The organism is Micromonospora sp. 067-2, assembly GCF_046549295.1.
Classification (GTDB): Bacteria; Actinomycetota; Actinomycetes; order Mycobacteriales; family Micromonosporaceae; genus Micromonospora.
In genome coordinates this window covers 339000-394474 of record NZ_JAJPWB010000003.1, presented here as the reverse complement: position 1 = coordinate 394474, position 55475 = coordinate 339000, and the positions used below count along the sequence as shown (strand labels likewise).

54 protein-coding genes, 2 tRNA genes and 1 riboswitch (2 of these 57 cut by a window edge) are annotated in these 55475 nt (G+C 71.3%); of the genes, 33 read left to right on the top strand and 23 right to left on the bottom strand.

All coding sequences use genetic code 11. From position 1 onward, the window contains the following. Positions 1 to 70 carry the final stretch of a glutamate--cysteine ligase gene (locus ACLJN9_RS08555; protein ID WP_410810568.1) on the top strand. The gene continues 1409 nt to the left of window position 1, outside the view, so the window shows 70 of its 1479 coding nt (coding positions 1410-1479); its start codon lies beyond the left edge, outside the window; the stop codon is at positions 68 to 70. A 21-nt stretch (positions 71 to 91) separates the two neighbouring features. On the opposite strand, the gene ACLJN9_RS08550 is transcribed toward ACLJN9_RS08555, so the two are convergent. Beyond that, positions 92 to 1510 (bottom strand): hypothetical protein, encoded by a 1419-nt coding sequence (locus ACLJN9_RS08550; protein WP_410810566.1) that lies wholly within the window; start codon positions 1508 to 1510, stop codon positions 92 to 94. 121 nt (positions 1511 to 1631) lie between these two features. On the opposite strand from ACLJN9_RS08550, the gene ACLJN9_RS08545 reads away from it, so the two are divergent. Together ACLJN9_RS08545 and ACLJN9_RS08540 are read left to right on the top strand one after the other, a co-directional pair. After that, entirely contained in the window at positions 1632 to 2333 is a 702-nt protein-coding gene (locus ACLJN9_RS08545) for a PASTA domain-containing protein (protein WP_410810565.1), read from the top strand. Between the two features lie 186 nt (positions 2334 to 2519). Then, on the top strand, positions 2520 to 3533 hold the full coding sequence (locus ACLJN9_RS08540; RefSeq protein WP_410810564.1) for a PASTA domain-containing protein: 1014 nt from the start codon (positions 2520 to 2522) through the stop codon (positions 3531 to 3533). Between the two features lie 7 nt (positions 3534 to 3540). Here the strand turns inward: ACLJN9_RS08540 and ACLJN9_RS08535 are convergent, their stop codons facing one another. Both ACLJN9_RS08535 and ACLJN9_RS08530 read right to left on the bottom strand, forming a co-directional pair. Next, on the bottom strand, positions 3541 to 3972 hold the full coding sequence (locus ACLJN9_RS08535) for a hypothetical protein (protein WP_410810562.1): 432 nt from the start codon (positions 3970 to 3972) through the stop codon (positions 3541 to 3543). 97 nt (positions 3973 to 4069) lie between these two features. Next, entirely contained in the window at positions 4070 to 4357 is a 288-nt protein-coding gene (locus ACLJN9_RS08530; RefSeq protein WP_410810561.1) for a hypothetical protein, read from the bottom strand. Positions 4358 to 4984: 627 nt separating this feature from the next. On the opposite strand from ACLJN9_RS08530, the gene ACLJN9_RS08525 reads away from it, so the two are divergent. From ACLJN9_RS08525 to ACLJN9_RS08510, 4 genes are all read left to right on the top strand, one after another. Continuing rightward, complete coding sequence (locus ACLJN9_RS08525; protein ID WP_030487606.1) at positions 4985 to 5866, top strand: helix-turn-helix domain-containing protein; 882 nt, start codon at positions 4985 to 4987, stop codon at positions 5864 to 5866. After that, positions 5836 to 6057: a DUF397 domain-containing protein gene (locus tag ACLJN9_RS08520; protein ID WP_410810560.1), complete on the top strand. Its 222-nt coding sequence runs from the start codon at positions 5836 to 5838 to the stop codon at positions 6055 to 6057. The genes ACLJN9_RS08525 and ACLJN9_RS08520 overlap by 31 nt, the downstream gene beginning before the upstream one ends. Before the next feature lie 204 nt (positions 6058 to 6261). Next, the gene (locus tag ACLJN9_RS08515) at positions 6262 to 6663 is read left to right on the top strand and encodes a hypothetical protein (protein WP_410810559.1); all 402 of its coding nucleotides are present in this window, start codon (positions 6262 to 6264) and stop codon (positions 6661 to 6663) included. Positions 6664 to 7446: 783 nt separating this feature from the next. Continuing rightward, on the top strand, positions 7447 to 9009 hold the full coding sequence (locus tag ACLJN9_RS08510; RefSeq protein WP_410810557.1) for a S8 family peptidase: 1563 nt from the start codon (positions 7447 to 7449) through the stop codon (positions 9007 to 9009). Between the two features lie 65 nt (positions 9010 to 9074). Here ACLJN9_RS08510 and ACLJN9_RS08505 read toward each other — a convergent pair whose 3' ends face one another. The 3 genes from ACLJN9_RS08505 to ACLJN9_RS08495 all read right to left on the bottom strand — a co-directional run bounded on the left by ACLJN9_RS08505 (position 9075) and on the right by ACLJN9_RS08495 (position 11143). Continuing rightward, on the bottom strand, positions 9075 to 9881 hold the full coding sequence (locus ACLJN9_RS08505; protein WP_410810556.1) for a WecB/TagA/CpsF family glycosyltransferase: 807 nt from the start codon (positions 9879 to 9881) through the stop codon (positions 9075 to 9077). Continuing rightward, positions 9878 to 10993 carry an NAD-dependent epimerase/dehydratase family protein gene (locus tag ACLJN9_RS08500; protein WP_410810555.1) on the bottom strand — a complete coding sequence of 372 codons (1116 nt, stop codon included), beginning with the start codon at positions 10991 to 10993 and terminating at the stop codon, positions 9878 to 9880. Before ACLJN9_RS08500 ends, ACLJN9_RS08505 begins: the two co-directional genes overlap by 4 nt. 64 nt (positions 10994 to 11057) lie before the next feature. Further along, positions 11058 to 11143, bottom strand: a tRNA-Leu gene (locus ACLJN9_RS08495). A gap of 207 nt (positions 11144 to 11350) precedes the next feature. Here ACLJN9_RS08495 and ACLJN9_RS08490 point away from each other — a divergent pair. From ACLJN9_RS08490 to pknB, 7 genes are read left to right on the top strand one after another with little or no spacing between them, the layout of a single operon-like run. After that, a complete protein-coding gene (locus ACLJN9_RS08490) occupies positions 11351 to 12139 on the top strand; it encodes an FhaA domain-containing protein (RefSeq protein WP_410810554.1) in 789 nt (262 codons plus the stop codon). A 6-nt stretch (positions 12140 to 12145) separates the two neighbouring features. Then, positions 12146 to 12631 (top strand): FHA domain-containing protein, encoded by a 486-nt coding sequence (locus tag ACLJN9_RS08485; protein WP_319460637.1) that lies wholly within the window; start codon positions 12146 to 12148, stop codon positions 12629 to 12631. After that, positions 12628 to 14106, top strand: coding sequence for a protein phosphatase 2C domain-containing protein (locus ACLJN9_RS08480; protein WP_410810552.1), 1479 nt, complete (start codon positions 12628 to 12630; stop codon positions 14104 to 14106). Before ACLJN9_RS08485 ends, ACLJN9_RS08480 begins: the two co-directional genes overlap by 4 nt. A gap of 30 nt (positions 14107 to 14136) precedes the next feature. Then, the gene (locus tag ACLJN9_RS08475) at positions 14137 to 15627 is read left to right on the top strand and encodes an FtsW/RodA/SpoVE family cell cycle protein (RefSeq protein WP_410810550.1); all 1491 of its coding nucleotides are present in this window, start codon (positions 14137 to 14139) and stop codon (positions 15625 to 15627) included. After that, complete coding sequence (locus ACLJN9_RS08470; RefSeq protein ID WP_410810549.1) at positions 15624 to 17129, top strand: peptidoglycan D,D-transpeptidase FtsI family protein; 1506 nt, start codon at positions 15624 to 15626, stop codon at positions 17127 to 17129. Before ACLJN9_RS08475 ends, ACLJN9_RS08470 begins: the two co-directional genes overlap by 4 nt. 1 nt (position 17130) lies before the next feature. Next, positions 17131 to 18543 (top strand): protein kinase domain-containing protein, encoded by a 1413-nt coding sequence (locus ACLJN9_RS08465; RefSeq protein ID WP_410810548.1) that lies wholly within the window; start codon positions 17131 to 17133, stop codon positions 18541 to 18543. Beyond that, the gene (gene pknB, locus ACLJN9_RS08460) at positions 18540 to 20360 is read left to right on the top strand and encodes a Stk1 family PASTA domain-containing Ser/Thr kinase (RefSeq protein WP_410810546.1); all 1821 of its coding nucleotides are present in this window, start codon (positions 18540 to 18542) and stop codon (positions 20358 to 20360) included. The genes ACLJN9_RS08465 and pknB overlap by 4 nt, the downstream gene beginning before the upstream one ends. A 16-nt stretch (positions 20361 to 20376) precedes the next feature. On the opposite strand, the gene ACLJN9_RS08455 is transcribed toward pknB, so the two are convergent. Genes ACLJN9_RS08455 through ACLJN9_RS08445 form a run of 3 tightly spaced genes read right to left on the bottom strand, consistent with a single transcriptional unit; the run spans position 20377 to position 22167 of the window. Then, positions 20377 to 21027 (bottom strand): aminodeoxychorismate/anthranilate synthase component II, encoded by a 651-nt coding sequence (locus ACLJN9_RS08455; protein ID WP_410810545.1) that lies wholly within the window; start codon positions 21025 to 21027, stop codon positions 20377 to 20379. Positions 21028 to 21029: 2 nt separating this feature from the next. Beyond that, positions 21030 to 21305 carry a hypothetical protein gene (locus tag ACLJN9_RS08450; protein WP_410810544.1) on the bottom strand — a complete coding sequence of 92 codons (276 nt, stop codon included), beginning with the start codon at positions 21303 to 21305 and terminating at the stop codon, positions 21030 to 21032. 4 nt (positions 21306 to 21309) lie between these two features. After that, positions 21310 to 22167 carry a class E sortase gene (locus ACLJN9_RS08445; protein ID WP_410810543.1) on the bottom strand — a complete coding sequence of 286 codons (858 nt, stop codon included), beginning with the start codon at positions 22165 to 22167 and terminating at the stop codon, positions 21310 to 21312. On the opposite strand from ACLJN9_RS08445, the gene ACLJN9_RS08440 reads away from it, so the two are divergent. Next, positions 22166 to 22678 carry a hypothetical protein gene (locus ACLJN9_RS08440; RefSeq protein WP_410810542.1) on the top strand — a complete coding sequence of 171 codons (513 nt, stop codon included), beginning with the start codon at positions 22166 to 22168 and terminating at the stop codon, positions 22676 to 22678. The genes ACLJN9_RS08445 and ACLJN9_RS08440 overlap by 2 nt on opposite strands. 385 nt (positions 22679 to 23063) lie before the next feature. On the opposite strand, the gene ACLJN9_RS08435 is transcribed toward ACLJN9_RS08440, so the two are convergent. Next, positions 23064 to 23864: a DUF881 domain-containing protein gene (locus ACLJN9_RS08435; RefSeq protein ID WP_410810541.1), complete on the bottom strand. Its 801-nt coding sequence runs from the start codon at positions 23862 to 23864 to the stop codon at positions 23064 to 23066. A gap of 220 nt (positions 23865 to 24084) precedes the next feature. On the opposite strand from ACLJN9_RS08435, the gene ACLJN9_RS08430 reads away from it, so the two are divergent. From ACLJN9_RS08430 to ACLJN9_RS08410, 5 genes are all read left to right on the top strand, one after another. After that, positions 24085 to 24348 (top strand): cell division protein CrgA, encoded by a 264-nt coding sequence (locus ACLJN9_RS08430; RefSeq protein WP_410810539.1) that lies wholly within the window; start codon positions 24085 to 24087, stop codon positions 24346 to 24348. A 284-nt stretch (positions 24349 to 24632) separates the two neighbouring features. Beyond that, entirely contained in the window at positions 24633 to 26828 is a 2196-nt protein-coding gene (locus ACLJN9_RS08425; protein WP_410810538.1) for a (Fe-S)-binding protein, read from the top strand. Between the two features lie 121 nt (positions 26829 to 26949). Further along, positions 26950 to 28263, top strand: a complete 1314-nt coding sequence (locus tag ACLJN9_RS08420) for a hemolysin family protein (protein ID WP_410810801.1) — start codon at positions 26950 to 26952, stop codon at positions 28261 to 28263. Next, entirely contained in the window at positions 28256 to 29257 is a 1002-nt protein-coding gene (locus ACLJN9_RS08415) for a hemolysin family protein (protein ID WP_410810536.1), read from the top strand. The genes ACLJN9_RS08420 and ACLJN9_RS08415 overlap by 8 nt, the downstream gene beginning before the upstream one ends. A gap of 182 nt (positions 29258 to 29439) precedes the next feature. Next, positions 29440 to 30438: an NlpC/P60 family protein gene (locus ACLJN9_RS08410; protein WP_410810534.1), complete on the top strand. Its 999-nt coding sequence runs from the start codon at positions 29440 to 29442 to the stop codon at positions 30436 to 30438. A gap of 56 nt (positions 30439 to 30494) precedes the next feature. Here ACLJN9_RS08410 and ACLJN9_RS08405 read toward each other — a convergent pair whose 3' ends face one another. Next, a complete protein-coding gene (locus ACLJN9_RS08405; protein WP_410810533.1) occupies positions 30495 to 32477 on the bottom strand; it encodes an N-acetylmuramoyl-L-alanine amidase in 1983 nt (660 codons plus the stop codon). A 235-nt stretch (positions 32478 to 32712) separates the two neighbouring features. Continuing rightward, positions 32713 to 32848, top strand: a riboswitch (cyclic di-AMP (ydaO/yuaA leader). A 12-nt stretch (positions 32849 to 32860) separates the two neighbouring features. Here ACLJN9_RS08405 and ACLJN9_RS08400 point away from each other — a divergent pair. Then, positions 32861 to 33901 carry an NlpC/P60 family protein gene (locus ACLJN9_RS08400; RefSeq protein WP_410810531.1) on the top strand — a complete coding sequence of 347 codons (1041 nt, stop codon included), beginning with the start codon at positions 32861 to 32863 and terminating at the stop codon, positions 33899 to 33901. A gap of 72 nt (positions 33902 to 33973) precedes the next feature. Here ACLJN9_RS08400 and dcd read toward each other — a convergent pair whose 3' ends face one another. Next, a complete protein-coding gene (dcd, locus tag ACLJN9_RS08395; RefSeq protein WP_089018323.1) occupies positions 33974 to 34552 on the bottom strand; it encodes a dCTP deaminase in 579 nt (192 codons plus the stop codon). Positions 34553 to 34651: 99 nt separating this feature from the next. Between dcd and ACLJN9_RS08390 the strand changes: the two genes are divergently transcribed. Then, positions 34652 to 35209: a pyridoxamine 5'-phosphate oxidase family protein gene (locus ACLJN9_RS08390; RefSeq protein ID WP_410810529.1), complete on the top strand. Its 558-nt coding sequence runs from the start codon at positions 34652 to 34654 to the stop codon at positions 35207 to 35209. 72 nt (positions 35210 to 35281) lie between these two features. Here the strand turns inward: ACLJN9_RS08390 and ACLJN9_RS08385 are convergent, their stop codons facing one another. Then, positions 35282 to 36265, bottom strand: coding sequence for a zinc metalloprotease (locus ACLJN9_RS08385; RefSeq protein WP_410810528.1), 984 nt, complete (start codon positions 36263 to 36265; stop codon positions 35282 to 35284). A 222-nt stretch (positions 36266 to 36487) separates the two neighbouring features. Here ACLJN9_RS08385 and ACLJN9_RS08380 point away from each other — a divergent pair. After that, positions 36488 to 36561 (top strand) — tRNA-Gly (locus ACLJN9_RS08380). Positions 36562 to 36943: 382 nt separating this feature from the next. On the opposite strand, the gene ACLJN9_RS08375 is transcribed toward ACLJN9_RS08380, so the two are convergent. Together ACLJN9_RS08375 and ACLJN9_RS08370 are read right to left on the bottom strand one after the other, a co-directional pair. Next, positions 36944 to 37921 (bottom strand): hypothetical protein, encoded by a 978-nt coding sequence (locus ACLJN9_RS08375; protein ID WP_410810527.1) that lies wholly within the window; start codon positions 37919 to 37921, stop codon positions 36944 to 36946. A gap of 225 nt (positions 37922 to 38146) precedes the next feature. Next, positions 38147 to 38437 carry a helix-turn-helix domain-containing protein gene (locus tag ACLJN9_RS08370; RefSeq protein ID WP_410810525.1) on the bottom strand — a complete coding sequence of 97 codons (291 nt, stop codon included), beginning with the start codon at positions 38435 to 38437 and terminating at the stop codon, positions 38147 to 38149. Positions 38438 to 38658: 221 nt separating this feature from the next. Between ACLJN9_RS08370 and ACLJN9_RS08365 the strand changes: the two genes are divergently transcribed. Together ACLJN9_RS08365 and ACLJN9_RS08360 are read left to right on the top strand one after the other, a co-directional pair. After that, a complete protein-coding gene (locus ACLJN9_RS08365) occupies positions 38659 to 39699 on the top strand; it encodes a helix-turn-helix domain-containing protein (RefSeq protein WP_410810523.1) in 1041 nt (346 codons plus the stop codon). Positions 39700 to 39738: 39 nt separating this feature from the next. Next, positions 39739 to 40104 (top strand): VOC family protein, encoded by a 366-nt coding sequence (locus tag ACLJN9_RS08360; protein ID WP_410810522.1) that lies wholly within the window; start codon positions 39739 to 39741, stop codon positions 40102 to 40104. 18 nt (positions 40105 to 40122) lie between these two features. Here the strand turns inward: ACLJN9_RS08360 and ACLJN9_RS08355 are convergent, their stop codons facing one another. Then, on the bottom strand, positions 40123 to 40824 hold the full coding sequence (locus tag ACLJN9_RS08355) for a dihydrofolate reductase family protein (RefSeq protein WP_410810521.1): 702 nt from the start codon (positions 40822 to 40824) through the stop codon (positions 40123 to 40125). Between the two features lie 194 nt (positions 40825 to 41018). Between ACLJN9_RS08355 and ACLJN9_RS08350 the strand changes: the two genes are divergently transcribed. Next, positions 41019 to 41900 (top strand): LLM class flavin-dependent oxidoreductase, encoded by an 882-nt coding sequence (locus ACLJN9_RS08350; protein ID WP_410810520.1) that lies wholly within the window; start codon positions 41019 to 41021, stop codon positions 41898 to 41900. A 25-nt stretch (positions 41901 to 41925) separates the two neighbouring features. On the opposite strand, the gene ACLJN9_RS08345 is transcribed toward ACLJN9_RS08350, so the two are convergent. From ACLJN9_RS08345 to ACLJN9_RS08335, 3 genes are read right to left on the bottom strand one after another with little or no spacing between them, the layout of a single operon-like run. Further along, positions 41926 to 42354 (bottom strand): ASCH domain-containing protein, encoded by a 429-nt coding sequence (locus tag ACLJN9_RS08345; RefSeq protein ID WP_410810519.1) that lies wholly within the window; start codon positions 42352 to 42354, stop codon positions 41926 to 41928. A gap of 57 nt (positions 42355 to 42411) precedes the next feature. Further along, the gene (locus ACLJN9_RS08340) at positions 42412 to 43107 is read right to left on the bottom strand and encodes a hypothetical protein (RefSeq protein ID WP_410810518.1); all 696 of its coding nucleotides are present in this window, start codon (positions 43105 to 43107) and stop codon (positions 42412 to 42414) included. Further along, entirely contained in the window at positions 43104 to 43655 is a 552-nt protein-coding gene (locus ACLJN9_RS08335) for a phosphoribosyltransferase family protein (protein WP_410810517.1), read from the bottom strand. The genes ACLJN9_RS08340 and ACLJN9_RS08335 overlap by 4 nt, the downstream gene beginning before the upstream one ends. Positions 43656 to 43842: 187 nt before the next feature. Here ACLJN9_RS08335 and ACLJN9_RS08330 point away from each other — a divergent pair, with 187 nt between their 5' ends. The 4 genes from ACLJN9_RS08330 to ACLJN9_RS08315 all read left to right on the top strand — a co-directional run bounded on the left by ACLJN9_RS08330 (position 43843) and on the right by ACLJN9_RS08315 (position 48197). Further along, positions 43843 to 44475, top strand: a complete 633-nt coding sequence (locus ACLJN9_RS08330) for a septal ring lytic transglycosylase RlpA family protein (protein ID WP_410810516.1) — start codon at positions 43843 to 43845, stop codon at positions 44473 to 44475. 101 nt (positions 44476 to 44576) lie between these two features. After that, a complete protein-coding gene (locus ACLJN9_RS08325; protein WP_410810515.1) occupies positions 44577 to 45704 on the top strand; it encodes a PP2C family protein-serine/threonine phosphatase in 1128 nt (375 codons plus the stop codon). A gap of 139 nt (positions 45705 to 45843) precedes the next feature. Further along, positions 45844 to 47700, top strand: coding sequence for an acyl-CoA dehydrogenase (locus ACLJN9_RS08320; protein WP_410810800.1), 1857 nt, complete (start codon positions 45844 to 45846; stop codon positions 47698 to 47700). Positions 47701 to 47927: 227 nt separating this feature from the next. Further along, positions 47928 to 48197: a DUF6458 family protein gene (locus tag ACLJN9_RS08315; RefSeq protein WP_410810514.1), complete on the top strand. Its 270-nt coding sequence runs from the start codon at positions 47928 to 47930 to the stop codon at positions 48195 to 48197. Between the two features lie 42 nt (positions 48198 to 48239). Here the strand turns inward: ACLJN9_RS08315 and ACLJN9_RS08310 are convergent, their stop codons facing one another. Continuing rightward, positions 48240 to 48779: a SixA phosphatase family protein gene (locus ACLJN9_RS08310; RefSeq protein ID WP_410810513.1), complete on the bottom strand. Its 540-nt coding sequence runs from the start codon at positions 48777 to 48779 to the stop codon at positions 48240 to 48242. 122 nt (positions 48780 to 48901) lie between these two features. Then, positions 48902 to 49579, bottom strand: a complete 678-nt coding sequence (trhA, locus tag ACLJN9_RS08305; RefSeq protein ID WP_410810512.1) for a PAQR family membrane homeostasis protein TrhA — start codon at positions 49577 to 49579, stop codon at positions 48902 to 48904. Positions 49580 to 49686: 107 nt separating this feature from the next. Between trhA and ACLJN9_RS08300 the strand changes: the two genes are divergently transcribed. Genes ACLJN9_RS08300 through ACLJN9_RS08290 form a run of 3 tightly spaced genes read left to right on the top strand, consistent with a single transcriptional unit; the run spans position 49687 to position 51945 of the window. Then, on the top strand, positions 49687 to 50352 hold the full coding sequence (locus tag ACLJN9_RS08300) for a 5-oxoprolinase subunit B family protein (protein WP_410810511.1): 666 nt from the start codon (positions 49687 to 49689) through the stop codon (positions 50350 to 50352). Further along, complete coding sequence (locus ACLJN9_RS08295; protein WP_410810510.1) at positions 50349 to 51212, top strand: biotin-dependent carboxyltransferase family protein; 864 nt, start codon at positions 50349 to 50351, stop codon at positions 51210 to 51212. Before ACLJN9_RS08300 ends, ACLJN9_RS08295 begins: the two co-directional genes overlap by 4 nt. Continuing rightward, positions 51196 to 51945 (top strand): LamB/YcsF family protein, encoded by a 750-nt coding sequence (locus ACLJN9_RS08290; RefSeq protein ID WP_410810509.1) that lies wholly within the window; start codon positions 51196 to 51198, stop codon positions 51943 to 51945. Before ACLJN9_RS08295 ends, ACLJN9_RS08290 begins: the two co-directional genes overlap by 17 nt. A 3-nt stretch (positions 51946 to 51948) precedes the next feature. On the opposite strand, the gene ACLJN9_RS08285 is transcribed toward ACLJN9_RS08290, so the two are convergent. Next, on the bottom strand, positions 51949 to 53781 hold the full coding sequence (locus tag ACLJN9_RS08285) for an NHL domain-containing thioredoxin family protein (protein ID WP_410810508.1): 1833 nt from the start codon (positions 53779 to 53781) through the stop codon (positions 51949 to 51951). 105 nt (positions 53782 to 53886) lie between these two features. Continuing rightward, a protein-coding gene (locus ACLJN9_RS08280; RefSeq protein ID WP_410810507.1) for a hypothetical protein crosses the window boundary here: on the bottom strand, positions 53887 to 55475 show its 3' portion. Its footprint extends 1120 nt past the window's final position; only the last 1589 of its 2709 coding nucleotides appear in the window; its start codon lies beyond the right edge, outside the window — the gene reads right to left on this strand; the stop codon is at positions 53887 to 53889.

Genomic DNA, 55475 nt, shown 5'->3' with positions numbered 1-55475 from the left:
CCACATGATCCAGCGGTACGCGGAACTCCAGCGCGGCAACGAGCCGGTGCACACCTGGCCGGTCGACTGACGACGACGCCGACGAGCTGCGTTAGTCGGTGGTCGGGCGGGTGGTGCGTGGGGTCGACCGGCTGCGCCGGGTGCTCGGGGCCGGGGCCTTGGTTGTCTCGCCGCCGGCCGGGTCGGAGAGGTCCGGGGCCGTACGCGGTGCCGGCACCCGGGGTACGGCGGTCGCGTCGTGCGTCCGACGTCCCGCCCCGGTCGTCGGTGCGGTGCCTGTCTCTGTCCTGGCGCGACGGTCGCCGGTGCCGGGAGCCAACGACTCGGACCCGGCCTCAACGGTCGGGGTCGGGTCGGGGCTGGTGGCCGGAGCTGCACCGGTTCGAGGGGCGGGATCCGTTTCCGCGGCAGCCACGCCCCGGGCAGCGGCCCGGTTCCGGTCGGCCCGCTCGGCGAGCACGGCGATCAGCACCGAGCCGCCGACGCCGGCGATCACCGCGTACGGGGCGATCAGTTGGGTGGACAGCTGTGCCGGGCCGAGCGCCGACCAGCGCGGCAGGGTGGTCAGGTAGGCGAGCGCGACGAGCAGTGGACCGGCCGCACCGGATGCCGCCGCACCGACCCGGTGCCCGGTCGACCGGGCGGCCCGCCGCGCCGCCAGCGCACCGATCAGCAGCGCGGGGACGAGCGCCAACAGCGCGCCCGGCCAGTAGAGCTGGTCACCGATCCAGTACCGCGGGTGGTCCGGGTCGAGCTGCCAGGTGCCGAGCTGTGCGCCGGTCAGCCCGCGTCCGACGCGTACCCCGTCGACGACCGTGACCACCGCGAGTAGCCACAGCCAGGCGGCCGTCGCGGTCACGTTCAGCGCGGCGGTGCGGGAGCGCAGCGCCCAGAGCGCGACGAGCACGCCGATCAGGATGCCCAGGCCCGCGTGCACCGCGGCGACCCGTTGCGGTGCCCCGGTGTCGGCGCCCACCGCGACCCGCGCGGGCACGGCGACCAGCAGCACGGTGACCAGTCCGCCGGTCCCGGCGCCGAGTGCCACGGCGAGCCGTTCCAGCAGGCCACCGCGCTCGCCGGGAAGGGCCTCGGCCTCCGCCGCCGACCGGTCGCTGGTCGAGGTAGGACGGGCCGGCACCGCCGGACCGGTGTCGCCCACCGCCGCCGGATCATCCGTTCCGACGGTCGCCGGTTCCGGCCGATCCGAGCCGTCCGCTGGCGGTTCGGAAACGGCGAGGGACGCCGGCTGCCTGTCGGTCACGCCGAGGTGGGCCGGTACGGCCCGCCGGTGCAGCCGCTGCGCGCAGACCGCGCCCAGGACCGTCGAGCTGGCGGCGAGCCAGGTGGCCCAGGCGAGGGCGTCCGCCCATGCCGTCTGGGTGGCCCCGGCATCGGTGGGCGTCCAGGTGATGACGCCGAGCCCGTAGCCGAAGCCCAGTTGCGCGGCGCCAGCGCCGGCAGCGACCCCGATCGCCGTCACGATCGATACTCCCCAGCCCCGTCTGGCCATGCCGGGCAGCGTAGCCTCCCGTCGTCGGCGCGGCGAGTGGCAACGACCGGTCGTGGTCGACCGCCGGGCAGCGTGGTGGGCGGCAACGGGTACGGTCGCCGGAAATGGGGCGGTGGGCGGTATGACGGACGCGAACACGGGTCGGCAGGATTCCGCTGGTGGTGGCCGGGACGATGGTGGTCCTGGCCGGACCAGCGTGTTGCTGGGCGGCGGGCTGGCCGCCGTGCTCCTTGCCGCGATCGGAGCGACCGGTGGCTGGCTGCTGGCCGGAGACGACGGACCCGGGACGGATCCGCTGGCGGTGGCGACCGCGACCGGTGCATCGACCGGCCAGGTCACCGCGCCCCGGCCGAGCACCGCCGGGACCACCCCGTCGGCCCCCCGCACCGCCGCTACCGCTACGAAGGGCACCGGGCTGACCGTGCCGCCGGTGATCGGCACCGACTTCCTGCAGGCCCGCGACCTGCTACGCAAGCAGAAGCTGGGCTGGCGGCTGGTGTTCGGCACGGGCACCGGTCGTACGGTCGAGAGCACCTCGCCCACCGTGGGCACCGAGGTGGCGCGGGGCGCCTCGGTGCAACTCCACGTGGCCGGCCCGGCGCCGGCGGCCGAGGTGCCGGACGTGGTCGGCGACGACTGCTCCGATGCCGCCGCCGACCTGATCGACGAAGGGCTCTATCCCCGCTACCGGAGCGGACGCAGTGGTGAGGTCAGTCGGCAGGAGCCGGCCGAGAACGGCCCGGCCCGCTGGAATGACGAGGTCAGCATCTGGTGCGGGTCTGCTGCTCCACCCAGCCTGCCGAACCAGACTCCCACCCCCTGAGATTCTCGGCCGGCAGCCGCCCGGGACCGTGCGGCAGCACGCACCGGCGATCCGGTCGTGGCGACCGGCGACACCGGTCGGCGCCGGGCGGTTCGGGACGCTGATACCCGCCGGAAACGGTGCGGGCGGTTAGGTTAGCGGTCGAGGGCCGTGGCGCCCCCGGTTCGGTTCGGGAAAGGACGTGCGATGAGCGACGACCGCCAGGAGCCGCCCTCCGGGGAGCACGACGACGATTCGACCCGTCCCCTGCGGCCCGCCGGAGACCGGCCGGAGCCGCCACGACCGGCCGAGCCCGCCACGTCACCCCGCGCCGCGTCGCCAGATGAGACGGCGCCGATCGACCGCACCGTGCCGGTCGGCCCGACTGCGTCGTCCGACGAGACCATGCCGATCGACCGCTCCGCGTCGACCCGGCCGACTGCGTCGCCCGACGAGACCATGCCGATCGACCGCTCCGCGTCGACCCGGCCGACTGCGTCGCCCGACGAGACCATGCCGATCGACCGCTCCGCGTCGACCCGGCCGACTGCGCCGCCCGACGAGACCATGCCGATCGACCGCTCCGCGTCGGGTCAGCCGGGCACGTCGGCCGATCGGACCGCGCCGCTGCCCCCGGAGCGGGCAGCGCCGCCGTGGTCCGGGCGGGCGGAGGTGCGGACACCGCGACCGGCCGAGCCCGCCGGCGAGTGGTACGCCGAGGAGCAGGGTGGCCGGCGTTGGTGGCTGCCGATCCTCTGGGGCGTACTCGCGCTGCTGCTCGTGGGCCTGGTCGGGGCCGCGGTCTGGGTGGTGCTCGCCGCACAGGACGACGACCCGGACGAGCCAGCAGGCACGCCGTCGCGCCCACCGGCCAGTGCCACGACTGCCGCCGCGACCAGCGCGGCGCCCACCTCGGCGGCACCGACCAGTGAGTCGCCGAGCAGCTCGGTGCCCACCTCCGCGCCGGTCGAGACAACGGTGCCGCCACTGGCCGGCCTCCCGCAGGCAACCGCCGAAGGGCTGTTGGGCCGGCTCGGTCTGACCTACCGGGTGGTGTACCGCCCGTCCGAGCTGCCGCCGGGCACGGTGGTGGGCACCGAGCCGGACGCCGGCACGGCGGTCTCGCCCGACGAGGAGGTGCTGCTGGTCGTCTCCCAGGCCCGGCCCTCGACCGGCGTCAGTTCGACCGCGCCCGGCCCCACGGCGACGAACACACCCTGATGAGTACTCACCACATTCGACGGCGGGCGCCGACCAGGCCGAGGCCGACGAGCGAGATGGTGAGGCCGAAGATTCCGGACCAGAACAGGGAGCGGCGGACATCCGTCGCGGTGTGCTGGGCGGGAGCCGCCTCGGTGATCTCCTGCCGGCCGTCGGACTGACCGCCGGCGCCGGCCCCAGCCGCGGCGGTCGGATCGACGCCGTCCTGGGGGGTGCCCGCGCCGATCGAGCCGGGCTCTTCGTCCGTTGGCGGGTCGACGTCGACCACGGTGATCTCCGGTGCCGGCACCGGCGTCGTCAGCCGGGTTGACGACAGCGCCGGGTCGCGGACCAGGACCACGAGTGTGGTCACGGCCCCGAACAGGGTGAGCAGTGCGAGGGCGTAGGTGATACGGGAGCGGTGGTGCCGCCGCAGGGCGGGCTGATTGACCATGACCATCCCAGGCTCAGGGCCCTGGACGCGCGGGTGGAACGGTGCCGGGTGGGCGTACCGATTCTATGGCGACGGCACGCCCACCGGCGGCGGATCGCGGTGGTCAGCCCACCCGGACGGGAGTACGGACGACGGGACGCCGAGGCCGTACGGTGTGCGGGCGGGGCTCCGGCGCGGACTGCTGCACCTGTTGCAGCCCTTCCCGCTGGACGAAGATCGACCGGCGGGCGACCGCGTCGCCCGCGGAGTTCAACTCGTAGCCGTCGAGCCAGAGCCAACCGTCGTAGGTCGGCCAGTCGAGCACTCGGATCACCCGGTACCTGATGGGCCTGAGGAACTGGACACTCGCCGCGCGAGTCACGTTCAGTACGTCACCGGAGCGGGGAAGCACATGGGCTCCTGGGGGAGTCGGCCGGCGTTGGTGCCGGCGGTGACTGATCGGGGGAACGTCTCGGCCCGGTGACGGGGTCGCGCCTCGTGGACCTGTGGTGCGGATGGTGGTGGTCGGGCCGTACTCCGCTGGTGGCGTGCCGCCACCCGACCATCACCCGACTGCTTCCGGGAACCGCGCCCGCCGCCGCAGCTTGCCGGCTTGCAGCGGCGGGGTCTTTCCCCCGGAGCAGGTCTCGGTGTCGCTGGCCGGGCTCACGTCGCGTCGGCTTTTCCGGACCGGGTGGGATGACCACACCGGGGGACCGGACGGAGACGCTGAGTGATCCGAGCCATACGGACAGAGTGCATCAGGGACGTGCTTCATGCAAGTTGCACGTCGACTTTTGCCGATGCGTGAGTCGCGTGTCCAAAGCGCCGCTTGAAGCCATCGACGTCCGGGCGGCACACTGGGAGCCGGTTTCGCCCGTCGCGGCCGGCCGAGCACCGGTACCACCCCTCCGTCGCGAACGCTCGCCGGTCGACGGTCGCGCCCCCGGCGGGTGGCAGCCAGTGGCGCGTCGACCGGAGGTAGCCCGAGTGGGGTCGAGCAGCCAGCGGCGAGGATCAAGGACGCGGTGGTCGGGCCATGAGTGAGCGGCGAAGCCCGACCATCCGGCGGCGGCGGCTCGGTGCCGAACTGCGTCGTCAGCGGGAGTCCGCCGGGATCACCATCGAGGTGGTGGCCGAGCAGTTGGAGTGCTCGGCGTCGAAGGTCTCCCGCATCGAGACCGGGCACACCACGGCCACCCCGCGCGACGTCCGCGACATGCTGCGGATCTACGGCGTGGTGGGTGCCGAGAGCGACGAGCTCGTGCAGATCGCCCGGGAGGCCCGGCAGAAGGGCTGGTGGCACCCGTACAGCACGGTGCTGGTCGGGGCGTACGTCGGGCTGGAGGCCGCAGCGAGCTCGATCCGGGCGTACGAACAGCAGGTGGTGCCCGGTCTGCTGGAGACCGAGGAGTACGCCGGGGCGATGATCCGCGCCGCCCGTCCGGACTTCACCGCCGATCAGGTGCATCAACGGGTGCGTGTCCGTCTGGGTCGTCAGTCGTTGTTGACCCAGGACGATCCGGTCGATCTGTGGGTGGTGCTCGATGAGGCGGTGGTAAGCAGGCCGGTGGGCGGGGACGAGGTGATGCGCGGCCAGCTCAAGCGGCTGGTCGAGGTGGCCGAACTGCCGAACGTGACGTTGCAGATCCTGCCTTTCGAGGTGGGTGCGCACGCCGGCATGGACGGGACCTTCACGATCCTCAGCTTCCCTGAGCCCGGTGATCCGGATGTCGTGTACGCGGAGAACGCCACGGGTGGGCTCTTCCTCGAGAAGAGCGACGAACTGCAGAAGTACAGCTTCATCTTCGATCACATCCGCGCTGCGGCCATTCGTCCGGAGGAGTCCGTCGCACACATCGCAAAATTGGCAGAGGAGCCGTTGTGGAAATGGCGACCAAGGGGTTCCCCGTGGACCTGACGCAGGCAACGTGGTTCAAGAGCTCGAAGAGCGGGCCGAACTGCGACAACTGCGTGGAGGTGGCGTACGTGACCGGGGCGGTCGGGGTAAGGGACTCGAAGGACAAGGCCGGTCCGGCCCTGGTCTTCGCCCCGGGTGACTGGCACGCCTTCGTCGCCGTCACCCGAGGCGGTGCGTTCGGCTCGGCCTGACCAGGTGGTCACTGGGTCCCCGTCCGGTTCCGACCGGACGGGGACCTTCCCGTGCGCGGGGCGGCCGCCCCCGGGTGGTCGCCCCGGCCAGGTTGTGTCGGGACTCCCGTCGCCACAGCGGGTCCGTCTCGTTGAACCGGTCGGTACGGCGCAGGTCGACGACCTGCCGCACCGACCCGCAACCGAGCAAGGTAGGCGAGACGGATGACGACGATCGGGTCTGACAACCTCACCAACGGTCCGGGTAAGCCGGAGCGGTTCGGTGGCAAGTACCGCGGGGCGCGGCGCGACACCGTGCTGACCGAGGTGGTATCGACCGACGAGGAGTTGGGTGGGCGGGAGGGGCTGGCGTCCGAGAAGGCCGATCCGCCGCTCTCGCTGCCGTCACTGGACCCGAACCCGCTGGTCGAGCCGTCGTTCCCACCGGCCGGTTGGCCAATGGAGCCCACCGAGTCACTGGCGGACCATCCGTTGCTGCGTGGTCTGCTGATGGAGTTGCCGCCGAAGGGCAGCGTGCCGCCGGTCGGCTGGTTGGACCGCTGGTTCGAGGCCACCCGGGCGATCCTGGAGTTGCTGTACGTGCAGGGGCCGGGCCGCTCGCGCTGACTGCGGCGGGTCCGACCGGACGCGTTCGGCGAGCCGGCTGTGCCGTAGTGCGTGCCGGACGCCGATGGCGATGACCGTGAGCGCACCCACGGTGATCGCCGGCCCGGTGACACCGGGCTCGGCACCGAGGTCGGCACCGGCCGCCGTGATCAGCGCCGGCACCGTGGCCAGGGCGGTGACCTGCACCGGCAGCCCGACGAGCGGGTGAGCCGTGGCGGCGCGCAGCCCGTGCGGAGCGGGAGTGGCGGGCGCGCTGGCGAACGCGCCGACCCCGGCCCGCAGCCGGCGGATCCGCCGTACGGAGCAGACCGCCGCCACCACCGTCGGGCCGGCGGCCAGGGTGAGCCCGGCGGCGGCCCGGTCGACCGGCGCGGCGCCGGCGCTGAGCAGCCCGGCGACGAGTGTCGCGGCGGTGAGCGCCACGCCGGTCAGAACGAGCGCGAGCAACCATCCGGTACGTCGACGTAGCGCGCGGGTGGTGCGCAGCGACGGCAGCCCGTCGGCCACGGCGCCCGCGGCCAGCCAGATGACGGTGACCGGCAACAGGATGGTGAGCTGACTCTCCATGTCGGAAAGTCTTCGCCGGCCGGCGGCGAGGCGAATCCGGGCCGGTCCCCCGCTCGACCCGGACGTCGGGCCCGTAGGGGCATCCCACCGGTGTTATGGACGTTTCGACATGTTCATCTGCCCCGGGTGCGGATCTACCCTCGGCTCGATCGGCAATTGTCGATCGATGTGGGATCGGCGGCTGCGTTTCCCCGCCGGTCGGAGGGAGGTAGGGAGATGGGTCTTCCACGCAGGTCCGTACTGGTCGGGGTGGCCACGGCGACCGTGTTGGCCATCGGTACGCCAGCCCTGGCCGCCGAGCCCGTCGGCGTGGTCCGGGCGGCCGGCGGGGCCACCGCCGTACCGGGCAGCTACATCGTCGTCCTGAACGACAGCGCCGTGCAGCGCAGCCGCGTCGGGGACACCGCACAGCGGCTGGCCGGCCGGCACGGCGGCACGGTGGCCCGCACCTACGCCACGGCGCTGCGCGGCTTCGAGGTCACCGTCGACGCGAGCGCGGCGGCACGCATCGCGGCCGACCCGGCGGTGGCGTACGTGGAGCAGAACCACACCGTGGCGATCTCCGGAACGCAGGCCAACCCGCCCTCCTGGGGCCTGGACCGGATCGACCAGCGCAACCTGCCGCTGGACAGCTCCTACACGTACCCGAACACGGCGGGCAACGTGCACGCCTACATCATCGACACCGGCATCCGCTTCACCCACACCGACTTCGGTGGCCGGGCCACCTCCGGCTACGACGCCGTCGACGGCGGGTCGGCCGACGACTGCAACGGGCACGGCACGCACGTCGCCGGTACCGTCGGCGGATCCGCGTACGGGGTCGCAAAGGCCGTGCAGCTCGTCGGCGTACGCGTGTTGAACTGCTCCGGCAGTGGCACCAACGCCGGTGTGATCGCCGGCGTCGACTGGGTCACCCAGAACGCGATAAAGCCGGCGGTGGCGAACATGAGCCTCGGCGGTGGCGCGAACAGCTCGTTGGACACCGCCGTTCGCAACTCGATCGCGTCCGGCGTGACGTACGGCCTGGCGGCCGGCAACGACAACGGTGCGAACGCCTGCAACACCTCACCGGCCCGCACCACGGAGGCCATCACGGTGGGCTCGACGACCAGCTCGGACGCCCGCTCGTCGTTCTCCAACGTCGGCACCTGCCTGGACATCTTCGCCCCCGGCTCGTCGATCACCTCGGCCTGGTACAGCAGCGACACCGCGACCAACACGATCAGCGGCACCTCGATGGCCACACCGCACGTGGTCGGTGCGGCCGCTCTGGTCGCGAGCGCCAACCCGAGCTGGACCCCGCAGCAGGTCCGCGACCAGTTGGTCGCCAACGCCACCCCCAACGTGGTGACCAACCCGGGCTCGGGCTCGCCGAACCGGTTGCTCTACGTGGGCACCGGCACCACCCCGCCGCCGCCCCCGCCGCCGACCGGCTGCACCGGCACCAACGGCACCGACGTGGCGATCCCGGACGCCGGTGCGGCGGTGACCAGCGCGATCACCATCGCCGGCTGCGGCCGGAACGCCTCGTCGAGCTCCAGTGTCGCGGTGAACATCGTGCACACCTACCGCGGTGACCTGGTGATCGACCTGCTCGCACCGGACGGCAGCGCCTACCGGCTGAAGAACAGCAGCTCGGACAGCGCGGACAACGTGATCACCACGTACACGGCCAACGTCTCCGGTGAGGCCGCCGACGGCACCTGGCGGCTTCAGGTGCGCGACGTGTACTCGGCCGACACCGGCTACATCAACAGCTGGACCCTGACCGTTTGACCTGTCTCCCACGGCCGAGGCCCCACCCGACGTCCCGGGTGGGGCCTCGTGCCGTACGGATGCGGTCAGACCGCGAAGGTCGACAACCGCTCGGTGGCCGGCTCTGGCGGGCGGGGCTTCCACAGGCCGGTCTTCTGTCCGGCGAGCCGGGTCAGGTAGGCCGGGTTGAGGATGACGTAGCGGCGCCAGAGCCGCCTCGGCTCCAGACCGAGCCGCCAGAACCACTCCAGGCCGGCGCGCTGCATCCATGGCGGCGGCTGCCGCAGCAGCCCCGCGTGGTAGTCGAAGGCCGCGCCGACCGCCATCAGCGGCATGTCGAGCAGCGGCCGCATGGCGTACGCGAAGACCTCCTGGCGCGGGCAGCCGAGACCGACCAGGACCAGCCGGGCGCCGCTGGACCGGATCCGGTCGGCGATCTCGACGTCCTCGCCGGGCTGGACCGGGCGGAACTTGGACGGCTCCACCCCGGCGATCTTCAACGCTGGGAACATCCGCTCCAGGGCCGGGATCAGCTTGGCGAGGGTCTCCTCGGTCGAGCCGTACAGGTAGACGGGCAGGCCCTCGTCGGCGAAACGGGCGAGCACGTGCAGGGTCAGGGTCGGCCCGTAGACGCGGTCGGTGAGCCCCGCGTGGTGCAGCAGGTTGAGTGCCCAGCGCACCGGCTGACCGTCCGGCGTGACCACGTCGAAGGAGTTGAGCCGCGCGTTGTGCGCCCGATCCAGGACTCCGGTCATCACGCCGTGCACGGCCAGCGCCGTCAACGCGAGTGGACGCCGCTCGTGCGCCGCGCTCACCACCGCCTCGGTCGCCGTGTCGTAGTCCGTGGCGTCGACCAGGACGCCAAGCACGTTGCGCTTCGTCTGATCGGTCACGGCTTGGGCATCCACTTGTCCACGTTGGCCTCGTAGATCTCGCGCAGGATCATCGGCACGTCATAAGTGATCTTCCAGTCCGGGTACTGCTGCTCGAACCGGGCCATGCTGCTGACGTACCACTGGTGGTCGCCGGTGCGGTTCTGTTCGACGTAGTTGATCCGCGCCTCGCGACCGGTGATCTCCTCGGCGATCCGGAACGCCTCGATGTGCGAGGTGTTGGAGTGCCGGCCTCCGCCGAGGTTGTAGACCTCCGCCGAGCGCGGTGCCCGGAAGAACGCCTCGAACGCGGTCAGCACGTCACGCGAGTGGATGGCGTCGCGGACCATCTTTCCCTTGTAGCCGAACAGGTTGTACGTCCGGCCCTCCATCACGCAGCGCATCAGGTACGCCAGGAACCCGTGCAACTCGGCCGCCGAGTGCCCCGGGCCGGTCAACGTGCCGCCCCGGAAACACGCGGTCTTCATGTCGAAGTACCGCCCGTACTCCTGGACCATCACGTCCGCGGCGACCTTGGACGCGCCGAAGACCGAGTGCAGCGAGTTGTCGATCGACATCTCTTCGGTGATGCCCCGGTGCCAGCGGTGGTCCTCCGGCAGCTCGTAGCGGGTCTCCAGCTCGACCAGCGGCAGGCTGTTGGGCCGGTCGCCGTAGACCTTGTTGGTCGAGCAGTGGATGAACGCCGCGTCGATCGCGTGCAGCCGGGTGTTCTCCAGGATGTTGAGCGTGCCGCCGGCGTTCACGTCGAAGTCCGTGTACGGCTCCTTGGCCGCCCAGTCGTGACTCGGCTGTGCCGCGCTGTGGATCACCACGGCGATGTCCGAGGAGTACTTCTTGAAGACCTGCTCCAGGCCGTCGCGGTCCCGGATGTCCACGGCGAAGTGGGTGTACGCGCCGCCCAGATCACGGGTCAACCGCTCCAGACTCCACTTGGTGGAGCCGTCCTCGCCGAAGAAGTACCGGCGCATGTCGTTGTCGATGCCGACGACGTCCAGACCGAGGCCGGCGAAGTGCCGGACCGCCTCCGAACCGATCAGACCGCCCGATCCGGTCACCAACGCGACACTCACACGCCACCCCTGGTCCATCGGAGGAAGAGACCTTCGGAGCATAGCGTGATGCCCGGCACGCCCCGATATGACGGAAGGGCCCCGCATACCGCGGAGCCCTCGTCTGTGGTGGGGATGGGGGGAGTTGAACCCCCACGCCCTTTCGGGCACACGGACCTGAACCGTGCGCGTCTGCCATTCCGCCACATCCCCGTGGCACGACCCGGAACACTGTAGCCGCCCCGGACCCGCTGTCTCCAACAGGCCCCGGAGATACTACGCTGTCACCGGCACTCGCCACGAGCGGTTACCGTTCGTGACGGACGAAAGAGTAGCACGGTAGTTCCGGCCTACCCGAACGGGCCGGTAGCAGGCGGCCGAGCGGCGTGTGAGCTGCGCGCGCGCCGGCCGGATACCATCATGTCCTCGGGACCCGAGGAGGAGCCGGTGAGCGTGCTGCAACGCTTCGAGAAGCGTCTGGAAGGCCTGGTGGAAGGGGCTTTCGCCAAGGTTTTCAAAGGGGTGGTCCACCCCGTGGAGATCCTCAACGCCATGCAGCGGGAGGCCGAGGCGCACAAGGCGATCCTCGCCGGTGGGCGCACGTTGGTGCCCAACCGCTACGTGATCGATCTCTCGCCGTTCGACCACAGTCGGCTGGCGCCGTACGCCGCCGCGCTGGCCCAGGAACTGGCCCAGTCGCAGGCGGAGTTCATCGGCGAGCAGGCCTGGACGGTCTACGGCGACGTGATCGTTGAGATCGAGCGGGGTGAGGGCCTGGACACGGGCATGTTCCGGGTCACGGCGGAGGTCTACACCGGTGGCGAGGTCGCCCCCGTGTCGGCACCCGGCTACGACGCCGGTCCGCCCGCCTACCCCACGTACGACCAGGGTGGTGGCTACGGCCCGCCGCCAGGGCACGGTGGCACCCGCAACGTCCGGCTGGTTTCGGGCGACGGGCGCACCTACCCCCTCCAGATGGGGTCGACGGTGATCGGTCGCGGCGACCAGGCCAACCTGCGCCTGCCCGACGTCGGCATCTCCCGGCGACACGCCCGGCTGGATTTTGATGGCGGCCAGGTTGTGCTGACCGATCTGGGGTCGACCAACGGCACCATGGTCAACGGCCAGCGGGTCTCCGCGGTCGCCCTCAACCCCGGCGACATGGTCCAGCTCGGCACCACGACACTGACCTTCCGCGTGGACGGCTGACCCGCCTTGCCGGAGCTGGTCATCACCGTCGCCCGGTTCGGTTTCCTCATCCTGCTGTGGATCTTCGTGTTCACGGTGGTCGGCGTGATCCGCCGGGACCTCTTCGCGGGGGCCCGGTCCGGTCGCCTGGTGGCGGCGCCGCGTGCGGTGGGCGCCTCGACGGGGCAGGCGGCCAAGCCGGCGAAGGTGAAGCGGGGCAGGGCGGCACACCAGATGGTGGTGACCGCCGGCCAGTTGGCCGGCACCCGCATCACTCTCGGTGAAGCGCAGATCACCATCGGTCGGGCCGAGGACTCCACCCTGGTCATCACCGACGACTACGCCTCAGCGCGGCACGCCCGGCTCGTGCCGCGCGACGGGCAGTGGTTCGTCGAGGACCTCGGCTCGACTAACGGCACTTACCTAGATCGCGCTAAGGTCACCGGACCAACCCCCGTCCCCCTCGGCGTGCCGATCCGGATCGGCCGCACTTCCCTCGAATTACGGCCATGACTCTGACCCTGCGCTATGCGGCCCACAGCGACCGCGGTCTGATCCGAGACGGTAATCAAGACTCCGTCTACGCCGGGCCGCGGCTACTCGCCGTCGCCGACGGCATGGGCGGCATGGCCGCCGGTGACGTCGCCAGCAACATCGTCATCGGTGCCATGGCGCCGCTCGACGAGGACGTCCCTGGGGACGCTCTCGTCGACGCGTTGCGTTCGGCCGTGGGCACCGCCAACCAACAACTCCGCGACACGGTGGACGCCAACCCGCAGTTGGAGGGGATGGGCACCACGCTGACGGCGACCCTCTTCTCCGGCAGCAAGCTGGGGATGGTCCACATCGGCGACTCGCGGGCCTATCTCGTGCGCAACAACGAGTTCGCGCAGATCACCAAGGACGACACGTACGTCCAGATGCTGGTCGACGAGGGCCGGATCAGCGCCGAGGAGGCGAGCAGTCACCCACAGCGGTCACTGCTGACCCGCGCGCTGGACGGCCGGGACATCGACCCCGAGTACTCGGTACGCCAGGTGCTGCCCGGCGACCGGTACCTGATCTGCAGCGACGGTCTCTCGGGCGTGGTCAGTGCCGACACCATCGGCGAGACCCTGCGCGAGTACCCCGACCCGCAGCAGTGCGTCGAGCGGCTGGTGCAGCTCGCGCTGCGCGGCGGCGGTCCGGACAACATCACGGTGATCATTGCCGACGCCACCGATCACGACATCGTCGAGGCGACCCCGATCGTCGGTGGCGCCGCCGCCCGCGACCGTGGCATGGCCACCTCCGCCGACGACTCGACCCCGGCCGCCCGGGCCTCGGCGCTCTCCCCGCCGCGTCCTCCCGCGCCCGAGGAGCCGGCGGCCGGTGACGACGATTCGGAGCGGCCGAAGCGCCGACCGGTGCGGACCACCGCGATGGCGCTGGCCCTGCTGGTGATCATCGGCGGCGGCGTCTTCGCCGGCTGGACGTACACCCAGCGGCAGTACTACGTGGGTGCCACCGAGGGGGGGCAGGTCGCCGTCTTCCGGGGCATCCAGGGTGAGATCGCGGGAGTGGACCTCTCCACGGTGCACCGCACCAGCGGCACCAGGCTGGACGACCTCACCGTGGCGGCGCAGGACACCGTCAAGGTGGGCATCCGAGCCAAGAGCGAGCCGGACGCCGAGCGCCAGCTGGCCGAGCTGACCAGCGACACTCCGAGCAATCCCAACCTGAAGCCGATCTGCCCGCCCGACCCGACCGCGACGGGTGGCGCGCCGACTTCGACCCCGACCCCGGCCCCGGTCGGAACGACCCCGGCGCCGAACGGCAGCCCCACTGCCAGCAGTTCGGCGACGCCCGAGGGGGTCGTCAGCGTAACTCCGACCGCGGATGCCACCGCCTCTGTCGGCGCGACCAGTCCGACCCCGACGCCCGATGCCACGCCCACCGACCCGGCCAGTCCGGCGCTCGACCCGGCTGGTTGCCGGTCTCCCGAGTGAGCGTCGGCTGAGATCCCGAGGATTCCACCCGTGACCGTAGCGGCCACACCGGCACCCTCGCCCGCGAACGCGGGCGAGCAGTCCGGCGTACGCCTGGCGCGGTCCCGCCGCAACGCCGAGCTGTCCCTGCTTCTGCTCGCCATGGTGCTGGTGGCCGCGTACTCCGCAACCGTGGAGGCGAACCTGCTGGACACGGTGACCCCGGACTTCTGGATACCCGCCGCCTCGCTCGGCGCGGTCTTCCTCGGTCTGCACCTGGTCATCCGGTTCCTCGCCCCGTTCGCCGACCCGGCGCTGCTGCCGGCGGTGGCTCTGCTCAACGGCATCGGGGTGGGCTTCCTGCGCCGGATCGACCTGGGCGACGCCGACGCGGTAGACCGGGAGAGCCTGGCCAACTTCGCCGGGGTCGGCGGCCGGCAGTTGGCCTGGACGCTCGTCTCGGTGGTCCTCGCCGCCGGGTTGCTGGCGGTGATGCGTGACCACCGCTCGGTCTCCCGGTACGCGTACACCCTGGGTCTGGCCGGCATCGTGCTGGTGATGATCCCGGCGGTGCTGCCGAGGGCATACTCCGAGGTCAACGGCGCGAAGCTGTGGATCCTGATCGGTGGATTCTCGATCCAGCCTGGTGAGTTCGCCAAGCTGGCGCTGCTGGTCTTCTTCGCCTACTACCTCGTGCGCAAGCGGGAGGTGCTGTCGCTGGCCAGCCGGCGTTTCCTCGGCATCGACTTCCCGCGTGGCCGCGACCTCGGCCCGGTGGTCGTGGTCTGGTTGATCAGCGTCCTGGTGCTCGTGTTCGAGAAGGACCTGGGCACCTCGCTGCTCTACTTCGGCATGTTCGTGGTGACGCTCTACATCGCCACCGAACGGGTCAGCTGGCTGTTGATCGGCCTGGTGCTCTTCTTCGGTGGTGCGTACCTCGCCTACGTCCTCGGCGAGACGGTCGGCGGACCGTTCGCCAACTTCTACCTGCGCGCCGAGATCTGGCTCGATCCGTTCGCCGATCCGACCAACAAGGGCTACCAGCTGGTGCAGGGGTTGCTGGCGCTCGGCACCGGTGGCCTCTTCGGTGCCGGGCCGGGCGGCGGCCAGCCCGGCATCCTGCCCGAGGTGCAGAACGACTCGATCTTCGCCGGTATCGGTGAGGAGATCGGCCTCTTCGGGCTGTCCGCGCTGCTGGTCGTGTACCTGCTGATCGTGGAGCGGGGGCTGCGCGCCGCGCTCGCGGTGCGGGACTCGTTCGGCAAGCTGCTCGCCGGTGGTCTCGCGTTCACCCTCGGCCTGCAGGTCTTCGTGATCGTCGGCGGGATCAGCAAGCTCATCCCGCTGACCGGTCAGACCACCCCGTTCCTGTCCGCCGGTGGTTCGTCACTGATGGCGAACTGGCTGCTCATCGCGGTGCTGCTGCGGGTCTCCGACGGAGCCCGCCGGCCGGTCACCGGGGGCGGCGGCAAGGCCTCCCGGCCCGCCGCCGGCCCGCCCGAGCAGCTGCACGGTGCTCCGACGGAGGTGATCAAACCGTGAACGCGCCCCTGCGCCGTGTCGGTGTCGTCGTCATGGTCCTGTTCGGCCTGCTCTTCGCGAACCTCAACTGGGTGCAGGCGTACAAGGCCGACGAGTACCGCACCAGCGACTACAACGGCCGGGTCCAGGTCGCCGAGTACAAGCTCAAGCGCGGCAACATCGAGGCCGGCGGCACGGCGCTGGCCACCAGCAAGGAAACCACCGGCCAGCTGAAGTTCCAGCGCAGCTACCCGGGTGGGGCAAAGTACGCCCACGTGCTCGGCTACAAGCCGGTCAACCTGGCTGACGAGGGCATCGAACGCGTCGAGAACAGTTTCCTCGCCGGCACCAGCGACCAGCTGATCGGCGACCGGATCAAGGACATGTTCACCGGCAACGAGACCGCCGGCGGCAACGTGCTGCTCACCCTCTCCAAGCGGGCACAGGACGTGGCGTACGACCAGCTGCGCAGCAACCAGCCGGGGGTCAAGCGGGGCGCGGCGATCGCCATCGACCCGCGCACCGGGGCGGTGCAGGCACTGGTCTCCATGCCCAGCTTCGACCCGAACCCGCTGGTCAGTCACGACACCCAAGCGGCGGCGTTGGCGCAGGCCAAGCTGGAGCAGGATCCGGACGGCCCGTTGAAGAACCGTGCGCTCTCCGAGACGCTGCCGCCGGGCTCCACTTTCAAGATCGTGGTGGCGGCGGCGGCACTGGAGAACGGCGTCACCAAGACCACCGAGATCCCGGCCGGCTCCAGCTACACCCCGCCCACATCGGGCAGCCCGATCCGCAACGCCGCGCCGTCGATCTGCCCCGAAGCGCAGGTCACCCTGCTGGAGGCGGTCACCGAATCCTGCAACACCGGCTTCGCCCAGCTCGGCGTGCGGCTCGGCGCCGACACCATCAAGGAGAAGGCCAAGCAGTTCGGCTTCGAGCAGGACGACCTCACCGTCGGCGAGCTCGGCGAGGGCGGCCTGCGCACTGCTGCCAGCCGGACCGGGGCCATGCAGAACCCGGACGGCAGCACCGACCCGGCCGCACTGGCCCAGTCCTCGATCGGCCAGAACAACGTCCGGATGACCCCGCTGCAGGGCGCGATGATCGCTGCCTCGGTCGCCAACGGTGGGAGCGAGATGCGGCCGTACCTGGTCCGGCAGCTGCTCGCACCGGACCGGACCACCAGCTACTACACGGCCGATCCGAAGGAGCTGCGCCGGCCGGTCAGCGAGCAGGTCGCCGGCGACCTGCGCGACATGATGGTCAGCGTCGTCCAGAACGGCACCGGCAAGAAGGCCGCGATCGGCGGTTACACGGTCGGCGGCAAGACCGGCACGGCGCAGTCCGCGCCGGACCGGCCCGACCACGGTTGGTTCATCGGCTTCGCGTTGGACAAGAACGGCACCCCGATCTCCGCGGTCTGCGTGGAGCTGGAGCAGGCCGGCAGCGCCGGCAGTGCCGACGCGGCCCGGATCGGCGGCCAGATCATGCGGGCTGCCATCGCCGACCCCGGGGGCCGCTGACATGCTCAGCCCCGGCGTCCAGCTCGGCAACCGTTACCGTCTCGACGAGCGGATCGCCAGTGGCGGCATGGGCGACGTCTGGCGTGGCACCGACCAGGTGCTCGGCCGGACGGTCGCGGTCAAGAGCCTCCTGCCCGCACTGCTCGACGACCCGGACTTCGCCGAGCGGTTCCGCGGCGAGGCCCGGACCATGGCCACCATCAACCACCCGGGTGTGGTGGACGTCTACGACTTCGGCAACGACCAGCAGATCGCCTTCCTCGTCATGGAGTACGTCGAGGGCGACGCCCTGTCGTCCACGCTGAGCCGGGTCGGTCGACTGACTCCAGCCCGGACGATGGCACTCGTCGCGCAGGCCGCGGACGCGTTGCACGCCGCCCATGAGAAGGGCATCGTGCACCGCGACGTGAAGCCGGGCAACCTGCTGGTCCGGCCGAACGGCACGCTGGTGCTCACCGACTTCGGCATCGCCCGCTCCGACCTGGTCGGCCAGCTGACGGCCGCTGGTTCGGTGCTCGGTACGGCCTCGTACATCTCACCGGAGCAGGCCACCGGTCAGGTCGCCACCCCGGCGTCGGACGTGTACGCGCTCGGCGTGGTCGCCTACCAGTGCCTCGCCGGGCGGCGACCGTTCGAGGGCGACAACGCGCTCGACATCGCCATGCGACACGTCCGGGAGACGCCCAGACCACTGCCCGCCGACATCCCGCCGCAGGTCCGGGCGCTGGTTGAACGGGCGCTGGCGAAGGATCCGGCCGCCCGCTGGCCCAGCGCCGCCGCCCTCGCCGGCGTCGCCCGCCAGCTCAAGGCCGCGCTCTCCCAGCAGGCCAGGGCCGGCGGCCAGCCCGGGCCGGTCTCCGGGGCGCCGTCCTCACCCGCCGCACCCGGCCGGGCCCAGGTGCCGCAGGCGCAGCAGCTCCGCCCGCCGGCCGCCCCGCACCGCCCACCGGCCGTCGGGCAGCGGCCGACCGCGATCGCGCCGGCCCAGCAGCAGCTCCGCCCCACCACCGCCGCGCCGGCCGTCCCGCACGCCCGGCCGCCGGCGGCGACCGGTTACCCGCGCGGCGCCGCGGCGGTTCCGCCAGCTCAGAGCCGGCAGGAACACCAACCGGCGTACGTACGGCAGGCCGGCCCTGTGCCGCCACCGGAGCCCCGCCGGTCCCGGCCCGGAATGGTGCTTCTCGCCATCCTGCTGGCCGTACTGGTCCTGGTCTGCTCCGGCGTGATTTCCTACAAGCTGCGGGAGCAGTCGCAGGCCGGCGAACCCGGCGCGCCGACCCCGCACACCGTGACGTCCGGCGCGCTGGGGCTCGACGGACGCGACGATGCGACCCGGACGTCGTACCGTCTTGGAGTACGGCTCCAGCCGGACGACGGCGGGACGACGACGAGCGAAGGACGACAGACGCGATGACAGCGCAGGCCCGCCTGCTCGGTGGCAGGTACCAGGTCGGCGAGCTGCTCGGCTATGGCGGCATGGCCGAGGTGCATCGCGGTCGCGACCTCCGGCTCGGTCGGGACGTCGCGATCAAGATGCTCCGCACCGACCTCGCCCGGGACGCGACGTTCCAGATGCGGTTCCGTCGGGAGGCGCAGAACGCCGCCTCGCTCAACCACCCGGCGATCGTGGCGGTCTACGACACCGGCGAGGAGACCGCGCCCACCGGTGAGACGCTGCCGTTCATCGTCATGGAGTTCGTCAACGGACGGACCCTGAAGGAGGTGCTCGGCGCCGAGGGTCGCCTGCAGCCCCGCCGGGCGCTGGAGATCTGCGCCGACATGTGCGCGGCGCTGGAGTTCAGCCACCGGCACGGCATCATCCACCGGGACATCAAGCCGGGCAACGTCATGCTCACCCAGACCGGCCAGGTCAAGGTGATGGACTTCGGCATCGCCCGGGCGCTGGCCAGCGGCGCGACCACCATGACGCAGACCAGCGCGGTGATCGGCACGGCCCAGTACCTGTCCCCGGAGCAGGCACGCGGTGAGTCCGTGGACGCCCGTTCGGACGTCTACGCGGCCGGCTGTGTGCTCTTCGAGCTGGTCTGCGGGCACCCGCCGTTCGTGGGGGACAGCCCGGTCAGCGTCGCCTACCAGCACGTGCGGGAGGCTCCGCCGACGCCGAGTGACATCAACCCGGACGTCACCCCCGCGGTCGACGCGATCGTGCTGAAGGCGCTGTCGAAGAACCCGCTCAACCGCTACCAGAGCGCCGGCGAGATGCGGGCGGACCTGCTCCGTGCCGCAGCGGGCCGGCCGGTGCTGGCCACCCCGGTGCTGCGCGAGGCCGAAACGGTGGCGATGGCTCCGGCGGGCGGGGGCGGTTACCCGACCGGTGGCGGCGCGCCGACGACCCGGCAGATCCCGGCCCGGGTCGGTGACCCCCGCCAGCGCAGGGCGTCCTCCTGGCTGATCGCGTTGTTCAGCGCGGTCGGCGTGCTCGCGGTCATCGCGCTCGTCGCCGCCCTGATCTGGAGTCAGCAGAAGGGCAAGGACCTGACATCCGTGCCCACGGTCACCGGCAAGAGTCAGGTCGCCGCGATCACCGAGCTCCGCAACGCCGGTTTCCGGGCGCAGGCTGAGCCCATCCTGGCCAGCGACTGCACGGAGGGCAACGTCGTCAAGCAGAGCCCCGCGGCAGGTACCCAGCTGAAGCAGAACGAACTGGTGACTCTCCAGGTGTGTGGCGGGGCGCCAGAGGTCCGCATTCCCGCAGGGCTCAAGGGCAGCAAGCGGGAGAGCGCCATCGCCCGACTCCAGGAGGCGAAGCTCACCTACGACATCAAGACGGTGGATGGCGAGGCGAGTCAGGACGAGGTTCTCAGCGTCAGTCCGCCGGAGGGGCAGCTTGTCCCCGAGAGCACGAAGGTGACGCTCACGGTCTCGAACGGCAAGGTCCGCGACGTGCCGGACGTCGTGGGGCTGAGCTTGGACGAGGCCACCCGCGTCCTGCGCAACGAGGGTTTCACCGTCGTCCCCCAGGCCGGGCCGGAGGTGCCGGCCGCGGAGGCGGGAAAGGTCACCGACCAGAACCCGAAGGCGAAGGACAAGAAGCCGTCCGGTACGCGAGTGACCATCAAGGTCAGTCAGCCGGAGCCGGTCACCGACCCGACTCCCACCGGAACGCCGACGGGCACCCCGACGGCCACACCGCCCACCACCGGCGGAGGGGGCGGCACCGGTCAGCCGTTCCCGTTCCCGTTGCCACCGACCCGACTTCCGGAGGATTAGGCCGAAGCCCCCGGTGTCAGGTCGTGGCGAAGGCGGCCCGCCGGCGGGCGTCGACCTCGGCGGCTAGCGCCGGGGCGCGCTCCAGCGCCTCCCGGTGGCCGCAGACGGCGAGCCAGTTGGCCAACATCACGTGGCCACCCTCGGTGAGCACCGACTCCGGGTGGAACTGCACACCCTCGATCGGCAACGTCCGGTGCCGCATCGCCATCACGACGCCGGAACCGGTCCAGCCGGTGACCTCCAGCTCCTCGGGGAGCGTCTCGGGCAGCACGGCCAACGAGTGGTAGCGGGTGGCGGTGAACGGATCGGGCAGGCCGGTAAGCACACCGACCGAGTGGTGCCGTACCTCGGAGGTCTTGCCGTGCAGCAGCTCGGGGGCGCGGGTCACGGTGGCCCCGAACGCCTCGCCGATCGCCTGGTGGCCGAGGCAGACGCCGAAGATGGGCAGCTCACCCGCGTACTTCCGGATGACGTCCAGGCAGATCCCGGCCCGGTCGGGGCTGCCCGGGCCGGGTGAGAGCAGGATGCCGGCGGCACCCACCGTGCCGACTTCGGCGACGTCGATCTCGTCGTTGCGGCGGACCTCGCAGTCCACCCCGAGTTGGCCCAGGTACTGCACCAGGTTGAAGACGAACGAGTCGTAGTTGTCGATCACCAGGACGCGCATGGTCACCTGTTCGGGGAGGGGGGCGCGGAGTTGTTCCGGTTGGTGTCGTAGGGCAGCTCGTGCTCCTCGCCGGCCGGGGTCACCACGTTCCCGCCGCCCGGGTCCCCGGGAACGCCGGAGTCCTGGGTGACCTGGACGTCGTCGAAGGGCAGCAGCGGCTCGGCCCACGGAAACGCCACATACCAGAGCAGGGCAACCGTGGCGGTGGCGAGCAGCACCGAGCCAGCCAGCTTGCCGGCCAGGCCGAACGGGAGCTTGCGCCAGATGAACGCGTACATCGGATCAGCCTCCCAGCTCCGCCGGGCGGCCCGCCGACTTCGGTTCGGTCCGTTCCAGCTCGGCGTGGATGATCAAGCGCTGGTAGTTGTCGAACTTCGGGTTGCAGGTGGTCAGGGTGAGCATCCGCTTGGTCGGCTTCTCGTCCGGTTTGCCGGGGACCGCGGCAACCACCTCGACCTGGGTCGGCTTGACGATCTGCGTCTGTGACACCCGATAGACGTACCAGTCGGTCTTACCCTCGACCACGATGGCGTCACCGTCGTCCAGCTCGTCCAGCCGCCAGAAGGTGGCCCGGTTGCGGTGGCCGGCGACGGAGAAGTTGCCGATCTGGCCGGGCAGTGCGCTGGTCGGGTAGTGGCCCGGGGCGTACCGGATGTCGGCCTGGGTGACGCCCTCGACCACCACCCAGTTCTTGTCGAGCTTGGGGATGTAGAGCCCCGCGATCGGCTTGCCGCGCACCGGAGGCGACGGCTTGACGCTCGGGGCGGCTGACGGGACGACCGTCGGATCGTCGTTCGGGGCCCACGCCTGGGCGAGTTGCCGGTCGAGGTCGTTCTGGTGGGCGTCGACGATGGCCGACTTGCCCCAGACCTCGTAGCCGGCGAAGAGCAGCACCACCAGGCCGAAGGTGATCAGGACCTCGCCGGTGACCCGGATGCCGGTACGTACCCGGGAGGCGAGCGACGGGCGGGTGAGCTCCGAGTAGACGCTCTTGTAGCCCTCACCGGTCTGGTGTGGCCGGAGCTGCACCACCCGCTCGCCGCGTCGGGGCGCGGGCGGCTCGGCGGGGCTGTCTCCGGCGTCGGCCGGCCCGTCGGTCGGCGTACGCGGGACGGCGCCCATCAGCGCGGTGGAGTCCATGGCCGGCGGTCGAGCGGCGGGCCGGGCGGGCACGGCCGGGATCAGTTGGGTGGCGGCCGGATCCGCGGCGCGCCTGGGGGCGGCCGGGGAGACCGGAGCGGCCGGAGAGCCGGTCGCCCGGGCAGGACCGGAGCCGATTTTGGGAATGAGCGCGGTGGGCGCGTCACCGCCCGGTGGCGTCGGGGTGCGGGGAGTCGCCGGCGGCGTCGGGCTGCCGGGTGCCGCCGGCCGGGCCGGCGCTCCACCCGGGGTACCCGCGGCGGCCCTCGCCGTGCCGACTGGCGCGGTCGGTGCCGCGGGCGTGCCACTGGTGGCCGGCGGGCGGGTGGGCGCGGCGCCGGTCGGCGCGGCGCCGCTCGGTGCAGAGGGCGTGCCAGCGGTGGCCGGCGGTCGTGTCGGCGCGGCGCCGGTGGTCGGCGGGCGGGTCGGGGTGTTGCCGGGAACGGCCGACCGGACCGGTCCCTGGTGTGGTGTGGTCGGTTGGCCGGCGGTCGCGGGGGGACGCCCGTGACCAGCGGATGAGCCGAGCCCAGACGCTGCGGCGCCGCCGGGCCAGGGCGGCGGTGCCTCGCCGCTCGGGCGGTCGGGGGCACGCTGCGGGTCTGGCCGACCGGCGCTGGGCTGTGCCGGGCGGTCGGTGCGCGGGGGCTGCTCGGTGTCGCTGGCCGGGCGCGGAGCCGACCGCTCGTTCCGGGACGGGTTGGCTGCTGCCGGAGGCTCGGGGGCGCCAGGAGGGCGGGCGGCGGCGGGCCGGGCGGGCAGCACGGGATCGGGCCAGTTGCCGGCGGGGCCCGGTCGGCCCGGTGCCGGTTCGGGCCGGTCGACCTTGGGCAGGAACGCCGTCGGGTCGTCGGCCTGGTCCCGGTGGCGCCCGTCGCGCCGGTCGTCGGTGCCGCTCACCTAGGCACCGTCGCCGAGCGCAGGGCGGTCGAGTCCTCGAACGCCGGAACTCTCACCGTGGAGACGGTCTCCTTGTAGCCGAGTTGGTAGTCGTCGACTGCGTCCTTGAACCACTGGACTCCCTCAGAGCTGGCGAGGGCCTGCTGGAGGGCAGCGGGATCGCCGATTGCCACGATCTTGAACGGTGGGGAGTACACCCGGCCATGGAGCAGCAGGGTGTTACCGACGCAGCGTACCGCGCTGGTGGTGAGCACGCGGACGTTCATGATTGACATGGCCTCCGCTCCGCCAGCCCAGAGCGCGTTGACCACTGCCTGCACGTCGCCCTGGTGCACCACGAGGTCGTCGTTGCTGGCGTCGGGGTGGGTCTGGCCCGACTGCGGAGCGTCGTTCAGCTCCACCGTCACCCCGGTGCCGGTCAGCGCGGTGAACCCGGCGGCCTGGAGGTCGCGATCGCCGCGCATCTGCTGGGCCTTGATCGGGCCGTCGGAGTCGGCCAGCGCGTCGGTCCGTTGCTCGACCTCGCCGCGCAGGGTGGCGGCCCGGCTCTCGCTCGCGGCCACCTGCTCGCGGCGGTCCTCGATGAGCTGGTTGAGCTGGGGGCGGCGGTCCTCACGCAGCGCGGTGCCGTCAGCGGTGGTCGCGGAGGTGGTGAAGAGCAGCCCTGCCGCGGCGGCGATCAGGGGGACCCCGATCGACCAGCCCGGTCGGCGTTGACGGGGTCGCCGGGGCAGCAGCCCCGCGCCGGCCCGTCGGAGGGCCTTCTGCCAGGAGGCCGCACCGGATGTGTACTCCACCGAGCGTTCCTTCCGCGTGTCGGTGATCGCCGCCCCGGGCGGGCCGGTGATCCGAACAGTCCCGCCCTTTTCGGTCACTCCGTGCGCCGGCCTGACCCCATTCGTGGTCCGGGCGGGCGTTCGGGACTACGCTAACTGTCGAACATTATTGGCCATGGACCGTCGCCCCTGCGCCCGGTTGTCAGGCCGGACGAGGTCGTCACCCCCTCTGGAGAGCGTCGTGCCCAAGTCTCAGGTCCGCAAGAAGAAGGTGTACACGCCGCCGACGGACGTCCGTCCGACGGCGTCGGCGTCGTCGCGCAAGCCTAGCCCGGTGTGGCTTCCGATCACTGCTGTCGCATTGATCGTCGCCGGCATCGGTTGGCTGGTGGTCTACTACCTCTCCGAGCAGGAGTACCCGGTCGCGTCGTGGCAGTACTGGAACCTCGCGGTGGGCTTCGGCGCGATGGTCGCCTCGCTGGTGCTGCTCTCCCGCTGGCGCTGAGTCGGTTCGGCGCCACCCCACGTCGGAGGAGCCACGTCACCCCGTCGAGCCCTGCCCGGCAGCCCCGGGCGGGGCACCCTATGGTGTCCGCAGGCGGCGCGGCCGACTGCGAGATGACTCACGTTACTGCTGGGTAACCTTGCGGCGTAGGCTGCACTGCATGACCGAGCGGAGCGAGGTCATCGACCGGTCCGGTCGCAGGTGCGGCGACGGCGCGATGCCGGCCCCGTCCTGACCGGGCCCCGGTCGCGCTCGACAGGCAGCAGACCGGGGAGGCCAACTCGATGGGCAGCGTCCAGATCGTCACCACGATCCTCGCGGCCGCCATCACCGCCGTGGCGGTGTGGCTGGCGGTACGCGCGGTCCTGAAGATGGTGGCAGTCATCCGGCTCGGGCAGCCCGCGCCGGAGCGGTTCACCGACAGGCTCGTCCGCGCGAAGACCATGCTGGTGGAGACCGCCGGCCACACCCGGATGCTCAAGTGGGGCGTGGTGGGTGCGGCGCACTGGTTCGTGATGGTCGGTTTCGTCGTGCTGTCGCTGCTGGTGCTCGAGGCGTACTTCGAGGTGGTCACCCCGACCGGTGGGCTGCCGATCATCGGGCACTGGACGGTCTTCGGGCTGGCCACCGAGATCATCGGCGTGCTGGGCCTGGTCGGCATCCTGGTGCTGATGGCGATCCGGCTGCGCAACCGGCCGACCCGCCCGGGTGGGCGGTCCCGGTTCACCGGCTCGACCATGTGGCAGGGCTACTTCGTCGAGTGGATCGTGCTGCTGGTCCTGATCTTCGGGTTCGTGATCCGGGGCTTCAAGGTCGCCACGGACCACTTCGAGTACCCGTTCTGGGCCACTCCGGTCAGCCACGCGGTCGGCGCGGTGCTGCCCGACTGGCACGACGGGGCGAGCGTCGCCGCGGTCATCAAGATCATTATCTCGATGACCTGGCTGATCGTCATCTCGCTGAACGTCACCATGGGGGTGGCCTGGCACCGCTTCCTGGCGTTCCCCAACATCTTCTTCAAGCGCGAGCCGGCCAAGCCGGCCGGTTCCGGTCTCGGCGCGCTGCGGCCGATGACGAGCCAGGGCAAGCCGCTCGACTTCGAGGAGGCCGACCCCGAGAAGGACCAGTTCGGCGTCGCCCACGTCGAGCAGTTCAGCTGGAAGGGTCTGCTCGACTTCAGCACCTGCACCGAGTGCGGTCGTTGCCAGTCGCAGTGCCCGGCCTGGAACACCGGCAAGCCGCTGTCGCCCAAGCTCCTGGTGCTGAGCCTGCGTGACCACGCGTACGCCAAGGCGCCCTACCTGCTGGCCGGCGGCGGCAAGGACCTGACCGGCGAGGAGAAGGCCACCGCAGCCCAGCTCGCCCACCTGGACGTGCTGGCGCTGGCCGAGGGCGACAAGCCGCTGATCGGCACCGCCGAGTCCGGCGGGGTCATCGACCCGGACGTGCTGTGGTCCTGCACCACCTGCGGCGCGTGCGTGGAGCAGTGCCCGGTGGACATCGAGCACGTCGACCACATCGTCGACATGCGCCGCTACCAGGTGCTGATCGAGTCGAGCTTCCCGTCCGAGGCCGGCGTGATGCTGCGCAACCTGGAGAACAAGGGCAACCCGTGGGGCGCCCCGCAGAACACCCGCGAGGACTGGACCAAGGGCCTCGACTTCGAGGTGCCGCGGGTCGGCGAGGTGGACGACTTCGAGTACCTGTTCTGGGTCGGCTGTGCCGGTGCGTTCGAGGACCGGGCCAAGAAGACCACCCGGGCCGTGGCCACCCTGCTCAACGAGGCCGGCGTCTCCTTCGCCATCCTGGGCGAGGGCGAGACCTGCTCGGGTGACCCGGCGCGACGGATCGGCAACGAGTTCGTCTTCCAGATGCTCGCCCAGCAGAACGTGGAGACGCTGAACGAGGCGTTCGAGGGTCGGGACCGGGCCAAGCGCAAGATCGTCGCCACCTGCCCGCACTGCTTCAACACCCTGGGCAACGAGTACGGCCAGCTCGGCGGCGAGTTCGAGGTGGTCCACCACACCCAGCTCCTGGCCCACCTGGTGTCCAGCGGGAAGCTCACGCCGGTGCAGCCGGTCGACGGCGGGGTCACCTACCACGACCCCTGCTACCTGGGCCGGCACAACCGGGTCTTCGCGGCCCCCCGCGAGGTCCTCGGTGACGCGATCGCCGGCGACCTCACCGAGATGCCGCGTAACAGCGAGCGCTCCTTCTGCTGCGGTGCCGGCGGTGCCCGGATGTGGATGGAGGAGAAGATCGGCAAGCGGATCAACGTGGACCGCGTCGAGGAGGCCATGGCCACCGGGGCGAAGACGGTCGCTGTCGGCTGCCCGTTCTGCTCGACCATGCTCAGCGACGGAGTGAACGGCAAGGGCGCCGGCGAGCAGGTGGAGGTCATCGACGTGGCCACCGTGCTGCTCCGCTCGGTCAAGCCGGAGCAGCCGCAGGGCGAGAAGGCCGCGCCGATCGCCGGCTGAGGCTCCGTACCCCCTCGCTTCGCACCCGTCGACGGCGGCGGCACCCGTGGGTGCCGCCGCCGTCGTGCAAGAATCTCGCCGAGGTGAGGCGAACATCGACGGCCTGCTCTTGACCACGCTGTTGCCCCTGGTCGGCTTCGTTGCGTTGACCGTGGGCAACGCGTTCTTCGTCGCGGCCGAATTCGCCCTGGTCACCGTCGATCGCTCGGAGATCGACCGGCGGGCGGCCGCCGGCGACGAGGCCGCCCTGAGGGTACGCACGGCGCTGCGTGAGTTGTCCTTCCAGCTCTCCGGAGCGCAACTCGGCATCACCATCACCGCCCTGCTCACCGGCTACCTGGCCGAGCCGGCCCTGGCCCGGATCTTCTCCCCGCTGCTGCGCCCGGTGGCCGGCGACAACACCGAGCGGTTCACGCCGTTCCTGGCGTTGGCCCTCGCGACGCTGATCTCCATGCTCTTCGGCGAGCTGGTCCCCAAGAACGCGGCGCTGGCCCGACCGATGCCGGCGGCGCTGGCCACCGCCGGCCCGATGCGTACCTTCTCCCGCACGTTCGGCTGGGTGATCCGGGGTTTGAACGGCTCGGCGAACCGGCTGGTCCGGGCGCTCGGGGTGGAACCGCAGGAGGAGCTGGCCAGCGCCCGGTCACCGGAGGAGCTGGGTCTGCTGGCAGCCATCTCGGCCCGGGCCGGCGCGCTCCCCACGGACACCGCGATGCTGCTGCGCCGCACCATCCGCTTCGGTGACAAGCGGGCGGCCGAGGCGATGACCCCCCGGGTGGACGTGGTCGCGCTACGCGCCACGGCGACCGTGGCCGAGCTGCTCGAGCAGTCCCGGCAGACCGGACGGACCCGCTTCCCGGTGTACGAGGAGACCCTCGACCTGGTCACCGGCGTCGCGGCAGTGTCGGACGCACTGGGCGTGCCGTTGGCCGCCCGGGCGTCGACCGTGGTCGCATCGGTGGCCCGTGAGGCCGTGTACGTGCCGGAGAGCCTCGACCTGGACGGCGTACTGGCCGCGTTGAGGGCGGCCGGAGCCGACCTGGCCATCGTGGTCGACGAGTACGGCGGAACCGACGGCGTGGTGACCATCGAGGACCTGGTCGAGGAGCTGGTGGGGGAGATCGCCGACGAGTTCGACCCGGCCAGCGTGGACGACGCGGGTCCGGCCGAGCTGACCGTGCCCGGCGGGGAACGCACGGCGCTGGTCGACGGGGTGCTGCGCTCCGACGAGCTGGCCGAGCAGACCGGTTTCCGGCTGCCCGAGGGGCCGTACGAGACGCTCGCCGGGTACCTGATGGCCCGGCTCGGGCACATTCCGCTCGCCGGCGAGACGGTCGAGGCGGGTGGCTGGGAGTTCACCGTGGTGGAGGTCGAGCGGCACCGCATCGAGCAGGTCCGGGTGCTGCGCCCGGCGGAGCCGGACGACGATGACTGAGCTTCTGCTGACCGTGGTCCTGCTGCTCGGCAACGGGTTCTTCGTGGGCGGCGAGTTCGCGCTCATCGCGTCCCGGCGGACGGTTATCGAGCCGCTGGCGGCCGCGTCGAAGCGGGCCCGCTGGGCGCTGTCGGCGATGAACCAGATACCGCTGATGATCGCCGGCGCCCAGCTCGGCATCACGGTCTGCTCACTGGGTCTCGGCGCGATCGCCGAGCCGGCGCTGGCCCACCTGCTCCAGGTGCCGTTCCACGCGGCCGGCCTGCCCGAACGGGCGGTGCACCCGGTGGCGTTCGTGCTGGCACTGGGCGTGGTGGTCTTCCTGCACACGGTGGTCGGCGAGATGGTGCCCAAGAACATCACGTTGGCCGGTCCGGAGCTCTCCGCCCTCTGGCTCGGCCCGGCCATGCTGGCGTTCTGCGTGGCCACCAAGCCACTGCTGCTGGCCATGAAGTGGGCGGCCCGCCGCGTCCTCGCGCTGTGGCGGGTCGAGGCGTCCGAGGCGGTGAAGACGGTCTTCACCGCCGAGGAGTTGGCGGGGCTGGTCTCCCAGGCCCGTACCGAGGGGTTGCTCGACGCCGAGCAGCACGCCCGGATCACCGGCGCCCTGGCCCTGCACACCCGCACCGCGGCGGACGCCCTGCAGCCGTGGTCGACGGTCGTGACGGTTGCCGAGGACGTCTCGCCGGCATCGCTGGAGGTGCTGGCGACCCGGACCGGCCGGTCACGGTTCCCGGTGGTGCAGCGGTCCACCCGTCGGGTGCTCGGCTTCGTGCACGTCAAGGACGTCCTCGGGTACGCCGGGCAGGGTCGCCGGGCGCCGGTGCCGGCGCAGGTCTACCGGCCGCTGGCGGTGGTGCCGCCGGAGCGTACGTTGGCCGACCTGCTGCTGGCCATGCGCCGCGAGCGGCGGCACATGGTGCTGGTCAGCGACGGCCGGCGCCCGCTCGGTGTGGTCACCCTCGACGATGTATTGACCGCAATCGTTGGCTAATCGGTCAGCACCCTTGGTGTGCAAGCGGTTGCGGCACGGTGATGGTGACAGGGTTCGCCTTGATTACGGCCCGGCACTTCCCTAATGTGGGGCACCGACCGCTGTGGGTCGTCTGCCTCGGCCCTTCCCTTCCGCGAGGCGCCCGGCGGTCGGTTGCAAAGGAGTCGGTGCCGGTGGCAACCATGCCCCCTCATCGTCACGCCCCTGGACTGTCCACGCGCCCGGGTGGTCTGCGCCGGGCCGCCCACCGTCTACTCGTGCTGGTCGCCGCCGCAGCCGTCGGCGCCGGACTGCTCGCCGTGCCGGCGCAGGCCGAGCCCACGGTCGACGAGATCGAGGCGCAGATCGACAAGCAGTGGGAGCAGTTGGAGCCCACCATCGAGCAGTACAACAAGGTGCGGGCGCAGCTGAAGACCAACCGGCAGAAGTCGGCGGACCTGCAGAAGAAGATCGAGCCGCTGGCGCTGCAGAGCGAGTTGGCGCTGAACCGGGTGGGTGACCTCGCCTCCCGCTACTACATGTCGGGCCCCTCGCAGGAGGTCGGTGCGCTGCTGGTCAGCGCCAAGCCGGACACCCTCGCCGAGCAGCTCACGATCCTCGACCGGCTGGCCTCGCAGGAGCGCAAGCAGGTCGAGGGCGTCGTGGCCGTGCGGGCCAAGTACGAGGGCGAGAAGCGGAAGCTCGACGGACTGATCGTCACGCAGAACAAGCAGCAGAACGAGTTGGCGGCCAAGAAGAAGCAGATCGACGGCGAGATCAAGCGGCTCGAGGCGTCGATGCCCAAGACCACGGTCGTCACCGAGGCATGCCCGACCATCAACGGAGTGGTCAGCGCGGCCGCCCGCACCGCGATCAGGACCGCCTGCGGAAAGGTCGGCAGGCCGTACGTCTGGGGCGCCACCGGCCCGAACTCGTTCGACTGTTCGGGGCTGACCCAGTACGCCTACAAGGCGGCCGGGGTCTACCTGACCCACCACACCGGTGACCAGTGGAACGAGGGCAAGGCCGTCTCGCGAGCCGACGCCCGTCCCGGTGACCTGGTCTTCTTCTTCTCCGGCCTGAGTCATGTCGGGCTGTATCTGGGCAACAACCAGATGGTGCACGCGCCACGTGCCGGCAAGCCGGTGCAGGTGTCCAGCATCAACACCATGCCCGTCGCCGGGTTCCGTAGACCCGGCTGATCCACATTGCGACAGCACGACGGCCCCCGGTCACCGACCGGGGGCCGTCGTGGCCTTCAGCGGGGCGCGCCCACCGGGGACGGCAGCAGCTGCACGTCGGCGAGATCGACGTACATGACGCGGTGGCCGAACTGGATCTGCGCGTAGCGGTTCCCCCCGCGGATCACCGTCCAGTCGCCCGGCGAGGAGCCGTCGAAGGTGCTGGCCCGGTAGTACTCACCGGCCAGCACCGCGCCGACGGCGTACCGCTGACCGGCGGCGAGCGTGTACTGCAGCGGCGAGATCGCCTGGTAGGGCACCCCGGCCGGATACGCGGCCTGCTCGGGGTACGCCCGCCCGTACACCGGGATGGTGGCCCGTCCGGGCTTCGGGGTGGCCACCACGCCGACGGTCCAGCTGGCGGTCGGCGCGGACGCCGGGTTGTGGAACCACGCCTTCTGCCCGAGGTACCAGATCGCCGTCCAGTCGCCCTGCCGGCCGGCGAGCGCGTACGTCTGGCCGGCGGAGGCCCGGGCTCCGTGGTCCGACACGGCCATGGTGTTCGGGGTGCCGTCCGGACGTAGCGCGATGTCGTTGACCAGTGGCGCGTCCGCGGCCGGCGCGTTGCGCAGCAGCACCGCCGAGGAACCGCGCGGTGCGCACGGTACGCCCGCGGTGACGCAGCCGGTGAACGCCGGTTGGTTGGTGGCGTAGTCGGGGTCGATCCGGACCAGCCCGGTGGCCGGGGTGCCGGTGTCCAGCCGTGGCGCGTGCAGCAGGTCGAAGTAGTGCGTCCAGTCCCAGTACGGGCCCGGGTCCCAGTGCATGCCGCGGACGGTCGACGCGACGGTCCCGGGCACGTTGTCGTGGCCGATGATGTGCTGGCGGTCCAGCGGGATGCCGAGTCGCAGCGCGAGGTGCCGGACCAGCTTCGCCGAGGTCCGGTACATCGCCTCGGTGTACCAGGTTCCCTGCGCCGCGAAGCCCTCGTGTTCGAGCCCGATCGACGTGGCGTTGACGAACCAGTTGCCGGCGTGCCAGGCGACGTCCTTGGTCCTCACGTGCTGGGCGATGTGCCCGTCGACGGAGCGCAGCGAGTAGTGCCAGCTCACGTACGTCGGGTCCTGGACGAGCTTGAGGGTGGTCGCCCAGCTCGCCTCGGTGTCGTGGATGACGATGTACTCGATCTTCTGTCGGGCGGGCCGCTCGGAGAGGTCGTGGTTGCCGTAGTCCCCGTCGCCGAACGCCGCGTAGGGCGCCGGTATCCACTCGCAGGAGATGGTGCGGGGGCACTCCAGCCCGTCCGGGCGGGCCAGGTGACGCAGGCCCAGCCGGTCCAACCAGGAACGCTCGGGCCGCACCGCGCGGGCCGGCAGCGTGATCCGTTGGCCGTCGTCGGTCACCCGGGACTCGCCCGCGCCGATGGTCGTGAAGACCTCGTCGGCGAAGGCGGCCGCGGCGTCGGCGCTGTCCGCGCCGGCGTAGCGGGCCACCGCGCCGTACCAGGAGGCCGGGTCGGTGTCGGCACCGACCGGCGCACCCAACTCCCGCTGGTACGCCCCCAGCAGGGCGGCCCCGCCCCGGATGTTGACGCCCGCCTCGGCGCGCAGTGCCTCGGGGGTTGCGCCGGTCAGCGCGGCGGCGGCGTCCACGGTCTGCATCGCGGCGGCGGGTGGCGCGGGGTCCTGGGCCGGGCGTGGCGCGGGGGCCGGCGCGGGGCGCGAGTCGTCGCCGCGTGGGTCCTCGGTGCCGGCGTCGTGGTGGCCGCCTGCGGGTAGGGCGGTCACGTGCCGGGCGTCGGTCAGGTGCATCGGACCGTAGCCGCCGCTGGTGCTCGGTGTGCCGGCGTTGCTGTCCCAGCGGGACTCCAGGTAGGAGACGCCGAGCAGCACGGCTGTCGGCACGCCGTACTCGGTCGCCGCGACGGCGTACTGCTGCTGACGGTCGGCGGGTGGCGCTGCGGCGGCCGGGCCGGCCGAGAGCGGCACCGCGGTCGCGGCGGCCACCACGGCGGCGGCGAGCAGCGCGCGCCGGCCGGTCGGCAGGGTTGAATGGCGCATCGAACCCCCTAGATATGACGGGTGCAGGTGTGGTCACCTTCGCGCCGGCCGGGGATCCGCGTCAATACCTTTCCATGTATCGCTTCGTCAGGAAGGAAACCTTCTGCGCACGCTCGGTCACCCCGTCCGATCAGTACGGAGTGTCACGGCCGCACGGGTTGCGGATCGGTAACAGCCGTCTCTACTCTGGTCATTCGTCGGCCCGATAGCAGGTCCGCCCAGCCCGGGCGGTGACGGACCGACACCGCCGAGTCGCTTCCGAGCGAACCGGGGACCCAGGTTTTCCGGGGTGAATCCGCAGCTACTGCGGTAGGGCGCCAACTTCCCGCCCGAACCCGTCAGCTAACCCGGTAGGCGGTCAGGAAGAAGGAGTACGGAACCCGGTGGCTCTCCATGCCCCGCGGCCGTCGTCCGAGCGGTCGGCGTCCGCCGGCCCGATGTCGATCGTGCCGCGCCCACGCTGGTCCCGCTTCACCGCCGCTGTCGCCGCACTGGTCGGCGTCGCCGTCGTCCTGACCGGCAGCGCCACGGCCGCCCACGCGGATCCGTCCGTCGCCGAGATCGAGCGCCAGATCGACGCCGACTGGAACACGCTCGAACCGATCATCGAACGGCACAACGCCACCCAGGCCGACCTGGCCGTCAAGCGCCGGCAGGCCGACGCGCTGGCCGCCCGGATCGCCCCGCTGGAGCGCCGGGTCGACGCGGCCATGAACAAGGTCTCCGCCCTCGCCGTCCGCGCGTACAAGGGCGAGAACGTCTCCACCGTCAACGCGGTGCTGGGCAGCCGGTCGCCCAGCGAGGTGGTCGGGCAGCTCGAGATGCTCGACCGGTTCGCGCACGACCAGCAGCAGGACGTACGCGAGGTCGCCGACCTGCGCGACCAACTCGCCCGACAGAAGGCGCCGCTGGACGAGATGGTCACCCAGCTGACCCGGACCGAGGCCCAGCTCGCGGCGAAGAAGAAGCAGATCAATGAGGAGATCGACCGGCTGCAGAAGCTGCGCCTCAAGGTGTACGGCAACGGCGGTGGCGGTCCGTTGCGTCCGGCGCCCTGCCCGGCCAGCTATCCCGGTGGTGCCGCCGGTGTGGCCGTCAAGTTCGCCTGCGCGCAGATCGGCAAGCCGTACGTGTGGGCTGCCGAAGGCCCGAACTCGTACGACTGCTCGGGGCTGATGCTGGCCGCCTGGGCCAAGGCCGGCGTGTCGCTGCCGCACAACGCCGCAGCGCAGAGCCGGGTCACCAAGAACGTCAGCAAGGCCGACCTGCGCCCCGGTGACCTGGTCTTCTACTACAGCGACATCCACCACGTCGGAATGTACGTGGGCAACGGCTGGGTGGTGCACGCATCGCAGGCCGGCGAGCCGGTCAAGATGAAGAGGGTCGACGACGGCCCGATCCACAGCTACGGCCGTCCGGGCTGACCCCGGGAGATCGGTGGGCCCGTCGCGATCCGTCGCGGCGGGCCCTCGTCGTCTGCCGTCGCGCTCAGCGACTCAGCGGGTCGGCCAGGTCCGCCAGTGCTGCCAGGCGCGGCTCGGCGTCGGCCCCCGCTGGCCCTGGTAGCGCGAGCCGTAGACGACCGAGCCGTACGGGTGCTCGGCCGGCGAGGAGAGCCGGAAGATGCAGAGCTGACCGATCTTCATGCCCGGCCAGAGCGTGATCGGCAGGTTCGCCACGTTGGACAGCTCCAACGTCACGTGACCGGAGAAGCCCGGGTCGATGAAGCCGGCGGTGGAGTGGGTGAGCAGGCCGAGCCGGCCCAGTGAGCTCTTGCCCTCGAGTCGACCGGCGAGCTGGTCGCCGAGCGAGATCACTTCCAGCGTCGAGGCGAGCACGAACTCCCCCGGGTGCAACACGAACGGCTCGCCGTCGGGCACCTCGACCACCGAGGTCAGGTCGTCCTGCTGCATTGCCGGGTCGATGTGGGTGTAGAGGTGGTTGTTGAAGACCCGGAACAGCCGGTCGAGTCGTACGTCAATGCTCGACGGTTGGACCAGCGTCGGCTCGAACGGCTCCAGGCCCAGCGTGCCGGCCTTGATCTCGGAGACCAGGTCGCGGTCGGAGAGCAGCATCGGACCACCATAGCGGCGTAGGCGGAAACGGTCGGATCCGGTGCCGGTGACCAGCGCGTCGAGGTCGCTACTCGTACATTTGTTCGATAGAGTGCCGGCATGGCTTCCTGGTCCGATTTCGCCGCCGACGAGCCCCGACTCGCCGACGGGATCCGCGTTCTCCTCCAGCAGTACGGGCCGGGCTTCGGCTACCTGGCCACGGTCCGCGCCGACGGCGGGCCCCGGGTTCATCCGGTCTCTCCGGTCATCACCGACGAGGGCCTCTTCTGCTTCATCGTCGACTCACCGAAGCGGCGTGACCTCGAACGGGACGGCCGTTACGCGCTGCACTCGTTCCCGCCGGAGGAGAGCGACGACGAGGCGTACGTGGCGGGGCACGCCTGGCCGGTGACCGATCCGGCCCGGGTGGCCCGGCTGGCGCGGAGCGCCCGGGCGGCTCCGCAGGTCGACTGGCGGTTGTTCGAGTTCACCGTCGACGTGGCGATGCTGGCCCGCCGCACGCAGCACGGTGTCGGCGTTCCAGGCGGCGCGCCGGGTGGGCCGGCCGTTCAGGTCTGGCTCGACCCGCACGCCCCGCCCGCGGCGGCCGAGCCGACCGCCGTACCGCAGACCCGCCCGGCACGTCGCAGCCGCGACGTGCAGCGATCGGCCGCCTGATCGCGGTCCTGGGGAAAGACACCGGTGCCGGCTCCGTCGTGACGGAGCCGGCACCGGTGGTACGCCGAACAGCTAGGCCGCGCGGTACGCGTTCCACGCGGTCAGCATGCGACTCGCCTGCCCCGGGGTGAACTGGTACATGCACGAGTCATAGGTGTAGTCCATGAAGTTGGTGATCGGGTCCAGTCCGGCCGCCGAGCAGGTGTTCCGCCCGGTCGGGCACTCGTACGCCGGTGACGCCTCGGCCGGAGTGTCGCTGACGCTGTCACCCGAGCCACCGCAACCGCCCTGGAAGGTGTGGTACAGGTTCAGCCAGTGGCCCACCTCGTGGGTGCCGGTGTCGCCCTGGTTGTAGTTGGTGGCGGCCCCGCCCGGCAGGGACTCGTTCAGCGCGACCACGCCGTCCATGCTGTTCAGGTTCCGCTGCGGGAAGGTTGCCCAGCCCAGCAGGTCGTTGCTCAACTCGCCCAGATAGATGTTGAGCGTGTTCTTGCCGCCCACCCGCAGCGAGGACTTCATCGACCGCTCTGCCGACGAGCCCTGCACGATGGGGTACCAGGACGGATTCGTCACGCGGTTGATCTTGTCGAGTCGGAAGGCGAACGCGGTGACCGCGCCGCCGGTCGCGCCGGCGTAGGCCTGGTTGAGCACGTTGATCTGAGCGGTGATCAGTGAGTCCGGGATGTTGCCGCCGGCCCGGGTGCTGTTCTCCTGGATCACGTGGACCACGACCGGGATGGTGACGGTGGCCAGCACCGTGGCGCCAGCCCCCGCCCGGGCGTTGGCGCGCTCCCGCAGCGCGGCCGCCAGGTCGGCGTCGCGCTCGCGGACCTGCTTGGCCGTCAACTCGTTCGGGTCGTGCCTGGCCGCGCCACCGGGCTTCACCCGGGCGTTCGCATGGTTGTCGGCCGGCTCGACGCAGGCGCCGCCGGGGGCGGCGGAGAGCGCCGAAGCGGCCGGCACGACGCCCACCGCAGCGGTGCTGAGCAGCAGCGCGAGGGTCGTCGAGGCGACACCGGCGGCACGCCGGGTCAGCAGGTTGGGACGGAGCCCCATGAGCCCACCTTCTTTCTCGCGGCGTGGCAGGGGGTGTGTCACGCCGTGGCTGGGAACGTGGGGCAGACGTTACAACCCATCGATACATTTGAGAATGCACATGTGTTGCCGCAGGGAAACTTTTCCCGAGCGGGGCGACCGGGGTGTGATCCGTGGGCGGGGTCGGCGTGCGGGGGTACCTGGGTGCACGGGCTCGGTGACTCGGGTACAGTGGTGCCGCTTGCGGGTGTAGTTCAATGGCAGAACATCAGCTTCCCAAGCTGACAGTGCGGGTTCGATTCCCGTCACCCGCTCCACGTGCGAAAGCCCTGGTCAGGACAGAGTTCCTGCCAGGGCTTCCGTGGTTCTAGGACGTTGAGGCAGCGCGAGCGGCTGATGTCGCCGTAGTTGGCTACGCGAACCGGACATGGAGGATCGACGCGTCCGCTGCCGCCGACACCGTGGTCACTTCGATCAACGAGATCGCACAGGAGTTGTCTCCTGTGTCCCCCGGTGTCTCCCGTGTCCCGAAGGGGACTGACCAGTCGTGACCGTGAGTGCATGGGCCATTAATGGACCATACGGTGAGGCCATTGTTGGTCACTCCAGGCTACTTGCGGCATCACCGAGCTCGTTGAAGGTTCTACAACAGCAGGCGCTTGTACGGTTCCCAAGCTAAATATGCGAGTTCGATTCTCGTCACCCGCTCTCCGCGTCCACTGTTGAGCTCAGCGCAACAGCCTGTAGCTCGTCCATGTTGGTGCGGTACCAAGTGCCTCGGCTGAAGGCGTGCAGGTCGCCGCTCCGGCAGGTGTAGCGGAGACGCTGTGCTTCGATGCCATTGGGTAGCACGAGGCGGCACTGCCCGCCGATGCGGCGCACGCCGTCTCGGCCAATGCGCAGCAGCGTCACGACGTCGTACTCGGAGCCCCAGCCCGCTAGAAGAGCGCGGTCCGCGCCACTGACCAGCATGCTGTGCGCGGACTCATAGGGAGACGCCCCCCAATCCGTAACCTCGTCACCTGACGCCGACTGGATATGGAAATCCGTGTAAGGGCAAAAATGGGCAGTTTCGCCATGCAGGTTGAGCGTGTAGCAGTCAGAAATGTACGGAAGCCCCGCATCGTGCGGGTAGAGCCAGTCGACGGTCAGGTCTTGGTTGAACCGGGCAAGGCCGTGTCCCTCCGGCCCGCTTCCGCCTAACGCTCCCTCATCGAAATACCCGGCCCATACCTTGCCGGACGGCGTCGTCTGGAGTTCCTCGATGGCATCACCGAGGTGGCCTTGGTACTCCAGATCGCCGTCGCGTGTCCATACCTCACCGTTGATCGCGCCACACCCAGTGCGAGCTGCCGCCAGCAGGACCCGCCCCTCCGGCAGCGGTTGCACGAACGACACGCGAAGGTCTGTATCAACATCGATGGCACCGATAATCCGGATCCCCTTGCCACCGAGATGCCAGGTCACCTGCTTGCGCCGGGAGTCCATCCGGTGTGACCAGACGGCGAACGCCGTGCCATCGGGCCCAACGCCGACTGCCTCGGGCTCGCGTTCCATATCCGCACGGTCTGAGGGCGTCAGAAATCCATGGAGTTCCAGTGGCACAACCGGCAGCTTCAAAACCTTCAGCCGTCGCTGAAGACTGGCCTGATCGTGTTCGCCTCGTCTTGTCGTCATCACGACCATCATCGGTCACCCGGCAACCGGATTCGCGAGGATCAGCGGGCCAGTAGCCGGGGTCAACAGGGGTCACTCCAGGCCAGTCGGTAAAGCCGCTGAGCTGGGCACGGCAGCCTTCAGCGGGGGATCTTGTAGGGCTCCCAAGCTGACAGTGCGGGTTCGATTCCCGTCACCCGCTCCAGCGTGAGGCCCCAGCTCGGCACATGTTTCCTGACTGGGGCCTCATCCGTTGCTTCCACTTCTTGCGCTCACCGTGCCCGCTACCTCGTCTGGGTCGGTGACCAAATTGCCCGCCACGGCTTGGTGGAGCCACAGCGACTTGAGCTGATCACGAGTCAGTTCCTGCTTGGGTTGAAGCAGCGTCTCTACTTGGTCCCGCGCTATCCTCCGGTGCTTGCCGACCTTCGCGAACGCCAGTTCTCCGCGCTCGCACTGGTTGACCACCTGCTGACGCGAGGATCCCAGTAGTTTGGCAACCTGACCAGTCGTCCGGAGGTCTCCACCCGTCGCCATGCTCGAAGCGGCTCTTAAACGCTAAAAACACAACTCGGAATCGACATCCATGCTTGTCAAGCTCAACAGCACAGCGAGATGCCGAGTGAGGGTGCCGGCGGTGAGCTCCCTCCAGCGGCTGTCCGTGCCAGCGCGACGAGGTTGGCGAGACCGTGTGGTGTTGGGCTGTCGGTGCGACACTCGGAACCGTCAGGTGCCGTGGTCGGACAGGGGGTGAGCAGGTGCTGCCCAGCGTCGAGATCGACACCAGGCTGCTACCGCCGTCCGACCGATTCGAGTTCTGGCGCTCCATCGTGGCGGAGGCAACCGCCCCGGCCCACATCAGCAGCCCCGACATGGACAATTTCGTGGCCTACGCCCGCGTGATTGATCTCGGCGCCGTCACCATGCAGTCCCTGCGGTATCCATCGCTGGACTCGACCCGCTCCGCTCGACTGATCCGCCAGAGCGCGCCGGAGTACTACCAGCTGGCGCTGCCCACGGTGGGGGAGAGCAGGCTCGTTCAGGACCGCCGCGAAACGGCGGTGAACGCCTCCGAGTTCACCTTCCTCGACACCGCCCGCCCCCACGTCGCGTCGCAGGCAACCAGTGGGCGCAAGCTGGCCGCGACCATCAGCGTGATGATCCCGTACGCGGCGCTGCCCCTGTCAGCGGACCAGGCTCGCCGTCTGCTCGCCTCGTCGATCACGGCCACCACGGGTATGGGTGCCCTGCTGGCGCAGATGCTGCGGCGCATCGGGGCGTACCCCGAGCAGCATCAACCGACCGAGGCGCCGCAGCTGGGCACCATCGTCCTCGACCTGATCTCCGCGATGCTGGCGCAGCAGCTCGATGTCGAGCGGACTCTGCCCCTGGAGGTTCAGCAGCAGGCCCTCCGCGCTCGTGTTCTGGCGTTCATCGAGCGGCACCTGCGAGACGGCGATCTCACCCCGTCAGCCATCGCCGCCGCCCACCACATGTCCCTGCGGAGCTTGCACCGGCTGTTCGAGGGTGAGCCGTCGACGGTCGCGGAGGTGATCCGCAACCGCCGGCTCGACCGCTGCCGCCGCGATCTGACCGGCCCACTCGCGGCCCATCAGCCGATCCAGGCGATTGCCGCCCGCTGGGGCTTTCCTGACAAGGCGCACTTCACCCGGTTGTTCCGAGCGACCTACGGCATGTCACCCGGGCAGTATCGGGCCGGCAGACCGGTGCTGCTGGAGTCCGACGACTCCCTGCGGCCGTGCCCAGCAGCGGATTCCGGAACGGCGGCGAGCCCCTGACAGGCCGTGGCGGCTACTGTCCGGCCAGGAGGTGATGTCGTGTTCACCGAAGCCTTCCCCATCGTGACGACGCCCGACCTGCCGCGGTTGCTCGCGTTCTACCTGGACGTCGTCGGGTTCGAGATGACCTACCGGTTCCCGGACGGCGGTGACCCCGAGTTCGTCGCGCTCCGGCTGGGCGACAGTGAGCTGGGCCTGGCCGCCGACCCGAAGGCCGGCGGCCCTTCCGCGGCGCACCGCTGGGAGCTGTGCGTCTACGCCGACGACTGCGACGCGGCCGTGGACGCGCTGCGTACGGGCGGTGCAACGGTGATCGAGGAGCCGGTCGACCAGCCGTGGGGTGAGCGGTCCGCCCGGGTCATCGACCCGGACGGCAACCGGGTGCTCGTGTTGTCGCGCCTGTAGGCGCCGTTCGCCGACGGATCACCTGGTCACTGTCGGGCCGCCGCCACTGCCCCGGTCGTCGAGGACGAGTGGAGCGCGACCGCGCACCGCGTACCGGATGTGGGTGACCTGCGGCGTGGAAAGGACGCGGATCGGGGCCAGCTCGATGGCCTCCTTCTCGCCGAGGTCGAGGTCCGCGTCGAGCAGCCGCAGACCGGTGCCGAGCACGACCGGTACGACGTGCAACTCCAACTCGTCGAGCAGACCGGCCTTGATGACCTGCCGTACCAGGCTGCCGCCCCCGGCCACCGCGACGTCCTTGCCGCCAGCCGCAGCGCGCGCCTGCTCGACGGCACTGGCCACGCCGTCGGTGACGTAGGTGAAGCTGGTGCCGCCGCCGCGCAGCAGGGTCTCGCGGGGGCGGTGCGTGACGACGAAGACCGGCGCACGGAACGGCGGCTCGTCCCCCCAGGGCGCCTCACCGCCGTCCGCCATCCGGCGTCCCATCACGTACGCGCCAGCGGCCCCGAACGACTCGGCGAGCACGTCGGAGTCGGTGTCCTGCTCCCCACCGGCGAAGCCCTGCCTCTCGCGCCACGCCGACGCCTCGGTCACCCAGCGGGTGATCCGGAAGAAGCCCGCGCTCTCGGCCGAGTCCATCCAGTTGCCGTCGCCGGTGTGCAGTGGTCCGGCATAGAAGCCGTCCACCGACACCGACAGCTGTGCGGTCACCTTCGTCATCTGGGATCGATCCTCTCCTCGGGCGACGCCCCGTCCGGGTGCTCGCTCACCGATGGGTCGGAGTCGACCCGGAATGGGCGACAGGCCAGGCATGTGACCGCAGTCACTATCCGCCAGGAGTTCGCGTCGCTGGTGCCCCCGTCGGGCCGGATCGGCCACCTGCACGCCGGCACGGCCCGGCTAGGCTGGCGATCATGCGGATTGGCATCGTGATCCTGCCGGACCAGCGCTGGGCGGAGTCGCAGCGTCGCTGGCGGCAGGCCGACGAGTGGGGCTTCGACCACGCCTGGACGTACGACCACCTGGGCTGGCGGGACCTGGTGGACGGCCCCTGGTTCGACTCGATGAGCACGTTGACGGCGGCCGCGACGGTGACCTCGCGGATCCGGCTGGGCACCCTGGTGGCGTCGCCGAACTTCCGGCACCCGGCCGCGTTCGCCCGGCAGATCACCACCGTGGACGACGTCTCCGACGGTCGGTTGCTGCTGGGTCTGGGCGCGGGCGGCATCGGCTTCGACTCGGCGGTGCTGGGTGGCGAGACGCTGCCGCCGCGCCAGCGGGTCGACCGGTTCGCCGAGTTCACCGAACTGCTGGACCTGATCCTGCGGGAGGACGGCACCACCTGGCGTGGCGACTGGTTCGCCGCGGTGGACGCCCGCAACAACCCCGGCAGCGTGCAGCAGCCCCGGGTGCCGTTCGTGGTGGCCGCCAACGGGCCACGGTCGATGCGGCTGGTGGCACGCTTCGGGCAGGGGTGGGTGACCACCGGCACCGATGCCGACAACGACCTGGACACATGGTGGGACAGCGTGGCGGCGCTGTCCAGGCGGATGGATCGGACCCTGGACGAGGCCGGCCGCGATCGGGCCACCCTGGACCGTTATCTCCTGCTCGATTCGGCGCCGGTCTTCTCGCTCAGCAGCGCGCAGTTCTTCGCCGATCAGGTTGGTCGGGCCGCCGACCTCGGCTTCACCGACGTGGTGACGCACTGGCCGCGCGACAGCAGCTGGTACGCCGGTGACGAGGCGATCCTGGTGGACGTGGCGACCCGACTGCTGCCGGAGCTGCGCGGCTGAGCCGGGACTCGCCAGCAAGGGGGGCTCAGGTGCCGAGGTCGCCGCTGGCGACGCCGCCCTCGCCGCCGGAGACCAGCCGTAGCCGGAGGCAGACGATCGGGGTGTCGTCGTCGACCGGAGTGCCGATCCGCGCCCAGTAGGCCGAGTGGCCGGTCCGCCACTCCTCGATCGAGCGGTCACCCTCACCCTCGGCGCGGGCGAAGTCCCAGGGCACGTCGGCGAAGCGGACCACCTCGACACCGGTGATCTCCACGACGCCGGCCAGGGCGTCGTCGTCGACCAGGGCCAGCCGTTCGCCGACCTGCTCCAGCTCCTCGCCCTCCTCGGCGTACTCGGCGAGCCGGCCGGCCGTGGCGGTCTTCACGCCGGCCAGCACCAGGGTGTTCAGTGTCGCCCGCAGCTCGCCGGGGGTGCCGAGGGCGAGCGTGCGCAGGTTGCCGATCCGAGGCCACATCCTGCCGAGGCTAGGCCAGTGCGCTCCGCGCCGCCGCCGCAATTCGGCCGCCCCTGTTCAGATCAGCTGGCCGGCATAGCCGGCGGCGGCGAGGAGCCGGTCGTCGCCGGAGGCGGCGTGGGCATCGAGCACGGCGTCGGCCAGCTTGACCACGTGCTCGTCGCCGTGTCGGGCCGCGCGGGCGAAGACCTCCGCCGGGGTTCCGGCCTGCACGGTCGGCGGCGCGATCCCGTCCGTCGGGGCGTACACCGAGGTCATGGCCGCCGTCGCGGCCCAGGCCGCGGCGAGGCTCGGCGCCCAGAGCGCACGGTCCAGTGCCGGCAGGGTACGCAGCACCGCGGTCGGCGCGGTGACCGCGTGCACCAGCATCACCGGCGCGGCGTGCCCGAAGCACAGGTAGTCCAGGGCGGCCCGGTGCACCAGCGTGGTGAGCCCCCGCTCCGCCTCGGCGGGGGTCCGCGCGGGGCGCAGCGCCGCGAGCGCGGGCTCCCACCGGGGTACGCCTGGCAGCCGGCCCAACCGTTCCACGACGCCTCCGGAGCGGTCGTCGATCCGGGGCAGCCCGCCCAGCGCGGCGACCACGTCCGGCCCGTCGGAGTCCGGCCCGCCCGACTCGGTGGCGAGGTGCTCGCCCGACGCCGTCGGGTCACCGGCCGGGTTGAGGAGATCGTCGGCGCCGGGAACCGGCTGCCAGCGGGCCGCCCAGTAGCCGAGGGCCTGTCCCAGCTCGGCGAGTCGCTGCGGGGTCGTCAAGCCGGCAGGTCCGCGCCGGCGATCAGGCCGGTGATCCGCAGGTCGGCGGCGACGTCGGGCGGGCAGTCGACGGCCACCACGGAGGTGCCCAGCACCTGGGCGCCGCGGGTCGCGCAGATGTCGTACAGGGCGTGGATCTGTGCTCCGGTGCGCACCCAGTCGTCCACGACGAGGACACGGTCGCCGGGGCCGAGGTGCCGGTCCCGCACGGCCAGGTCGACTCGCCGGCCACGGTAGTCCGGTGGGCTCTGCGCCCAGGTGAGCGGCCCGGCCGGCAGCCGCCCGTCGCCAGGTTTGTGCGCGGCCACGAAGCCGACCCCGAGAGCGGTGGCCGCCAGTGGCCCGAGCAGCAGCCCGGTGACCGCCGGGGCGAGCACCACGGTCGGCCGGTCGACCCGGTACGGCGCGACGAGAGCCGGCCCCAGGCCGGCCAGCACCTCCGGGTCCCGCCACCAACCGGAGATGTCGCTGACCAGGTGGCTGGTACCCGGCCCGGGGTCGATCCAACGGAACAGGGTGGTGAGGCGTTCGGTCAGCTCGGTGGGCATCCGCCCATCCTGGGGCACCCGTGCCCGGCCGGTCGGCACCCGGGCCGGGCGGCCCACCCCGGCTCGGATGATCGGCTACACGTACCAGCGCAAATGCGGGCATACCACAATGATCACGTTGACTTCGGAAGTGCTTCTCTCGTTACGGTCCGATCCGGTTTGTTCAGTCGACGAAAGGACCCGGCCGGTGGCTGCTCGACACTCCCGTACCCGCATCTTCTCCTCTCGGGCGGGCATCGCGGCCACCGCGGCGGTCGGCGTCGCCCTCGCCGTCGGAGGCGCCGTCGGCGCCGTGCAGTTGACCTCGGGCTCCGCCCAGCCCGGGTCGGCCGCCGTCGAGTTCGCCCCGACGACCATCGCCAGTAGCCTCGCCGCCAGCTCCCCGGCCACCTCCCCGAGCGCCAGCGCCTCACCGAGCGTGACGGCCAGCCCGTCCGCCAGCCGGTCGCCGCAGGCAGCCTCCCGGAACAAGACCCGCACCGCCCCACCGAAGCCCCGCCCGACCGCCAAGAAGACCACCGCGGCGCCGAAGGTGCTGGACAGCGGCTCGTGTGGCGCTTCCTTCTACTCCGACGGGCAGCTCACCGCCAACGGCGAGTCGTTCGACCCGAGCGAGCTGACCGCTGCCCACAAGACCCTGCCGTTCAACACCAGGGTCCGGGTGACCAACCCGAGCAACGGCAAGTCGGTCGTGGTGCGCATCAACGACCGCGGCCCGTTCGTCGACGGCCGCTGCCTGGACCTTTCCGAGGCCGCGTTCGCCACCATCGCCTCGGTCGACGTGGGCGCGCTCACCGTCAGGTACGAGGTACTCGGCTGACCGGCGTGCCGGACGCCGGTCCGGCCGGACGGCGGGGCCGGGCGGACAGAACATCCTCGGACGACAGGCCAGGTTCACTCACCTGTTCACGCGGATCAGGCATGCTGTCCCTCGTACCCACGCGACTCCTCCAGTCGGGCCGTCGCCCGCTGAGCCCCGGATCCCGCGCCGGCCTCGGCGCGGCCCTCGTTCTGCTCGCGATCGTGTCGGCGGTGGAGTTGGCCGACGGGCGCCAGGCGCACTACGTGGCACTGCTGGCGGCTGCCCCGATCCTCGCCGCCTCGCTGGCGTCCTGGTCGGTGGTGTTGGGCGTGGGTACCGCGGCCACCCTGATCGGGGCCGGCTTCGCCGTGGTCGAGCCGAAGAGTTTTCTGGTCACGTCGGTCAACGTGGTCGCGGTGGCACTCGTCACCGGGCTTGCCGTGGCGGTCGCGTCGATGCGGCAGCGGCAGGCGGAGCAGATCGGTGAGCTGTCCAAGCTCGCGTCGGTGGCCCAGCAGGCTGTGCTGCGTCCGCTCGGTCCGCAGGTGGGCATGCTCTCGGTGGCCGGCCGCTACATCTCGTCCACGGCGACCGCGCAGATCGGCGGCGACCTGTACGAGGCGATCGACACGCCGTACGGCGTACGCATGATCATCGGTGACGTACGCGGCAAGGGCCTGGACGCCGTCCGGCTGGCCAGCATCGTCCTCGGTTCCTACCGGCACGTGGCCTACGAGCGGGCCGACCTGCGCGCCGTGGTCGCGGATCTGGACCGGGCGGTGGCCCGCAACGTCGGCGACGAGGACTTCGTGACCGCGGCGCTGGTGGAGGAACGCGGCGGCACACTCACCATCGTCAACTGTGGCCATCCGCCGCCGCTGCTGTTGCGTCGCGGCGCGGTGATCCCGCTGGAGCCGCCGGCGCCCGCGCCTCCGCTCGGATTCATGCCGGTGGTCCGCCCCCGGGTGGAGCGCCTGGAGCCCGGTGATCGGCTGCTGCTGTTCACCGACGGTCTCGGCGAGGCGAGACGCGACGGTGAGTTCTTCCCCACCGCCGACCGGGCGTGGCGGCTGCTCGGCCACGGCACCGTCGCCGACGGGCTGGCCTCGCTGGAGACGGCCCTGGTCGAGTGGGTGCACGGTCGGCTCGACGACGACATCGCGCTGGTCCTGATGGAGTACGTGGGGGCGCGGACCGGCGTGGCGGCGGCCGTCCCGAGCTGGGAAGTCGGCGCCACCGAGAGCTGACCGATCAGTAGGCCGCCCTCGGTCGGGGCCACTGTGTAATGGCCGTCACTTACGCGATCCGCTTGTCGCTGGCTACCCGCGAGTAATACAGTCGGGGTTACTGATCGGTAACACCTGTCCGGAAGCGGGGCCAGTGAGCATGACCCACTACAAGAGCAACCTCCGGGACCTCGAGTTCAACCTTTTCGAGGTCTTCGGGGCGGACCGGGCGTTCGGCCAGGAGCCGTACTCGGATCTCGACACCGACACCGCCCGCAGCTTCCTCGCCGAGGTCGACCGCCTCGCCCGCGAGGACCTGGCCGCCAGCTACACGGACAGTGACCGCAATCCTCCGGTCTTCGACCCGGCCACGCACACCGCGCCGCTGCCGGAGTCGTTCAAGAAGTCCTACCAGGCGTTCATGGATTCCGAGTTCTGGCGCCTGGATCTGCCGCCCGCGTTGGGCGGCACCAACGCCCCGCGAGCCCTCTGGTGGGCGCTCGCCGAGCTGGTGCTCGGCTCGAACGCCCCGGTGTGGATGTACGCCTCCGGCCCGTCCTTCGCGCACGTGCTGCACGTCGAGGGCAACGAGCGGCAGCGGAAGTGGGCGAGGCTCTTCATCGACAAGCAGTGGGGCTCGACCATGGTGCTCACCGAGCCGGACGCCGGGTCGGACGTGGGCGCCGGCCGCACCCGGGCCATCGAGCAGCCCGACGGCACCTGGCACATCGAGGGCGTGAAGCGTTTCATCACCTCGGGCGAGCACGACCTGAGCGACAACATCGTGCACTACGTGCTGGCCCGCCCGGTGGGCGTGGAGGGCGTCGGCGGCCCCGGCACCAAGGGCCTGTCGCTCTTCGTGGTGCCGAAGTACCACTTCGACGAGAACACCGGCGAGCTGGGCGAGCGCAATGGTGTCTACGCCACCAACGTCGAGCACAAGATGGGCCTGAAGGTCTCCAACACCTGCGAGGTGACCTTCGGCGAGCACGGCGTACCGGCCAGGGGCTGGCTGTTGGGCGACAAGCACGACGGCATCCGGCAGATGTTCATGATCATCGAGTACGCCCGGATGATGGTCGGCACCAAGGCCATCGCCACCCTCTCCACCGGCTACCTCAACGCCCTCGAGTACGCGAAGAACCGGGTGCAGGGCGCCGACCTGATCCAGCAGGCGGACAAGACCGCTCCGCGGGTCACCATCACCCACCACCCGGACGTACGCCGGTCGCTGCTGCTGCAGAAGTCGTACGCCGAGGGTCTGCGTGCTCTTGTTCTCTACACCGCCTCCTGGCAGGACAGGGTCGCGATCGCCGAGGCGGCCGGCGACGAGGAGGCCACCCGGCTGGCCAAGCGGGTCAACGACCTGCTGCTGCCGCTGGTCAAGGGCGTCGGTTCGGAGCGGGCGTACGAGATGCTCGGCCACGAGGCCCTGCAGACCTTCGGGGGTTCCGGCTTCCTCCAGGACTACCCGCTGGAGCAGTACGTCCGGGACGCCAAGATCGACACTCTGTACGAGGGCACCACCGCGATCCAGAGCCTGGACCTGATCTTCCGCAAGATCGTTCGGGACAACGGCGGTGCGCTGCTGGCGGTCTCCGGCGAGATCCAGGAGTTCATCGCCTCCGAGGCGGGCAACGGCCAGCTCAAGGAGGAGCGGCAGGCGCTCGGCAAGGCACTCGCCGAGATCCAGAACATGGTCGGTGTGCTGACCGGCTGGCTGGCCGAGGCGCAGGGCGGTGACACCAGGGCGCTCTACAGGGTCGGGCTGAGCAGCCGCCGCTTCCTGTTGGCCATCGGCGACCTGGTGGTGGGCTGGCTGCTGCAGAGGCAGGCCGACGTGGCGCTGACGGCGCTGGCCGGCGAGGTCTCGGCCACCGACAAGGCGTTCTACACCGGCAAGGTGGCCGCTGCCCGGTTCTTCGCCCGTGAGGTGCTGCCGCGCATCGGGGCGGACCGGCGGATCATCGAGGGCGCCGACCTGGACATCATGGACCTCCCGGAGGAGGCCTTCTGACCGTGCCACGGCACACCTGACCGGTTCCGGGTCGCACCCCCGGCGCCGACACCGACGGCCGGCTGAGGCGACTGCCTCGCCGGCCGTCGCGCCGTGCCGGTGGCGCAACGGCGGCCGGTCCCGCTATTGGGCGGGGCTGTGCGGGTAGGTGGGCTGCGGGGCGGGTAACCGTCGCGTGTCCACGTCAGAGAACGCCCAGAGCCACCGCACGGGGGAGTGCAGCGCACATGGGTGTAGGAAGCGGCATCTTTCTCATCGCGATCGGCGCCATCCTGACCTTCGCGATAAGGGCCAACGTCTGGTGGATAGACCTGCGCGCGGTCGGCTGGGTGTTCATCCTGGCCGGGCTGGGCGTACTGCTGACGACGCTGTGGTTCTGGCAGGACCGGCGCAAGCGGGCACGGACCCTCATCGTGGAGGAGAACCGGCTCTCCCATCCGACGGCCATGATGCCGCCGCCGCCCGACCCTCCGCCGCCGACCGCGCCACCCTCCTGAGCCGCCCACGTCTGGACCACCCGTCGACACCCGGCGGGTGGTTCAGCCGCGTGCCGTGTGCCGATCGGTGATCGGTGCCGCCGCGCGGTCCAGCTCCGTCCAGGCGAGGGTGCTGCGGTGGACCGCCACTTCGGCGGTCCGCAACCCCTCCCCCTCCATTCCCTGCGGGTTGAGCAGCGCCGAGAGCAGCGAGATGCCTGGATTGTGGGCGACCAACAGCGCCGTTCGGGCCGTCGGGTCGACGGTGCGGACCAGGGCCAACAACTCCTCCGGATGGGCGTCGTACGCGCCGGGCTCGTAGCGGACCGTCGGGCGGGGGCCGGCCGGTCCGCCCTCCGGAGGCGAACCGGTCATTCCCATTGCCACCCCGTGCCAGGTCTGCCGGGTGCGTCGGGCCGTCGAGCAGATCACCACGTCGGGCAGCAGCGCCTGCTGAGCCAGCCAGGCGCCGGCCGCTGCGGCGTCGGCTTGCCCTCGTACGCTGAGCGGTCGCTCGGCGTCGTCCGTGTCGTCGCTGCCCTGCTCGGCCTTCGCGTGCCGGAGAAGCACCAGTGTCCGTGTCTCGGCGGGGACGTCCGTCATGCCACCAGCTTGCCCGACTGGCGATCTCCGTGCCGGGGTAAGTCGATGGATGCCGCACCCCTACCGATGGCCGCCCGCAGCGTGGCGGGGCCCGGCTCGCGTCTGCCCGGCTCGGCGAGCGGTCAGGCGAACAGGGCGAAGTAGATCGCGATGTGGTGGCAGAGCGCGGCCAGCAGGGTGCAGGCGTGGAAGAACTCGTGGTGACCGAAGACGGTCGGCCACGGGTTGGGTCGGCGCAGCGCGTAGAAGATCGCCCCGACGCTGTAGATCGCCCCGCCGGTGATCAGCAGCACCAGCGCCGCGACGCCGCCGCCGTGCAGGATCTGCGGCAGCATGGCCACCGCCACCCAGCCCAGTGCCAGGTAGAGCGGCGCCGAGACCCAGCGCGGCGCGTGCGGCCAAATCACCTTGAGTGCCACGCCGGCAAGCGCGCCACCCCAGACCAGGGCCAGCATCACGGTGGCGGGCCGGGGCTCGAGCAACAACACGCAGAACGGTGTGTACGTACCGGCGATGAACACGAAGATCATCGAGTGGTCCATCCGGCGCATCACCTGATAGCCGTGCTCCGACCACACTCGACGGTGGTACAGGGCGCTGGTGCCGAACAGCCCGCAGACCGTCAGGCTGTAGACGACGCAGCTCACCAGGGGTGCCCACCCGGGTCGGGTGGCGGCGATCGCGCAGAGCACGATGCCGCAGACCAGAGCGACGAAGAAGGCGTACGTGTGCAGCCAGCCGCGCATCCGGGGCTTACCGATGTCGACCGGCTTCAGTCGGAGCGGAGCGGAGGTGGTCACGACATCAGGTTACGGCACCGTAGGTTACTTGCAAGTAGTCGTACCGGTGACGCCCGGCACCGTCGCCGTGAACACCTCGCCGGCACGACATCGGCGAGGATGAACGGATGCGGATCCGACCCGTCGGCGCGCACGCCCTGCTGCTCGACTGCGCCGCCCCCCACGACGGCGGGGCCGCCCTGGTCGAAGCGTGGCGAGCCGAGCTGTGGCGGCGGCGCGAGCAGGGCGAGCTGATCGCCACCGAGATCGTGCCGGCGGCCAGCACCGTCCTGCTCGACGGCGTGCCCGACCCGGCCGCGACAGCTGACCTGCTGTCCCGGTGGGCCGGCACTCTTCCCGCCAGCCCGAACGACGGCGCGGCGAGTCGAATGAGCGGCGACGACCTCAGTGAGGGCGCCGGGGTGGTCGTTCCGGTCCAGTTCGACGGACCGGACCTGCCGGTTGTCGCCGAGCACTGGGGCACCGACGTGCCGACCGTGCTGCACCGGCTGACCGGTACCCCGTTCCGGGTCGCCTTCTGCGGCTTCGCCCCCGGCTTTCCCTACCTCACCGGGCTCCCCGCCGAACTGGCACTACCTCGACTGGCCACCCCCCGACCCCGGGTGCCGGCCGGTTCGGTCGCCCTGGCCGGCCCGTACGCCGGCATCTATCCGGGCGCGTCCCCGGGTGGCTGGCTGCTGGTCGGCCGCACCGACCTGGTCCTCTTCGACGTGCACGCCGAACCGCCGGCGCTACTCGGCCCGGGGACCCCGGTCCGGTTGGCGGCGGCATGACCCGGCCGCCCGAAATCGAGGTGCTCCGCGCCGGCGCACTCACCACCGTGCAGGACCTGGGCCGGCCCGGGTGGGCCCACCTGGGCGTACCCCGCTCGGGCGCCCTCGACCCGGTCGCCCTGCGGCTGGCCAACCGGCTGGTCGGCAACCCGGAGCACACCGCCGGCCTGGAGATCACCCTGACCGGCTGCACACTGCGGCTGACCCGGGCCACCACCGTGGCGATCACCGGCGCCGAGGTGTCCGTTCAGGCCGGCGACCGGCCCGGCGACACCGGACGTCCGCTCACCGTGCCGGCCGGGACGGTGCTGCGGCTCGGCCCGGCCCGTCGGGGCGTACGGAGTTGGCTGGCCGTGGCGGGCGGGATCGACGTGCCGCCGGCGCTCGGCAGCCGGGCCACCGACACCCTCTCCGGGCTCGGTCCGCCTCCACTACGCGACGGCGACCGGCTGCCGCTCGGCGTGCCGTTCGGGGCGCCCGCGCCGGTGGACCTGACCGTCGGTCCGGCCGCCCCACCGGAGCTGCACCTGAGGTTTCGCCCCGGCCCTCGCGAGGACTGGTTCACCCCGACCGCGCTCGACCGGCTGCTCGGCACCGCGTACGCCATCAGCCCGGTGAGCAACCGGGTCGGCGCGCGGCTCGCCGGCGCGCCGCTGCCCCGCGCGATCGCCGGCGAGCTGCCCAGCGAGGGCATCGTGCTCGGCGCGGTGCAGGTTCCGGCGGACGGACAACCCCTGATCTTCCTTGCCGACCATCCGACCACCGGCGGTTACCCGGTCATCGGGGTGGTGACCGACGTGACCCCGCTCGCGCAGGCCCGGCCAGGCACTACCGTCAGGTTCCATGGACCTCAACGCTGACCTCGGCGAGGGATTCGGCATCTGGCGGCTCGGCGACGACGAGGCGCTGCTGGACCTGGTCACCTCCGCCAACGTCGCCTGCGGCTTCCACGGCGGCGACCCGTCCACCATGCGGCGCGTCTGTGAGGGCGCGGCGCAGCGCGGGGTCGCGGTGGGCGCGCAGGTCGGCTACCGCGACCTGGCCGGCTTCGGCCGGCGGCGCATCGCGTACGACTTCATCGAGCTGCGCGACGAGGTGACCTACCAGTTGGGCGCGCTCGACGCGTTCTGCCGGCTGTTCGGCACCCGGGTCCGCTACCTCAAGCCGCACGGCGCGCTCTACCACGTGGCCAGCACCGACGAATCCCAGGCAGCAGCGTTGGTCGCCGCGGTCACCGGCCACAACCCCGATCTGCCCGTGCTCTGCCAGCCCGGTTCGATGCTCGCCCAGCTCGCCGTCGGAGCGGGTCTGCCGGTCGTCGCCGAGGGCTTCGCCGACCGCGGCTACCTGCCCAACGGCGCTCTGGTGCCGCGCGGCACAGCCGGCGCGCTGATCACCGACCCCGACGAGGTGGCCACCCGCGCCGTACGGATGGCCACCGAACGAACCACGGTGGCGGTGGACGGCACGGTCATCCCCTGCCCGGTGAACTCGATCTGCGTACACGGCGACACCCCCGGCGCGGTCTCCGCCACCGAGCTGGTCCGCGCCTCGCTGATCGACGCCGGAGTCACGCTCGCGTCGTTCGCCTGAGCGCTAGGCGTCCAGGCCGCGCAGCACCAGCGGGAGCCGTGCCGCGGCGCCGTCGACCACCCGGATCGGAACCCCCCAGTCCTGTCGGGTCAGGTGGCAGGCGGCGTGCTCGACGTCCGCGTCGCAGGTCGCCGCCTGCGCCGTGACCTGGAGAACCCCGTCGGTCACCCCAGCGTTGACCACCAGCCGGCGGGACAGTTCGGTGCCCGTGCCGGCGCCCTCGACCAGCAGCTCCGGCGGGGAGGCCGACACCACCAGCCGGGTCGACGGCCCGTACGTCTCGTCCAGCTTCTGGCCCGGCGCGGGAGTGAAGACGATGTCCAGGGTGACCTCGCCGGCCGAGATGTCGGTCGGCTTCCGTTCGGTGCGGTGCCGGGGGCCGTCCACCGTGCTGGCACCGGCCGCCGACAGTGCCCCCGGGGCCAGCCGGGTCAGCCGGTGCGCGGCGGACTCCACCACCAGCACCCCGCCGCCGGGTGTGAGCACCAGGTCACTCGGCTCGGCCAGCCCGTCGGCGACCGTGGACACCTGGCCGCTGGCCGGGTCGAAGCGGCGCACCGCGCCGTTGTAGGTGTCCGCGATCAACACCGAGCCGTCCGGCAGCGCGCACACCCCGAGCGGGTGCTGGAGCAGCGCCGACTCCGCCGGCCCGTCGGAGTGCCCGAAGTCGAACAGGCCCTGCCCGACAGCGGTGCCGAGTACCCCGTTCTCGACGTACCGGACGGAACTGGTCTCGCTGTCGGCGATCCAGAGGCGGGCGCCGTCGGCGGAGACGGAGAGCCCCGACGGCTGCGCCATCCACGCCTCGGCCAGGGGACCGTCGCGCAACGCCTCGACCGTGGTGCCGGCGTACATACCGGCGGTCCGCTTGATCGGATCGAACCACCAGAGCTGGTGGATGCCCGCCATCGCAATGATCAACTTTTCGTCGTACCAGGCCAGGTCCCACGGGGACGACAGGTCCACGGCCAACGCGTCGTGCGCGTGGTCATCGACCGAGGCGCGCCACTGCCGCCCGCTGCCGGCCACCGTGACCACCTCACCGGTCTCCAGGCGTACGCCGCGCAGCAGGTGGTTGACCGTGTCGGCGACCACCAGGTCGTAACCGGCCACCTCGGCGACGTGCGTGGGCAGCAGGCAGAGCCCCTGCGGCTCGGAGAACGCCGCCGCACCGGCCGGCCCGTCCACCCGGCCCCGCTCGCCCGAGCCGATCCGTCGCACCGGCGTCTCGCCGTCGGGCGCCACCTCGACCAGGGAGTGCCGGGCCGAGTCCGAGACCAGCAGGTTGCCGTTCGGCAGCACCACCGCCTTGCCCGGAAAGCGCAGCGCGGTCTCCGGCGCCGGCGGCGGGACGTACGGGCCGTCACCCCGGTGCAGGGTGCCCTTGGCCTCGTGGGTGGCGATCAGCTCGTCGATCAACCGGGCCAGCCCTTCGGCGTGCCCCTCCCCGGCCATGGTGGCCACCACGTACCCCTCGGGGTCGATCACCGACAGGGTCGGCCAGGCCCTGGCGGCGTACTGCTGCCACATGTCCATCTCGGGATCGTCGAGTACGGGATGGTGCACCCCGTACCGTTCGACGGCGGCGGCCAGCGCGCCGGCGTCCTTCTCGTGCTCGAACTTCGGCGAGTGCACGCCGATCACGACGAGCACGTCACCGTACTTCTCCTCGAGCGGGCGCAGCTCGTCGAGCACGTGCAGGCAGTTGATGCAGCAGAAGGTCCAGAAATCGGCCAAGACGATCTTGCCGCGCAGATCGGCGAGCTTCAGATCGCGTCCACCGGTGTTCAGCCAGCCCCGACCGCGCAGTTCGGGGGCCCGTACTCGTGCGCTCATGACCCCATCGTGCCTGACCTCCAGCCCAACCTCGGTTGGAGGGGCGGTAATCGGGCGACACAGCGGCGGGGCCACGAATTCCCCGTGGCCCCGCCGTCGGTGTGTCTACTTGGTCGCCGGCTTCAGGCAGAGCACCCGGTTGGTGCCGTCACCGGGCAGCACCACGTGCGGCTGCGTCGTATCAGTGCACTTGTCCTTCGAATCCACCTTGGAAACGATGGTGAACGCGTCGGCCTCACCGCAGTTCGCCTCCGAGGCGCCCTGGCCGGACCTCTTCACGCAGGTGCCGACCGCCGGGTCGAAGGCCGGTGCCTCGTCCTTGCCGCCGAACTTGCCGAGCAGCATCAGAAGGCCGAGCGGCACCGCCAGGATGAGTACCGCGGCGATCAGCACCGCGGCCAGCACCCGGCCGTTGCGCACCTTCGGCGCGGGCGGCTCGGCCTTCGGCTCGTCAGCGTCCGGCTTGAACGCGTCGAACCGGCCCTGGTCGGACTCGCCGGTCTGCTGGCCCCAGGACGGCCCGGACTGGTGGGACGCCGCCGGGAAGGTCGCCGTGAAGCCGGCACGGGGTGCCGGCTCGGTGGTCGGCCCGCCGCCGAAGCTCGACCCGCCGAAGCCGGCCGTACCGTTCACCGCAGCGGAGCCCGCCGCCGGTGAACCGGGGCCGAAACGGTCGGCCGGGTGTTCGGCGCCCGACTGGGGGCGGACCCCGTTCACCGGCCGGTTATTGCCTGGCGCATCGACGAAGGACGGCACACCGGGCGGGAACGCCGGAGCCGCAGCCGCACCGTAGCTGGTCGGTGCCGACGGCCGGTCCTGGTCGTCGAAGCGCTGTTCGGCCGGGGAGTCGCCGCCCCACCCGGGGCCTCCCTGACGGTCAGGGCTGCTCTGCCAGTCGGGTTCGGCTTGCCGCGAGGCGCCGTCCTGCCAGTCGGGTGCGCCATGACGGTCGGGGCCGTTCTGCCAGTCGGGGGTGCCCTGGCGCTCGGGACCCGGGTCGGCCTGGAACGCCTCCGGCGCGGCCTGCTCCGGCTCGGGTTGGGCCGCACGGCCGTACACCCGGGGTTGTGGGGTGGGCGTGCCGGTCGGCCGGATGGCCTGGTCGGTCGGGGGCATCACACGGCTGGCCAGTGGCACCGAGGCACTCGCCGTGGCCCGGCCCACCGCACCGGCCGGCGACTCGGCCTCCGGCACCGGCACGACCGCGCGGCCTGCCCCGGACTCCGGGGAGGTACGCGGGGCGGGCACCACCGCAACGCCTGCGGCGGGCTCCTCGGCGCGGCCCCAACCGGTCGGCTCCGCCTCGTACTGCGCGGCGGCGTCCGGGGTCTCCCGTTCCGCGTAGGAAGGCTGCTCGGGGATCGCGGCGAACTGGGCGGCCGGTGCGTAGTCGACCGGTGGGGCGGCGGCCAGGCTGGCGCCTGGAACGCGCTGCTCCTGTGGGGGCAGCGGCACCGCGTTGGCCGGCGAGATGCCCGGCGCGGGGCCGGGCTGGTAGGCCGGCGGCTCGTCGACACGGTCGGCTCCCCAGCCGCCGCGGGACTGGGCGGATGCCTCCGCCTCGGCGCGGCCCCACACCTCGCCAGGTGCCCACGGCTGGACCGCCGGCACGGCGGCGCTGCCCTGGGCGGCATCGTCCGGGGCGGCGGCCCAGGCCGGTGCCCCGTCGTTGCCCGACACGCTGGCGCTGGCCC

Coding starts and splice junctions, on each gene's coding strand:
- dcd (WP_089018323.1), bottom strand. CDS start 34,552: ATGCTGCTCTCCGACCGCGACCTGGTCTCCGAGATCAAGGCCGGCACG.
- ACLJN9_RS08345 (WP_410810519.1), bottom strand. CDS start 42,354: ATGTGGCCTCGGATCGGCAACCTGCGCACGCTCGCCCTCGGCACCCCC.
- ACLJN9_RS08510 (WP_410810557.1), top strand. CDS start 7,447: ATGGGTCTTCCACGCAGGTCCGTACTGGTCGGGGTGGCCACGGCGACC.
- ACLJN9_RS08355 (WP_410810521.1), bottom strand. CDS start 40,824: ATGACGAAGGTGACCGCACAGCTGTCGGTGTCGGTGGACGGCTTCTAT.
- ACLJN9_RS08455 (WP_410810545.1), bottom strand. CDS start 21,027: ATGCGCGTCCTGGTGATCGACAACTACGACTCGTTCGTCTTCAACCTG.
- ACLJN9_RS08300 (WP_410810511.1), top strand. CDS start 49,687: ATGCGGATCCGACCCGTCGGCGCGCACGCCCTGCTGCTCGACTGCGCC.
- ACLJN9_RS08285 (WP_410810508.1), bottom strand. CDS start 53,781: ATGAGCGCACGAGTACGGGCCCCCGAACTGCGCGGTCGGGGCTGGCTG.
- ACLJN9_RS08545 (WP_410810565.1), top strand. CDS start 1,632: ATGACGGACGCGAACACGGGTCGGCAGGATTCCGCTGGTGGTGGCCGG.
- ACLJN9_RS08465 (WP_410810548.1), top strand. CDS start 17,131: ATGCTCAGCCCCGGCGTCCAGCTCGGCAACCGTTACCGTCTCGACGAG.
- ACLJN9_RS08450 (WP_410810544.1), bottom strand. CDS start 21,305: ATGTACGCGTTCATCTGGCGCAAGCTCCCGTTCGGCCTGGCCGGCAAG.
- ACLJN9_RS08515 (WP_410810559.1), top strand. CDS start 6,262: ATGACGACGATCGGGTCTGACAACCTCACCAACGGTCCGGGTAAGCCG.
- ACLJN9_RS08415 (WP_410810536.1), top strand. CDS start 28,256: ATGACTGAGCTTCTGCTGACCGTGGTCCTGCTGCTCGGCAACGGGTTC.
- ACLJN9_RS08295 (WP_410810510.1), top strand. CDS start 50,349: ATGACCCGGCCGCCCGAAATCGAGGTGCTCCGCGCCGGCGCACTCACC.
- ACLJN9_RS08390 (WP_410810529.1), top strand. CDS start 34,652: ATGGCTTCCTGGTCCGATTTCGCCGCCGACGAGCCCCGACTCGCCGAC.
- ACLJN9_RS08335 (WP_410810517.1), bottom strand. CDS start 43,655: ATGCCCACCGAGCTGACCGAACGCCTCACCACCCTGTTCCGTTGGATC.
- ACLJN9_RS08320 (WP_410810800.1), top strand. CDS start 45,844: ATGACCCACTACAAGAGCAACCTCCGGGACCTCGAGTTCAACCTTTTC.
- ACLJN9_RS08550 (WP_410810566.1), bottom strand. CDS start 1,510: ATGGCCAGACGGGGCTGGGGAGTATCGATCGTGACGGCGATCGGGGTC.
- ACLJN9_RS08405 (WP_410810533.1), bottom strand. CDS start 32,477: ATGCGCCATTCAACCCTGCCGACCGGCCGGCGCGCGCTGCTCGCCGCC.
- ACLJN9_RS08440 (WP_410810542.1), top strand. CDS start 22,166: ATGGCCGGCGGTCGAGCGGCGGGCCGGGCGGGCACGGCCGGGATCAGT.
- ACLJN9_RS08425 (WP_410810538.1), top strand. CDS start 24,633: ATGGGCAGCGTCCAGATCGTCACCACGATCCTCGCGGCCGCCATCACC.
- ACLJN9_RS08370 (WP_410810525.1), bottom strand. CDS start 38,437: ATGGCGACGGGTGGAGACCTCCGGACGACTGGTCAGGTTGCCAAACTA.
- ACLJN9_RS08520 (WP_410810560.1), top strand. CDS start 5,836: ATGGCGACCAAGGGGTTCCCCGTGGACCTGACGCAGGCAACGTGGTTC.
- ACLJN9_RS08410 (WP_410810534.1), top strand. CDS start 29,440: ATGCCCCCTCATCGTCACGCCCCTGGACTGTCCACGCGCCCGGGTGGT.
- ACLJN9_RS08490 (WP_410810554.1), top strand. CDS start 11,351: ATGTCCTCGGGACCCGAGGAGGAGCCGGTGAGCGTGCTGCAACGCTTC.
- ACLJN9_RS08385 (WP_410810528.1), bottom strand. CDS start 36,265: ATGGGGCTCCGTCCCAACCTGCTGACCCGGCGTGCCGCCGGTGTCGCC.
- ACLJN9_RS08310 (WP_410810513.1), bottom strand. CDS start 48,779: ATGACGGACGTCCCCGCCGAGACACGGACACTGGTGCTTCTCCGGCAC.
- ACLJN9_RS08315 (WP_410810514.1), top strand. CDS start 47,928: ATGGGTGTAGGAAGCGGCATCTTTCTCATCGCGATCGGCGCCATCCTG.
- ACLJN9_RS08350 (WP_410810520.1), top strand. CDS start 41,019: ATGCGGATTGGCATCGTGATCCTGCCGGACCAGCGCTGGGCGGAGTCG.
- ACLJN9_RS08540 (WP_410810564.1), top strand. CDS start 2,520: ATGAGCGACGACCGCCAGGAGCCGCCCTCCGGGGAGCACGACGACGAT.
- ACLJN9_RS08480 (WP_410810552.1), top strand. CDS start 12,628: ATGACTCTGACCCTGCGCTATGCGGCCCACAGCGACCGCGGTCTGATC.
- ACLJN9_RS08500 (WP_410810555.1), bottom strand. CDS start 10,993: ATGCTCCGAAGGTCTCTTCCTCCGATGGACCAGGGGTGGCGTGTGAGT.
- ACLJN9_RS08290 (WP_410810509.1), top strand. CDS start 51,196: ATGGACCTCAACGCTGACCTCGGCGAGGGATTCGGCATCTGGCGGCTC.
- ACLJN9_RS08325 (WP_410810515.1), top strand. CDS start 44,577: ATGCTGTCCCTCGTACCCACGCGACTCCTCCAGTCGGGCCGTCGCCCG.
- pknB (WP_410810546.1), top strand. CDS start 18,540: ATGACAGCGCAGGCCCGCCTGCTCGGTGGCAGGTACCAGGTCGGCGAG.
- ACLJN9_RS08525 (WP_030487606.1), top strand. CDS start 4,985: ATGAGTGAGCGGCGAAGCCCGACCATCCGGCGGCGGCGGCTCGGTGCC.
- ACLJN9_RS08375 (WP_410810527.1), bottom strand. CDS start 37,921: ATGACGACAAGACGAGGCGAACACGATCAGGCCAGTCTTCAGCGACGG.
- ACLJN9_RS08445 (WP_410810543.1), bottom strand. CDS start 22,167: ATGGACTCCACCGCGCTGATGGGCGCCGTCCCGCGTACGCCGACCGAC.
- ACLJN9_RS08535 (WP_410810562.1), bottom strand. CDS start 3,972: ATGGTCATGGTCAATCAGCCCGCCCTGCGGCGGCACCACCGCTCCCGT.